We start from the raw sequence: 57,671 nt of genomic DNA, 5'->3' as shown, positions 1-57,671 counted from the left end.
GTAATATTTCTAATGAGAATTTGATTCAGATGGCTGAACAAAACGGACTGATTTTTGAAGTGGGTAATTTTGTGCTTCGATCCGCTATTGAACACGCCTCTGACTGGAAGTCTGAACTGCATGATTTTAAAATTGCCGTTAATGTCTCTTCTATCCAGTTAAAGAATCAAGCCTTTATCGAACACCTTGAGCATCTTCTGGACACCTATCATTTTCCTGCGGAATGCCTTGAGATTGAGATCACCGAAAGCTGTCTGATCTCCAATGAACACCTAGCCAAACAGACACTAATGAAACTACACGAACTGGGCGTGACATTGTCACTTGATGATTTCGGAACTGGCTACGCTTCCTTCAGTTATCTAAAGTCGTATCCTTTTAACTGTATTAAAATCGATAAGAGTTTCATCCAAAATATCCATAGTAATCAGGATGATAAAGAGATTGTGCACTCTATTGTGCAGATTGCAAAGCGGCTGGAACTTGATGTCACCATAGAAGGTATTGAAAACCTGGATCAGGAAAGGTTTGTGATGAATGAAGGGTGTGATTATGCTCAGGGTTATCTGTACGGTAAGCCGATGACGGGTAAAGAGTTTGAAACCTGTATCCGTAACTAGTCGTCCACAACTAGCCGTCCGCAACTAGCCGTCAACATAACAGCCGTACTAAACTTAGTAATAGGTGGCATCGGCAGATAATCGAACACAAACACGCGTAAACCCATCCTTGGGGCTCCGCTGCGACATCCCTGTCGCAGAGGGTTTGTTTATCGATATCTGCCTTACGCTCTCTTTCCTGTAAAACTATTTTTTACACGTCCTTAAGTGGCTGTCTGCAACTGAGCTTTTGCTATATTTGCTCAGGTTTTCTATAATCGCGGCCTCTTATTCAATGTGCCTGCTTTTAGGTGCTAATTACAGAAGTGTGAAGGGTTATGGACCGTCTAGTCGGCAAACTAAAAAAGCTTGAGAAACAGAATTACCGCGCTTATCAGACCATTAAAGGTCAGTACGACTTTGATGACTATGATCTCTATATCGACTATGTACAGGGCGACCCTTACGCCAGCCCTTCCCGCCTGCGTGTGACCAGAGCCTGGTCCTTAACCGGCCTTGATTGGTTAAAAGAGAAATCAGAAGCCTACCAGACCGCGGCCCGTGATTTTATTGCCCGTTCATTTGCTGAGTTTGCCAAGCAGGAAAATAATCTTTCTATTTCTACCACCGGCCAGACGGTTCAGGATAATACTGCGGTTCTGTTTACCGAACACGGTATTGAAATCCGCTTCAGAGTAAACCTGCCGGCAGAAGGCCGCAATATTCTGGCAAAAAAAGCCCTTAATATTCTGACGTTTTATCTGCCTAAAATGGTGCGTAAAGCGACCCTTTATCGTGAACTGGATCAGCAGGCATTGTCTAATCACTGTGAAGTGATTGAAGACCAACAAGCACTTCGTCAGCAACTACGCCAACACGAATTAACTTCGTTTGTCGCTAATGACAGTATTCTGCCGCGGGTTGCTGGTAACTGTGATTTACCGATGAAAGAAGCCGTACCCTTTGTTTCCCCTGCTTCGCTGGAAGTTGAGCTTGAGACCCCTAACCGCGGCAAAGTAAAAGGTATGGGTATACCTCAGGGTATCACATTGATTGTTGGTGGTGGTTTCCACGGTAAATCAACCCTGCTTAACGCTATAGAGCGTTCTATTTACGATCATATTCCCGGTGATGGCCGTGAGTATGTTGTCACCGACGTTAACAGCATGAAAATCCGCGCTGAAGATGGCCGTTGTGTACACTCGTTAAATCTGTCTAACTATATTAACCACCTGCCTCAGGGTCGCAGCACAGAGTCATTTTCGACTCAGGATGCGTCAGGCTCTACCTCTCAGGCTGCATGGCTGCAGGAGTCTGTCGAAGCGGGGGTTTCAACCATTCTTATAGATGAAGACACTTCTGCGACCAACTTTATGATCCGTGACGAGCGCATGCAGGCACTAGTCAATAAAGGCGATGAACCCATTACCCCACTGGTGGATCGTATCGGTCAGCTTAAGGATCAACTCTCTATTTCTACCATTTTGGTTATGGGTGGTTCCGGTGACTACCTGGATGTTGCCGACACCGTTATCCAGATGCATGACTATCAAGCTGTTGATGTAACAGAGAAAGCCCGGGAAGTGGTCAAAGCGCACCCTACTCTGCGTGTTCAGGAAGATAGTGATACTTTTAAGCAGATATCTGCCCGTTCGTTAAATCTTACCAGTCTGCAAAAGATCCTTGCTGATGGTAAGTTTCGGGTTTCGGCCAAAGGAATAAACTCCCTTCGCTTTGGTAAAGAATTTGTCGACCTTACGGCGATGGAACAGCTTGAATCGGCCAATCAGGTCAATGCTATTGGCTGGGTATGGTTTCAGTTGGCGCAGCTGCCGGGCTGGTCTAAAGTTCCGGCTAAGCAAATCGCCGAGCTACTTCACGACAACTGGAAAGAGACGATGCCAAATTACGGTGATTTGGCGAAACCGCGTGTTATCGATGTAATGGCTACCCTTAACCGTATGAGAAAAGCGCAGTTTAAATAATGGCTAAGCCGGTGCTTTGGTGCCGGTTTTCTCTTCCTCTCACGCAGCAATCCAACCCCCTCTGATTTTCAACCCGTTGTCAGAATCAATCTGTTGATTAAACAGTCGGTTTCATTTACCATTCTTTTAATCGAACAGTGTTCGATATCATTTTGGCGTGATAACAGATTTGTTAAAGGAACAATAAATGCAACGTTTTATCTCAAACAACCCTATACTGCTTGCGCTGCTACCGGTTTACGCTTTGGTTTTCACCTTCTCTTCCATACAGCCAATGTCATATGCGGTTTGGGTGGCTGAGATAGTGCCGGCAGTCGCGATTCTGGCGGGTATGCTATATATAGGACGAAGCTTTACCTTCAGTAAAACCGCCTACCTGCTAATGTTTATCTGGCTGATCTTGCATACCATTGGCGCCAAATACACCTTTGCTGAAGTTCCCTTTGACTGGTTTAATCAATTAATCGGCTCGGAGCGTAATAACTTCGATCGTCTGGCGCACTTCTCTATCGGCTTTTACGCCTATGCATTGGCAGAGTACCTGTACCGCAAGAGACTATGTAGTAAAGGGCTAGCAGTTCTTTTTGCCCTGTTTACCCTGATGAGCGTGGCAGCCGGGTACGAAATTATTGAGTGGTGGTATGCGGAAATCGCCGGTGGTGATGAAGGTATCGCCTTTCTTGGCTCACAAGGCGATATCTGGGACGCGCAAAAAGATATGCTTTGCGACACTTTAGGTGCGCTATCTTCCCTATGCTTGTTCCTGATTAATAATCGTAACCGCTGATTTATTTAACGCTGGCAGAAATCCAGCTCAGATAAGGGTTAAAACCGTTACTAAATGGGATCTGCACTATCTGTGGCACATCATAGTCATGTAACTCAGAAATAGCAGATTCAATTTCCGGGTAGCGGCAGGATTCCGTTTTAATGATCAACAGCTGCTCACTATCCTCACATATCTTATCTTGCCAGACATAGTGGCTCTCAATAGGCATCACCTGAATACAGGCTGCCAGCCTTTTTTCCAGCAAGTGATTGATGATGTCCTGTTTTACTTGTTGATTATTTACCGTGGTCAACACCATGCTGAAGTTATCTGTATCACTCATAAATCTTCCTGAATCAGACACAAAAATTCAGAGCCCGCATAACGGGCTCCGGCTAGTATTTGTCTGTTTAATTCTGCTTAGGCTCCGGCCGCTTTGGTTGTATAAACTGGCGACGAAAATCAACACTACCGACGGATGAAATAAACTTGCTTCCCAGCTGCACCGGAGCGGACATCTGCTTACTGTCGGTAAGGGCAAAGTTCGCCACTTCCTGTACATCACCAATCTGAACCCATGAGGTAACTACCGGCTTTCGTTTATCTGGTTCATTAACGTCTGTCCAACGCAAAACAGGCAAGCTGATTTCATTTGAAGAGATCTGCTTATAGGCGATTTTAAACTTCACCCACTCTGTTCCGTTGCGGTAAAACTTGGTTATTTCCTGCGCACTTACCGCTGAGGTCGTTACGCTGGTATCAAGCTGAGCTCTGAAACTCTTATCCAGACCGGGAATGTACAACCACTCCTCTTGTCCCAGTATAAGTTTGCCATTGGCGGTTTTAGTTTCCGTCGTTACAGGCTGGCTTTTCACTTCTGGTTTGGTTGGTTTCAATATGTGAGTTTCAACTACTTTAACTTCTGGCGGTTCTGCCTGTTCAGCAGCTATCTCTGGCTTAGGCTGGTTTTCTGTCGTCTGGCTCTGTGTCGGGTCAGCACTACCCTGACTTTGTGCAACATCTGTTTCGGTGACAACATCCACCTGCTCGACCACTTCCTGACTACCTGTATTCGCACAGGCAGTCAGAGCGAGACAAAGACAAAATGAAAATACCGGCTTACCACTACTCATGTATGCTCCCAATGCGGAATTTAGTTATGAAACCTCAATAATTGCATTAGCGACATAGGGAATATCTTTCTCTGTTAACCCTGCGATATTGATTCGTCCGTCACCAACACCATAGATACCAAAGCGGTCACGAAGGGTCGCCATCTGCTCCTGTGAAAATCCTAGCACAGTAAACATCCCTTTGTGACTTTCAATAAAATCAAACTGTTGCGATTTGTGAGCTGTGCGGAATTCATGGCATAAAGCGCCTCTCAGAGTCACCAGACGCTGCTGCATTTCTGCCAGTTCCTGTTTCCAGTCAGCGGTAAGCTTATCATCGGTTAGTACAGTTCTTACCAGGGCAGCACCATGATCCGGCGGCATGGTATAAGTGGCTCTGGCTAGCTGTAGTAGTTTGCCTTTAGCGTTATCCGCCTCTGCCTTATTTTTGCCAACCACAATGGCAGCACCAGTTCTTTCCCTGTACAGGCCAAAGTTCTTTGAGCAAGAAGTGGTGATCAGTAACTCCTCAAGATTATCCGCCATATAGCGTAACCCCTGAGCATCTTGTTCCAGTCCGTCTCCGAACCCCTGATAAGCGATATCAATAAACGGGGTAAAACCGTTTTTCTGAGCCAGTTCGGTTACCGCTTTCCAGACAGAAAAATCGATATCCGCCCCGGTCGGGTTATGGCAGCAGCCATGCAGTAGTACCACATCATTGGCGCCTGCCTGAGAGATATCTTCAAGCATGGCCTGACTGTCTACCTGCTTAGTCTGGGGGCTGAAGTAGCGGTAATGACGTACCTTAAGTCCGGCCGCTTCCATAACAGGTTTATGGTTTACATAACTCGGGTTGCTTAGCCAGACTGTGGTATCCGGTTGCGCCACATGTATCAGGTCGCCAAGCATTCTCAGGCCGCCACTGGCTCCCGGTGTCTGAATGGCTGACACTCTTTCGGCCGCATCAGTACCTTCCAGCAACAGATCCAGCATACACTGATTAAAGACTTCACAACCGGCCAAGCCGACATAAGCTTTTGTTGTCTGTGAGTCCGCCAGTTTATTCTGCGCCTGTTTAATAGCAGACATAATAGGCGTTTCACCCTGACTGTTTTTATAAACGCCAATGCCGAGATCAACTTTTTCCGGACGGGGATCGTTGCGATAGGCAACGGATAAAGAGAGGATAGGATCCTGTAGAGGTGCTGGTAAATGTGAAAACATGAAAGTCACATCCCTTTGAAATTCAGTTAGTGACCTCAAGGTATCATTTGTTAACAAAAAGAAAAAGGAGTTTATCACCCCTTACTTTATGAATTTATGAATTATTTTTGCTCAGGATTTAAGTAGTGTATCTGCTGATTTGAGCTGCCACGCCAATGTAAACTCGGGTCGGCCAGTTCTTGTTCAAACTTGCCGTCAATCACTACGTCAACATAATCAATCACCTGCTTCTGCTCTTCCGTCAGTTCGCCAAGCAGATAACCTGTCCAGAGCCAGATATCTTTACCGGGACACTCAGATTTAACCCGTTTTACCAGACTTAAAATCGCAGGCAGATTGCCCGGAAAAAGGGGATCACCACCAGAAAGGGATAAACCACGCTTTTTAATTCTCGTATCGTTAAGGTCATTAATTACCTGATCTTCCATCAAATCAGTAAAGGGATGGCCGGCATCAGGTGACCAGGTCGACTTGTTATAACAGCCCCTGCACTGGTGAATACAACCAGAAACAAAAAGAGCACATCTTGTGCCCGGACCATTTACAACATCTAGCGGATAATATTGACTGTAATTCATAGTAAAGATGCCTTCCCTCTTAACAAGGGAAGGCGTTTAGCTGATTTAATTAAAGATGTTTAACCCGGCGTTTAACTTCTTCTTGCTTACCAAAATTAAATGGTCTTGCGTCCGGGCTGCCAAGGTAGCCACATACCCTACGGGTTACGGATACTTTAGTGGCATCGTGGTTTCCGCACTTAGGGCAGGTGAATCCGCGGCTGGTACACTCAAACTCACCTTCAAAGCCACATTCGTAACACTCATCAATCGGAGTGTTGGTTCCGTAGTAAGGAACACGGCTGTAACTGTAGTCCCACACGTTCTCCAGCGCTTCGATGTTACGCTGCATATTAGGGAACTCACCGTAACAGATAAAGCCGCCGGTTGAGATTTCCGGATATGGTCTTTCAAACTCGATCTTATCGTATGGGTTCACCTTCTTCTCCACATCAAGGTGGAAGCTGTTGGTGTAGTAACCTTTGTCCGTTACGCCTTCAATTACACCAAACTCTTTGGTATCAACACGGCAGAAACGACTGCACAGGTTTTCACTCGGTGTACCGTACAGGCTGAATGCGTAACCAGTCTCTTCTTTCCAGCCTTCTACACTCTTCTTAAGATGACGGATAATATCCAGCGCTTTCTCAGCAAGTTCCAGGCTGTCATAAACATGCTCACCAGTGCCGTATAGGGCATTAATAGTTTCGTGAACACCGATATAACCCAGTGAAATAGATGCACGACCGTTCTTAAAGATTTCAGCAATAGAATCGTCAGGGTTCAGGCGTACACCACAGGCACCTTCCATATACAGGATTGGTGCAACTCTCGCTTTAACACTCTCCAGACGGTTAATACGGGTTTCCAGCGCTTTACGGGCCAGAACCAGTTTTTCATCCAGCAGTTGATAAAACTTGCTTTCGTCACCTTTAGCCTGAATAGCGATACGTGGCAGGTTAAGGCTTACAACGCCAAGGTTGTTGCGGCCGTCATGCACCAGCTCGCCGTTCTCTTCATAAGTGTTCAGGAAGCTACGGCAACCCATTGGGGTTTTAAATGATCCCGTTACTTCTACTACTTTGTCGTAGTTAAGAATGTCCGGATACATACGCTTAGAAGCACACTCAAGAGCCAGTTGCTTAATATCGTAGTTTGGATCACTTGGCTGATGGTTCAGGCCATCTTTAATAGCAAATACCAGTTTAGGGAATACCGCTGTTTTGCCTTTCTTACCAAGGCCTGCAATACGGTTCTTCAGGATAGAGGCCTGAATCAGTTTAGATGCCCAGCTTGTTCCCAGTCCGAAACCGAAAGTAACAAAAGGAGTCTGGCCGTTAGCTGTGTGCAGTGTGTTTACTTCGTACTCAAGAGACTGGAATGCATCGTAGCACTCTTTCTCTGTACGGGATTTTGCAAAGGCCTCAGGATCATGAATATCCCACTCCTGAGCAACCTTCAGGTGTTTTTCATAGCTGGCAGTAACATAGGGTTCCAGAATCTCATCGATTCGGTTAATGGTTGTGCCACCGTAAATGTGTGAGGCAACCTGAGCAATAATCTGCGCAGTCACTGCCGTTGCTGTTGAAATAGACTTAGGCGTGTCAATTTCAGCATTACCCATTTTAAAGCCATGGGTTAACATGCCTTTAAGATCAATCAGCATGCAGTTAAACATTGGGAAAAACGGCGCATAGTCGAGATCATGATAGTGAATATCACCATCGTCATGGGCTTTAACTATGTCGCGTGGAAGAATGTGTGTTTTTGCATAGTGCTTTGCGACAATACCAGCAAGTAAATCTCGTTGAGTAGGAATTACTTTACCGTCTTTATTCGCATTCTCGTTCAGGAGATCAGCATTGCTCTGCTCAATCAGACCCTGAATCTCTTTGCTAAGGGCACTTTTCTTTTCACGGGCAATGTCACGGTCGTGACGATATTCGATGTAAGAACGAGCCATGCCCTTATAAGGGCCCTGCATCATTTCGTTCTCAACCAGAGTCTGGATTTCCTGAATATCAACTTCATTGCGATCCTGTAGCTTTTGCTCAACAGCTTCGGCCACTTTATTCGCATAAATTGTTACTTCATCATCAATATGAGTCGAGGCACTTTCCACTGCTGCAACGATGCGATCCCTTGTAAACGGGGCATGAGAGCCATCTCGTTTCGTAACGACTAATTTCACTGTTTCTCCTTACCCCTAGCATATCCACAGATTACCCACAAACACACCATATAGGGCATATAACCAACTGACCAACACTATATATTGTGGACGTATTTAACGAGAAGCACTAATTAAAAGTGTTGATTTAGATCAAATAAAGTAGCCTCAAGTACAAGATCAAATCGATCTTAGTGCCAGAGATCCCATTAGCAAAATAAACAAAATAATTATAAAAAAACTGTACTAGAGGGGTTGAAATTTGTGTTCGCCTGACAGCGCAATAGCTGCAGAGAAATGCAAGTTATTAGTGATAAAAATAGTAGTAAAAACTAGCTGATCTATGCCTTGTTTTGTACTTGTGATCTGCTGCGAAAATGTTATTCACAAGACGAAAAAAAGGAGGAACAAAACGTCCCTCCTCTATTCACCGTGAGCACTTTTTAAACAGAATGGATTACATTCTCTTCAAAGTCATAGGGGGTGGTGAATGAAATCATTTCAGTTGTGACAAAAAGATTATATCTTCCCTTCACTACCGCAAACGCGGATTTTATCTTTAACAACCTGCTTCATCGCTTCCTTACCCGGGACGATATATTTCCTCGGGTCATTGGCTTCAGGATGCTCGCTAAAGTGCTGTTTAACCGCATCAGCAAAAGCGATTTTAAGCTCCGTAGCAACGTTAACCTTACAGATGCCAAGTTCAATACAGCGTCTGACCATCTCATCGGGCACACCGGAGGCTCCATGCAAAACCAGCGGGATATCCACGACTGAACGAATTTTTTCCAGCCTGTCAAAATCCAGTTTAGGTTCTGCTTTATAGAGACCGTGCGCGGTACCAATGGCTACTGCTAATGAATCAACCCCCGTAGAGCGGACAAACTCTGCTGCCGATGAAGGATCTGTCATCAGTGCATCCGCACTGTCTACTATCAAGTCGTCTTCCTGCCCGCCAAGGCGACCCAGTTCAGCCTCAACACTGACATCAAAGCGGTTGCAGTACTGGACCACCTCTTTAACCGTGCGAATATTCTCTTCGAATGCATAGTGAGAACCGTCAATCATCACTGAACGAATACCGTGATCCACTTTCTGCTTTATATCGGAGAACGATTCATGGTGATCAAGATGAAGCACCAGAGGCATAGAGTGTTTATGTGCCGCTTCTTTACAGATACTGACCAGATAGTCTGTTCCCGCGTAACTGTATGTTCCGGGAGTACCGGCCAGAATCACGGGTGAACCTAACTCTGAAGCTGTTTCTACCACTACCTGAACCGTTTCCAGATTATGGATATTAAACGCAGGTACTGCATAGCCCCCTGCCTGAGCTCGTTTTAACATCTCACGAGATGAAATTAGATACATACTTCCTCCGAAGTGTTTTGCGGTTCAACGGCATAAACTTCATTACCGTTAACCCATGTTTTTACTACCTGACCAGATTGAGAAACGGCCACCATTGAGGCCATTTTGCCTACGGCTAGAGAACCGTACTTGTGATCAAGCTTAAGAAATTTTGCTGGTGTTAAAGAACCGTGTAGCCAGGCGTGTTCAAACGGAATCTTCAGCCAGTCAGAGATATTTTTAACCGCCTGACTGAGATCAAGTGTGCTTCCGGCAAGGCTGCCCGAGTCCGTTCTGACTACCCCTTGTTTCATTGATACCTGATACTCGCCAAGCTGATAGTTGCCATCTTCCATTCCCGCTGCCCGCATAGCGTCACTGATTAGCATCAGACGATCACCGCAGCAACGATAGGCAACATCCACGGCGGTAGGGTGTACGTGATGACCATCTGCGATGATCTCCACATAGCTGTCCGGTTGGCACAGCCCCACTCCGACAACCCCTGGGTCTCTGTGATGAAGCCCTCTCATACCGTTGTAACAGTGGACAATGCCACTTGCCCCGCAGGCAAACGCTTTCTCCACTTGCTGACAATTTGCATCGGTATGGCCTAACATCACCTGAATACCGTTACTTTTTAGGTAGCGGATAGCTTCACTGCTGTTGTTCTTTTCAGGGGCAAGAGCGACCGTCATCAGGCTGTTATCTGAATAAGAGATCCAGCTATCAAGCTCCTCGATAGACAACTCCCTGAACAATTTCTCAGGATGAGCACCTTTGTTTTTTGCCGTAAAGTAAGGGCCTTCCAGATAGCCGCCAAGTAGCTCAGCCCCACTCAGGCCGGCGGCTTTACTTTTGCCGATCTGCATCAGCGTTGTTTTGATTTTATCTACCGGAGCCGTAATGGTTGTCGCTACAAACCCAGTTAATCCATGGCTGGCGAGATAAGAGGATATGGTTTCCAGACTCTGATGAGTGGCATCCATAACGTCGCAGCCCAGAGCGCCGTGAACATGAGTATCAATCAGACCCGGAAGCAGAGAACAGTCACCTAAATCGACATAAGCTTCTTTACACTCTTGCCGTTTTTCAATGCTCTGTATCTCTCCGTCGCGATTCACCGCGATAACGCAATCTGTGCACCAGCGGTTGTCAACAAGAACTCTTTTTGCCCGGTAATATCGCATATCAGATACCATCGTCTTCCTGTTCTGTCACCGCTGTTTCGCTCAGTTTCTGCCCGTTAGCGGTTTTACCCAGTTGCGCGGCAAGGCTGGTAAGTCCACGATGCCCACACTCCACTGCCATATCGCGAAATTCAACAACGTTCAGTTCGTCCCTCTCTAGCAACATTTCAGCGGCCATCTGTAGGTTGGTTCCCGTCACTACTTCGATATCGCTACGTTGCTGGCTAAGCAGTGAAGCGGTTCTGAACGGAGTTCCGCCTAACAGATCCGTCATAAATACAATGCCGTCTCCGGAATCCAGATCTGTTATGGCCTGCTTCATTGCCAGCTCCAGCTGCTCTGTGGTCATCTCAACCGGGAAATCGATAGCCCTGAACTGCTCCTGTTCACCAATTATCTGATGAATGGCTTTTTCGAGACCTGTGGCAAAACCACCATGACCTGAAAGTATTACTGTGATCATCTTTATTCCTTATAGGGGCTGGCAGGCGCCAGCCCTTCAGTGCTCAGTTTATAGAATGCCCATGAAACGACCGGCCACACCCAGCACCATAGTGATTGAGATAAGGCGTAGCGGACTCCAGCCTCTCTTAACCAGTGAGTACATGGCTAGTGTGTAAACCAGTGGCAGGAACGCCGGCATAAGTTTATCTATAACATCAGCCTGCAGTTTCACTACCGCATCACCCGCCGTTATCTCGGCAGTCGTTGCCAGACGAACGTAGGTAGCAACGAGTGCACCGATTACCGTCATACCCACCATAGAGGCAGCGTGACCGACTTTCTTGGTGTTCGCCTTAATCATAGGAATGGCTGAAACACCCATGCGGTACGCATAATGTGCCAGACCAAATCTCAGGCCAAAATGCACCACGTTAAACAGCACCATAAAGAATATCGCGCCCATAATTGACCCTTGCAGGGCTAAGTCAGCGCCAATACCGCCGCAGATCGGCAGCAAAGTCAGCCAGAACATGGCATCACCGATACCACCCATAGGGGCACCTACGGCGATTTTGGTACTCTGGATACTGTTGATGTTCTGCTTAGAGCGCTCCATCGCCAGCACAATACCCATCACAAAGGTCACCAGAAACGGGTGGGTGTTAAAGAAGCCCATATGCCCTTTCATCGACTTAGCAAGGTCTGCCTGATTAGGGTGGATCTTCTTCAGCGCCGGTAAAATGCCGTATAACCAGCCTGAAGCCTGCATACGTTCATAGTTAAAAGAAGCTTGCAGCAACAGAGAACGCCACGCCATTTTGTTGATGTCCGATTTTGTCAGTTCTGCACCAACGGTTTTGTTTTCATATTCATCATCGCTGACACCCGGCGCCGGTTGTACTTTGGCGTTTTGCTTACGCAGGTCCAGTTCATTGCTTACGTTAGATTCCATCATTAAACTCCTCTGCTTTTGCCACTGGGGGTGTAGGTTCTGATTTGCGCATAAAGTCGATAATTGCCATTGCCGTTACGGCTGCTGCGATAGCCAGAATAGGTAGTTCAAGCCACGCTGCTGCCACAAAGCCCAGAATAAAGTAAGGGATGTAGACGTTTTTCATCATGATCTTCATAAGAACCGCGAAACCAATCGCCGGCATAATGCCACCAGCCACACCAAGGCCGTCTATTAGCTCTTTTGGCAGTTTTTCAACGATTGCTCCGGCATGCTCTGCGCCAAGGTAAATTGGCAGGAATGCGCATAAGAAGTAGAAAGTTCCCAGTACCGCAAGAGCGAAGTAGTTGACGCGTTCAATACCCTCTCCGTCAGCATTTTCAGCGTACTCGTCACAACGGGACATCACGGCTGACATCGCTGAGAACAGAAGCGTAATACCCATCTGAACAGCCACGGCGAATGGTACCGCTACACCAACAGCAACGTTTGGCTCTACTTTAGTGGTGATAGCGAATGTAGTACCAACAATAGTACCGATAATCACGTTTGGCGGCTGAGCACCAGCCAGTGGTGCCAGACCCATCCAGATCAGTTCCAGCGTACCACCGACAAGAATACCGGTATTTAAGTCACCCAGAATCAAACCCACTAAAGGTCCGAGTACCACCGGGCGGTGAAAGTGAGTTAAACCGTTAAACAGGTCTAACCCGGCAAAGAAAGCAAGTATGCCGAGCATACAGGCCTGAATGAGTCCTATCTCCATAATATTGCTCCTTAAAATTAAAGTAGAGTAAAGATGTCTGTCGCACTTTCTGTCGGAACGCCCTGTACGGTACAGCTCACTCCCAGTGCTTTTAGCTTGTTAAACTCATCGACATCATCAGCATCCACAGAAACTGTTTTTGCTATCTGATTTTTTCCTTCGATGTAATGCATGTTCCCCACGTTGATCTGTTCGATTGGCACACCACCTTCAATCAACATGCGAAAATCTTTTGGTGTCTTACACACCAGCAAGATCTTTTGTCTGTCTGCTGCTTTATGAATGGTCTCTATGGTTTTCTGTACCGTCCAGAAGCGGATAGCGATACCTTCTACCAGTACCATCTCCATAAGGCTTTGCTGAATTTCGTCGTTTGCAACTTCATCGTTAACCACAACGACAATGTTGGCTCCGGCAAAACCGACCCACTGCACACCAACCTGACCGTGAACAAGTCGTTCATCTATTCTGCTTAATACAATGTTTGGCATAGGATTTTCCTTTTGAGTCTGTTTATTGGTTGTTAACCGGATAGTCGTGAATTGAAACCCCTTGCACCACACGGTTCACTTCACCACTAGGGCACGGGTTGTCCGGGCCAAGTTCAAGTTTTAATGACTTCTCAAATGCCAGCATCTGAGCAAACAGTATGTATGGGAAGCTCAGCCACACCTGATCTAAATCGGTACCACCCAGCTCTATAACCTGTTGATCATCAAAGCCCTGACCGGCAATGGCGATAAGCTTTAACGCTTGACCATCACCTTTGATTTCATTAAACAAATCAATGTCATACTTACGTGTATAGGCATCAGTCGATATAAACTGAACCACCAGAGTGTGTTCATTAATTGAAAATTTCGGGCCATGACGGAAACCAAGAGACGAGTCAAATGCTGTTATTACTTTTCCTGCACTCAGCTCTAGGGACTTAAGGGCAGCCTCACGGGCTAGTCCGCTAAATCCGCCGCTGCCAAGGACGACTAAGCGGTTGTATGCTAGTGATGCTAAAGCGCGTACCGGCTCAATCCACTGCTGAATTTTGCTTTCACACATTGAAGCAATACGCTCTACCTTGTCTGCCAGATCTTTTTGATCTTCACCACTAAGTAATGCGATGGCAGCCATAGTCATACAGCTAAAACTGGAGGTCATAGCAAAGCTTTTGTCATTCGAGCCTTCAGGCATCAGTATGCAGAGCGCGTTACTATGGTTATTGGCATGTACAGAAAGCTCGCCGTCCGGGTTACAGGTAAGGAACAGGTGGTGACAATTGTCGACCAGTTGATCAGCCAGATTCACGGCAGCAACGCTTTCCGGGCTGTTACCTGAACGGGCAAACGAGACCATAAGTGTCGCTATGTCCTTTTGCAGATATTGCTCAGGATTAGAGACGATATCTGTGGTAGCGATAGCTTCAACATTAAAGTTATTGAACTGCTGCAGATACGGCGCAATAGCCTCACCGGCAAAAGCGGATGTTCCGGCTCCGGTCAGAATGATCCTTAGATCTTTATTGCTTGTTAAAGGATCAAGAAACGCATCAGCTTCCGCCCTCCTCTGTTCAATAATACCGACAAGGTTTCGCCACAACTTAGGTTGCTGCTCGATTTCCTTTGCCGTATGGTTTGCCCTGTGTTCGACCAGCCATGATTCGGCGTAGCCAAGATAGTGATTCATAACGATTACTCCTGATGCCCACTGTGCTCCTGAGAGCAGGCGCAGGCATATACCTTGGTAACTTCCATTACCTTGTTAATGATTAATTCTTTAGGGGTGTTATCTATTTCTCCGGCGGAGACCGCTTTAGCTTGTTCCGCCATATACTGACTAAGCAGAGTTAACGGTGCCGGGTTTTGATTCAGGTTATCTATAAGTTTGGCGCAGGCGTTCTCAACCTGTTGATCCGGCCAGTAATAACGGATCCGGTCACTCAGGCTATAAGCACAATCCAGATACTGCTGATTACCCGAACTCTGGTAGTAGTCACGCCAGTAGCCCGGTTGCTCCCGCATTACCTGCTCAAGAGTCTTACGAAGGTTTGCTCTTTTATCTACGGCAATCCATTCCTGCTCTACTCTGTCCAGAGCAAATAGGGCTTCACGCATTGCAAATGTAAGCGCCGGACCCACTTTCAGAATGGAAAAATGATCTTCAACTAACGCTCTGTAGTTACTGTCTGGCTGGTAATCGGTCGAGTGCGCTTCAAACACCATTGAAGGATACTTATTTATCAACTCCGAAAGTCGATGCGCCTTTTCACGCTGATACTGAATAACCGTGTGATGATCGAACTCAACCCCGGGCTGAACAACCAGACCTATGACCCTTTGCCAAGCTTGTTGTAATCCAGACTGTTCAAAGGCTTTCTGGTGTACTGTGATGGTTTTTTCTGCCGCCTCAGGTTTCGTTACTTCTACGCCAGCAGAAAGTGATTCTTTTGCCCCTCCGGGAACAGGTACTTCAGTACCAATAATGTACACCGGAGCTTCTCCTCCGGCTTGTCGCCAGCTCTGTTCGGCAACTTGACATAACCGCGCTGCGCGCTGCGCTACCACTTCATCACTTAATGGCTGGCTGTCACCGGCACAAGACATTGAACAGTCCAGATGAATCTTGCGAAAACCAGCTTCTACATAACTTGCTATCAAGGCTTCCGATTTCACCATCGCCTGTTCAGCATCCAGTTTTTGCCAACAATTAGGGCCAAGATGATCGCCACCCAGCAAGATCTGCCGTTTATCAAACCCCACTGAATCCGCAATTGAGCCGACAAAACCGACAAAATCAGACGGGGTCATTCCCGTATAACCCCCATCCTGATTGACCTGATTGGACGTTGCTTCAATCAACACCGGCTTGTTGTCCCTCTTTGCCTGCCTGATGGCCGCTTCCAGAACAAGCGGATGAGCCGAGCAGACGGAGTAAATTCCCGTCAGTTCACCACTTTTATGCTGCTTAATTAGTTCAATTAAATGTTTCATTTGCTTTCCTGATTTGAAACCTGATCTGCCAGAATGACTTCAACACCCATTTCTTCTAGCGCCGTGTGATAGTGCTCAGGTATGCCGCTGTCAGTAATCAGCACGTCTATATCGCCGGCTGCACGTATCATGCAAAAGCTCTTGCGGCCAAACTTGCTTGAATCCGTTACCGCGATAACTTGCCTTGAAACATCGCACATTGCCCTGTTCACCTGAGCTTCGCTCTGGTTGGGGGTGGTGATTCCCGCTTCAAGATCAAAACCATCAACACCGAGAAACAGCTTATCGAAGCGATAATCTTTAACCTGAGAGACGCCATGACTGCCCGTAAGTGAACAAGAGGAACGGCGAAGGTTTCCACCTACTACAAACAGGTCGACGTTATCGAAAGCCGTTAACTGATAAGCTGTATTGATAGCATTGGTCATCACCACTAAGCCCTGTTTCCTGTCCAGATAACTGGTCATATGGCCGATTGTGGATCCTGAATCGAGAATGATGGCTTCGCCGTCCTGAATTTTTGCCGCTGCGACAGCAGCAATCTTTTCTTTGGTGGATTTGTTCAGCAGCCCTTTGCGGTGAAGAGGTTGATCAAAGGCGAAATTGGGGTTGATGGTGGCGCCGCCATAGCAGCGAAATACGCAGCCCTGACTCTCCAGAAGATTCAGATCATGACGAATTGTTACTGTAGAGACAGAAAACTGGTGGGCAAACTCATCCACTTTTCCTTCTCCATGCTGACGAATAAAGTCAACAATTTGCTGTCTGCGTTCTGTGCTTGTCATCGTAACATTCACACCTTTCGTTTAGTTTCGTTGCTTGCTTTTTAGCTTCGCTTGCTTACGTTTTATATTTAAGCATCGAAAATAAACCGATTATGTTGGCGTGATCACAAGGCGACCTGAGGCAAAATGAAAGCAAAAAACCTTTCTGTCTCAGCAAAGCGAAAGGTTATATCTTTCTTTTATCCCGATTCAGCAGGGTAAAACCATTGAAAAACAGACAATACGAAATAGATAAATGAAAGGGCGTAACAGAACTGGCTGATATAAACCATTTCGGGTTTGTGATCGATCGAGATCACATAATCCGTTTTTAACCTGATTAAGTGGTTAGTCTGTATAGAGCATGATCAGCAGATATGACCATTCAGCACTTTAAAGCGTAGAGAGAATTTATAGACAGAGAGGTGTTGATTCGTTCGTTACAGATTAACAATCTGCACATCAATGCCCATTGAGCGCAATTTGTCAGCGTAATGAGAAGGGATGCCACTATCAGTAATTAAAACGTCAACCTGTTCCAGTGTGGCGATAATACAGAAGCTGCGCCGGTCGAACTTTGACGAATCACAAACGGCAATAATGGTCTTAGCTACCTTACACATTGCACGGTTTACTAAGGCTTCACCTTTATGAGGTGTTGTTATTCCCATTTCCAGATCAAAGCCGTCAACGCCAAGGAACAGTTTTTCAAACCGGTATTTCTCCAGCTGTTCTTCTGCATTTTCGCCATGAAGGGAGAAAGCATTTTTCCTTATTGTTCCTCCCGTCACCATCACATCAATGTTGTCACTATTGGCTAGCTGATAGGCAATATTGATGGCGTTTGTCATCACAACCAATGACTTATCTTTCGGTAGGTGCTGAGCAATTTTTTCTGTTGTGGAACCTGAATCGAGAATGACGGTATCGCCGTCTTCAATTAACTCCACTGCCCTACGGGCTATCTGACTTTTAACGTCAGATTTAATTTTTCCCTTCTCTGCCAGTGAACGATCGAAAGCAAAACTTTTATTGATAGTTGCACCACCGTAACAACGTACAACACAGCCCTGCTTCTCAAGGACATTAAGATCATTGCGGATGGTGACACTGGATACGTCAAATTGGCGGGCAAAATCTTCGACACTGCCAGCCCCCTGCTGCTGAATAGCAGTTAGGATGTCATCTCGGCGTTGGGCTGTCTTTGTCATAGTCTTGATACCTTAGTTGGCAATAGCCTCTATTTTTACTTTTTTATTTAAAGAATCAAGTACTTCATTGCATATTAAACGTTATATAAAAAAACCCGCGATTGCATTTGCAAGGTCGCGGGTCGGAAACAAACCGGTTTCAAGTTAGTATTTCAGAGGATCGACGACTAATTTCTCTCCCTCAGTCAGTCCTTTCCTGACCACATTGTTCTCACCCAACTGCACCAGCTTGGTCATCACGCTGCCGTTTTCTACGACCTTGACATAATCCAACTGGCCAATGTGGTAAAGGGTCTGGCTGGGTACAAGCAGCTGGCTAATCTGGCCGCTGACAACGGATAACCGGCCAAAACTACCGGGATAAAGGTGCTGTTTATTGTCCAATTTCAGCTTGACTACAAAGCTGCGCGAAGTGCTGTCCGCGGCCGGAGAGATCTCAACAACTTCACCCTTTCCGTTTAGCTGATAAGAGGGAAGCTGATAAGCTAACTGGCTGCCAAGTTTCACATACTTGATTTGTGATTCAGGAATATCGGCCTGTAGCTGCAAAGTGGCCGGATTATAGATGTTGACCAGTTGCATTCCCGGAGTGGCAGTATCACCCCGGTTAACACTTTTCTGGGTTATCACACCATCAAACGGTGCCGAAATAATGCTGTAATTAAGGGTAGTTTCAGCCTCTGAAACAGCAGCCTGTGCCTGACGAAATCCTGCCTGTGCGGTTTTCAGTTCGCTCTCAGCACGATCAAATTCAGATTTAGATAACAGGTTTTTTTTAACCAGCTCATCCACTCTCCTGAACTCTTTTCTGGCAGCATTAAGGCGGGCTTGTGCAGAAGAAAGAGCCTCTATTGTCTGCTGAACACGGGCATCCAGATCGTCACTTTCCAGACGCATCAGCACATCGCCCTGCCGGACTGTGTCACCAACATCGACCAGAATATCAGCGACCCTTGCCGTCAGCCTTGCCGACAATATGGCTCTCTGATCCGCAATAACCGTACCGCTGAAGGCTCTCTGTTGCAGATGTTGTTGTTTCTTCAGAACCACTGTCTTCATATCCGGATAGTCAGATTCCCTGACAACTCTCTGTTCAGGCAGTTTTTCTGTAAAGCTTCCGGCCATATACATAAACAGTAAACCGAGCACAGCGAACAGGACACCAGCTAATAAGGCTTTTGATGTCTTCATACTTCTTCCTCCACAACAGGCAATCCGTGCCCTTTAACATTTTGATAAGCAAGGTTATACACAACCGGGATAACTAACAGGGTAAACACTGTTGATGCAGCAATACCGAATATAATCGCCCATGCAAGACCGTTAAAAATCGGGTCAAGGGTAATCACCACATTACCCAGCAAGGTTGTTCCTGCGGTAAGCAGTATCGGCCTCATTCTTACCGCACCCGATTCAATTAGTGCATCACGAAGGGGCTTACCCTTCTCAAGTGACTGATGAATAAATTCAATAAGAACCAATGAGTTTCTGACCACGATTCCGGCCAACGCTATCATGCCGATCATGGCTGTGGCAGTGAACAGTGCCGGATTCGGATAACCGTTAATCTCTTCTCCCATGGCATTCAGCAGCCAGAAACCGGGCATAATACCTATAACAGTCAGAGGGATAGCCAGCATAATGATGCCAGACACTGCCGGAAGCCCCGTTTGCACCAACATTACAAGGAACACACCAAGCAGTGCTGTTCCATAGGCAATACCGAGGTCAATAAACACATCCACAGTGATCTTCCACTCTCCCTCACCACTCCAGATAATCTCTGTACCTTCTGACACACTCCAGCCGTCACCACCACCGTTGTTCAGATAGTTTCGCTCAGAATAAGGGGTTGTCTGGTCACTTTGCGCTTGTCCGAAATCGGCAATCACATCGGCCACTATCTCACCGGGTACCCGCCCGACTGATTCTGCATAGACATAAACCACAGGCTTGAGGTTTTTATGATAAATAGGCTGCTGAGCCGGATAGCGGACAAACTCACCAAGCTCAGAGAGCTGAACCAATGGTTGAGGCGCATCCACTAATGAACCGTGAACCTCTTGTTTAGCGATTCCGGCCCGGCCGCGAACATATAGAGAGAGCAGCTTATCGATATCATCACGGTCAGAGGCAGGAAGTCGAACCTTAACCGCAAGAGGATCGATCTCTCTTTCCGCCTGCATATTGGCCAGCACAAATCCTCTGTTGGCTGCTGAAATGGTTTGATTGATATCCTGTACAGAAACACCCGACAAAGCTGCTTTTTCCCGATCCACTACAAACTGCCAGGTTTCATATTCACCCTGTATCGAGCTGTCTACCTCTGAGACAAAGGCTTCCCGCTTCAGGCGCTGTACCACTTTTTCCGCTTCAGCCTGAAGATCTTCATAAGAGGTGGTATCCACACCATACACTTCTGCTGTCAGGGTGGAGATGACCGGCGGCCCCGGCGGAACCTCCACCAACTGAATGTCTGCTGCATGATCTTTTGCAATCGCTTCAAGGTCTGATCTTAAACGTGTAACCACCTCATGTGACTGATGATGCCTGCGCTCCTTTTCTGCCAGTACGATACGTAGCTCGCCCTGACTTGGCTGACTACGCATAAAGTAGTGCCTGACCATGCCATTAAAGTCCATTGGTGAGGCAACACCGGAAAATGCAGATACAGAAACCACTTCAGGAACGGTAATCAAGTATTCAGAGAACTCCCTTAACACATTAGAGGTTGTAACAAAGCTCGACTGCTCCGGCATATTCAGAACCAGCTGGAACTCATTTTTGTTGTCATAGGGCAGCAGTTTAAGTGGAACCAGCCGCATTGCCGGCAACATAGCTGCTGCTACAAAAAGAACAGCAACTAAGCCGAGAAACAACCAACTGTTACGCCGGCTCTTCAGTAATGGCTGCAGTAACTTCTCATACCCTTTATAGAGAAGAGTGCTGTTGATATCGTAATTGCCCGACTCTTTTGCCGCGCGCAGGATCTTTCTCGCCAGCCAAGGGGTAATCATAAAGGCGACAACGGTACTAAACACCACACTCACTGGCACATTAAACGCCAGTGGTGCCATATAAGGCCCCATCATACCTGTGATAAAAAACATTGGGGTAAACACGATAACAATGGCAACAGTAGACATTAACAGCGCGCTGCGGATCTCTGCCATGGCCAGTACTATTGCTTTTGTACGGCTTAAATCCTTACGTTTCAGGTAGCGTTCAATGTTATCGATACTGGCAATAGGATCATCAACGATCAAACCTAAGGCGAGGATTAAGGCAAACAGCGTCACCCGGTTAATGGAGTAACCGAACAACAAGTCCATACCAAGGGCGGCACCATAACTAATAGGTATGGCAATACCCACCACTAATGCGCTGCGCCAGTTAAGGAACAAGCCGACAAACACAACGACGGTTAAGATAGAGATTCCCAGACTGGACACCAGATTGCTCACCTTATCATCGGCAGTCTGACCGTAGTTACGAATTATGCTGTAATCAACACCATCAGGAAATTGCTGCTGTTTCAGGCTGGCAAGCTCTTTTAGTACATTGTCTGCAACCTCGACGGCGTTCGAGCCTTTTTGCTTAGCGACAGAGATAAATACCGCCGGATAGATCTCGCTTGGCGCTTGATCAGCAGAACCAAACTGAAACCAGGTATCACTGGCCGCTTCTTCTGCACCATCGGTGATCTCGGCAATATCGTTAAGATAAACGGGACGGCCGTTAACCACGTTTACCACCAGATTGTTCAGCTCTTCTGCACGGCTGAAATACTGTCCTGATTCCAGTTGATAGACGTTTCCTGCCGTATGTATCAGGCCGGAATCTTGTTTATTATGGCTTAATGCAAAGGCATTTTTCAGATCTTCAAGAGCGGTTTTACGGCTGGCCATTGCCGCACTGTTCAGTGAAACTTCAACGGTTCTCGGCTGACCACCGGTAACTTCAACGATATTGGTACTTTCGAGGGATTTGAGACGTTGTGTAGCCTGAGTAGCGATACGGCGCAGCTCGTAACTGCCTAATATATCCGGCTTGGTAGAGTAGAGAGCAGCGACGACAACGGGAACATCATCAATCTCAACCGGTTTTACCGCCCAGCTTTTTACCGCCGCCGGTATCTTATCCTGATTGGAGTAAAGCTTGTTATACAGCTTTACCAGAGCATCTTCCCGTTCTTCACCGACAAAGTAGCGCACAACAACCTGTGCCGCCCCTTTCATTGACGTGGAATAAACGTACTCAACACCATCTATCTGGCTGACCAGCTTTTCTAATGGTTCGGTAACTTGTTTCTCTACCTGCCTTGCACTCAGACCCGGAGCCTGAATCAGTACATCGGCCATAGGAACCACAATTTGCGGGTCTTCTTCTTTCGGAGTCAGCCAGAGGGAGACAGCTCCTACGGCCAAGGCAAGTATAATAAGAATCGGAGGAAAGAAACTGTTCATCACCCTATGAACAAATCCACCTTTAAACTCCCTGCTCATTCTCATCTCCTTTAGGCTTTAACATCCTGATACTCATGATCTTTTTACAAAACCTGTTTAAGCGTAGTTATCAATACTGTTAACTGTGTATAAAAGTCTGTTCTGTTTGATATATGTCAATTGGTACAATCAGTTCTTACCGCTCAGTCCGTTTTCAGGCCGAACAAACCCCGCCGAATCCATCGTCAGCTAAAAATGTTCTTCTTTCCGCTTTTGCGTCTTTGGCCAGAACCGATTAGATGCAGTAAATCTCGTGCAGTCTTTTGATCAACGAAGCGACCCGATCGTCAGATAAAGAGTAAAAAACCTGTTGTGACTCCTTTCTGATTTTTACCAGTCCCTGCTTACGAAGCACCGTCAGATGTTGCGAAAATGCAGACTGACTCAGGGAAGAGTTCTCTTGCAACCGCCCTGCTCCGACTTCGTCACTCATTAACTGGCACAGCACCATTAAACGTTCCGGGTGGGCCATTGTTTTAAGTAGTTCAGAAACATAAGTTGCATTGCCCTGCATTTTTTCAATGTCCATAACCACCTCTTTTATTGATTTTCTTATTTAGATTTTACTAATACACTTTATTTAGTCAACCCTTAATTAGCTTTTTTCTATTTAACCACAAATAACATTAGACATTACTACATTAGCATTATATATTTTACCTAAATCAAAGGAGGAGACAATCATGACGATTGAAAATGGAGTAAGAGTATTGGCCGGTAGCATGATTCTGCTATCCGTTATCCTGACCGCTACGGTACATACTAACTTTGTCTGGCTGACCGTATTTGTCGGGCTTAACCTGATACAAAGTGCCTTTACCGGTTTTTGTCCGGCGGTGTCAGTTTTGAAGAAACTGGGGCTAAGTAGCTGATTTATTGCTGAAGAATACGCTTCTTTAAAGCGTATTCATGTTATTGATCACTCTAAAATCTAAAAAAGCATGATAGTTTTCCGTTGTAAAAATACCGGATAGGCTGTCTGCTTTTTTAGATTTTTGTGTTTATTTTATACCCGAGTAATCTTTTTATTATTTATCGTAAGTTCTGGAGTTTTCTATGACCAAAATCGTCATTATCGGCGGGGTAGCCGGAGGCGCCTCTGCTGCTGCCCGTGCCCGCCGCCTGAGTGAAGATGCTGAAATTATAATGTTTGAAAGGGGCGAGTTCGTATCATTTGCCAACTGCGGTCTGCCCTATCATATCGGCGGTGATATTCAGGATCGCTCCAAGCTTTTGTTGCAGACTCCCGATAGTTTTCTTGCCCGTTTCAATATTGATGTGCGTATCTTCAGTGAAGTCTGCTCTATTAACCGTGCTGACAAATCCATCACAGTAAAGAACCTGCTTGATGGTTCAGAATACAGTGAAAGTTACGACTTTCTTCTGTTAAGTCCGGGTGCAGCACCCGTTGTACCACCAATCCCGGGTTTAGATAATCCCCTCACTCACTCGCTTCGCAATATCCCCGATATGGATGGCATATTAAAAACCATCGAAATGAACAAGCCTGAACACGCGACGGTTGTCGGGGGTGGCTTTATCGGGCTGGAGATGATGGAGGCTTTCCATCAGCGGGGAATCAAAACAACCTTGCTTGAACTGTCCGATCAGGTTATGACGCCTCTGGACAGAGAAATGGCAGGCTTCGCTCATGCCGAGATCCGCGAAAAGGGTATCGATCTTCAGCTGGGTGTCGCCCTTGAATCCGTCGAATATATCGCCAGTCAACATGTACCCTCACTGGAAGCCGGTGAAATAAATGAGTCGCAGCATATTGAAGGACAACTCAGCCTTCAGTTAAGTAACGGTGAATCAATTCGCACGGATATTCTGATACTGGCAATCGGTGTCCGCCCGGAAATCAAACTTGCAGCGGAAGCGGGATTACAGATTGGCTCCCTTGGCGGTATTTATACTAATGAAAAGCTTCAGACCAGTGACCCTGCCATCTATGCCGTTGGTGATGCTATCGAAGAAGCTGACTTTATCAGTGGCGAACCAACCCTTGTTCCCCTTGCCGGCCCGGCCAACCGTCAGGGGCGAATGGCGGCGGATAATATGTTTGGCAAACAGGACAGCTATCAGGGCACACAGGGAACGGCTATTTGTAAGATTTTCGATCTCGCTGTGGCATCAACAGGCAAAAATGAACGTTCTCTTAAAGCAGAAGGCACAGCTTTTGAAAAAGTGTATGTTCATACCGCCAGCCATGCCAGTTACTATCCCGGCGCTGAACTGGTGTCATTTAAGATGCTCTACTGCCCATACACAGGGAAAATACTTGGCGCACAGGCTGCCGGTAAAGATGGTGTCGATAAGCGAATCGATATTATGGCGGTCGCTCAGCGTGCAGGAATGACCGTTGACCAGTTACGACATCTGGAACTCACCTACGCTCCGCCATACGGCAGTGCTAAAGATGTCATTAATCAGGCTGCCTTTGTTGCCCAGAACATTCGTGTCGGTGACGCTAAAGCTATCCACTTCGATGAAATTGATAATCTGACGGAAGATCAGTTTCTGCTTGATGTCAGAACACCGGGTGAGTTAAGAGCGACCGGTTTTATTGAGGGAGCAGTGAATATTCCGGTGGATTCCCTGAGACAAAGAATGGATGAACTTCCAAAGGATAAGGAGATAATCATCTATTGCGCGGTTGGGTTACGGGGTCACGTTGCCTATCGTCAACTGGTTAATAACGGTTATAAAGCAAGAAACCTGATTGGTGGCTACAGAACCTACATTGTGGCGAAAGCCTGAAACGGCTAACCACGATTTTATCTATCGAGCCTCTGATAAATATCAGAGGCTTCTTTTTAATCGCTATAGGGTAAAACGAACCGTATCGTCACGTAGCACTGTTCCTACTTCGGATAAGTGCTCAGCAAGCTGGCGGTTATTAGCCGCATTTTCTCTGGTGGTGTTGGAGGTTTCTGCCACATGAACAATGCGTTCATTCATATCACTGGCGACATCACTCTCTTCTTTTGTTGCAGTAGCAATATGAGCATTCATCTCATTTATGGCAACAACCGCTTCAACAATACGTTCAAGAGCCGCATCTGCCTGATGCATATGCTCAACCCCCACAGCCGCTTTTTGCTGACTATGCTGAATAGCGGATACCGACTCTTTAGCCTGATTCTGCAGCTTTTCAACCATCTGCTGAATTTCCTGAGTGGAGTTTGCCGTTCTGGCCGCAAGACCACGAACTTCATCAGCCACAACAGCAAAGCCACGGCCTGACTCACCTGCACGGGCAGCTTCAATAGCAGCGTTTAGTGCCAGCAGATTGGTCTGCTCCGCGATCTCATTAATAACATCCAGTACCTTACTGATATGCAGACTGTTCTCGTTAAGAATGGAAATAGACTCTCCTACTCCCTGAACCTGCTGATTCAGCTCATCAATCGTACATGTCGCCATCTTAACCGTCTCCCGGCCGCTGGTGGCTTCTGACTGAGCATTGTCGGTGTAATCTGACGCGTTGGCACTGCTGCTTGCCACTTCCTGAATGGTGGCACTGATTTCATTCATAGCAGTAGAGATCATCTCAATTTCACGGTATTGGCTATCCATGCCTTCAGCATTGGCTGCCGCGGCATTTTTCAGTTGAGTACTTGATACACTCAGCTGTTCGCTTGAACGGACAACGTTACCTAAAATTGTCGAGAAATCTTTTAACACACCGTTGTAATCACGGTACAACATGCCAATCTCGTCTTCTCGGTCATCAGCAGGTAAATAGAAGGTAAGATCACCTTTAGAGAGTTTTTGCAAAGCTTCTCTCAATGGTAATAACGGATTCATCAGGAACTGGCTCACGTACCAGTAAAAACAACCGGACAGAAATAGCAGGGAAGTAATCAGCAACAGAGAAAGCAACATATTGTGTTTAACATCAGTATTACTCTGAGCTTCCATCATCAGTACCGCTTTGTTCATCTCTTTCAGCACAACCGGTGCCCGCTCAAATACTCTTTTTTCAACATCACCGGCTTGTGCAAAATCACCCGACTGGTTATGACTAATCAGCAGGCGAATATCGTCCCGGTACAGGTGCCAAAGCTGGTTAACCTTGTCCAGCTGTGATTTAATCTCTTCCGTTGCAGGTGCAGATATCTCTCTGCTTTTATCGCCATTAATTAGCCATTGCATTGCTGATTCAAACTGATCCATGCTGTTTTCAACGGCGGCTTCATTACCATAGCCCGAGCGTATAAATAGTGCTTCTTTAGCGACTCTCTGAGACAACATGCGCTGTTTTCCTGCGGTATTTATTGTTGTCGCGTCAGCCTGCATACCGAAATAAATAATAGACATAGCGATAAGTCCTGATGCAAACAGAACCATTATCAGCAGTAATAGTTGAGACTGAATATTCCGCAGCCCTAATAGCTGCAAAACTCTTCTGACCAGTAGCATGTAAGTATCCTTGATTTTTATAATAATGAACGACTGGTTGCACCTGAAAAACTGCTTTTTATCAGGTGGCAACAGTAGTTATAGCTTTAGGCTATTTTCTAAGAGGTTGGGTTGATTTACCGGTGCTGATAATACTCACTATTAAGCATTCTGACCCATTTTATTTGGCACGTTTTGTATGAATATTGAACTAGTGCAAATTGTTGAATGTTGCATTAACAAAAGTATAAACGGGTAAATATAGAATAAGATCAATCACACAACCTTTGGTTAACAGTTGTGATTGAACATTAATTAATATATTAACTAATTATATATTGGCGTAGAAAATAAAACGACATACCCTGTCGCTTATTTAAAAATCAGAGCTAGTAAATAACTTATGCTCATATTACAAATAAAGATAAAAGCAGTGTTAATTGGAACGCTATTTAAAGAGCATGTTAATAGTTAATGTTCGGCACTATTATTTTATTGGTAAAAATAGTATTGATTCCTGCCCTGTTTTTTACTTTGGTACATGGCCGTATCAGCATTTTTAATCATGCGGTTATTGTCATCGGCATCATCAGGATAGAGGCTGATACCGATACTCACGCTGACAGCCACTTGGTTTTCATCCGCTATAACCGGTTGAGCGCAGCTGGATACAATTTTCTCTGCAACCAGCTTGGCTCCCGCTCTGTCTGCCTGATCCGGCAGAATAATCATAAATTCATCACCAGCCAGCCTCGCTACCGTATCCTGACCGCGGACAGAATCAAGAAGACGGTCTGCAAATTCAATAAGAACCTGGTCTCCGACAATATGACCATATGAATCGTTAATGTTCTTAAACAGATCAATATCGATATACAAGATGGCGACTTTTTGTCCGTCAGAGCGCGCTTTATTAACGGCAACATCCAGCTTTTCAAACGCCAGCCTCCGGTTAGGCAGACCCGTCAGATTATCGTAATGAGCCTGAGTATATAGCTGATCTTCATAGCGCTTTCTTTCACTCAAATCGAAAATACACGCCACCAGCACAGCCTCGTTATCATGCCTGACCAGACGGCCGGAAAGGGATCCCCAGAAAGTTTCCCCTCCCGCTTTTATTAACCGTTGCTCCAGCCCTTCAACCTGTGAATGCTCAGCTACGGATGCGAAAAATAGCTGACGATCTTTGTTATCCGCATAAAGATCATCGCTATTCCATCCTATGATCGAGTTATCGATATGACTAAACAGCTTGTTAGCCTGATGGTTAGCGTAAAGAATCTTAGCCGTTTTCTGACTGATTATTACAATAGCTGCCGGAGATGCTGTGGCAACAGCGGAAAAGTGTTGTTGACTCTGGTGAAGCTCTTTGCTTATTTGCCAGTGACGGTAACTCTCCCGGTACTGAACCCAGATACTAGTCACCAAGCCGGCAGCAAGCAGTATCGAAAACAGCATCAACATCTGCATATTACTACTTGGGCCTTTCTGATATGAGCTCAGCTTAATCCATAAATTCCCGCCCACAGGTTTGACCGGGACCGTCTTAGAAAATGCGATGTTGTAGTCTGTTAGCTCGCTGCGGAAGTAACTGTTTCCTGCCGAATCAAGTAACTCAAGACGATATTCAGATAACTCAGGGGTTTTCTTTATTAGTGACTCCATCAGTTTCTTAATGGAATACACCCCGCCCAGAGTACCTTTAAACTGGTTTTGATAAATTATGGGCACATAGACTTCAAAAGCAGGCTTACCCTGAATGACAGTAAAAGGTTTGGTATAAGCAGGTTGCCCGCTGTTATAGGCAAGCCTTGAAGCGCGTTTAGGTTCAGGCAGTAAAAGCTGAAGACCGATAACCTGACTATTTCCTTCCAATGGTGCGGTATGGCGGATCACAAACTCATCGTCTGCCCAGGTGACATTGATCAATCCCGGATGATCATTCACATAACTGGACACTCTTAGCTGATAGGAATCAGGGTCAAGATTCTCCTGCGCCAGTTCTTCGGCAATTAACTGCAGATACTCTCTGTCTGTATTTAGTTTTGCTTCAATATCACTGTTGAGCGTACTCAGCAACTGAGTAAAGTTATGCTGCTGGACATTACTGTCACTCTGTTCAACATAACGATAAAAACCGACAACAATCGCCACAATGGCAATACTGGTCATTAAAGGGCTCATCCAGTTTGGCGCTCGGCTATGCTTAGAGCCTGTTTGGTTTGGTATACGGGTAAGATGCTCGAAAAATGTCTGTGATGAATAGAGCAGATCTTGTTTATTATTTGCTGCAGGTAAAAGAAATACACCTAAACCGGCAAGAAGAATCAAGGTTCCGGCCAATACCAGCTTAAAGGTAAGCAACTTATTGTCTAAAGAACCAATACCTATGGATGTTGCGGCAATTTCCCAGCTACCGTCGGTTAAACTGACCTGACTGCTTGCTTGTGCGTTATCAAACACCTCTTCCGAGCCGTAAAATATACTGCCTTTGCTATCACGGATTGCAATATTCAAACCGCCGCTCTTGGCCGTTAAACCCGCATCTTCAATAACCGGGATAATATCCATAACCATGGCTACCAGTCCCCAGAAGCCACTATCGCTATAGACCGCTTTTCTCAGCACCACACCCAGTCCGCCCTGCCTGAGCTCGTAAGGTTCTGAGTAGGCGATTTGCCGTGTCTTAATCGCCTTGTTTGAAACATCACTCACTCCCTGACTAGGATCCGTCAGAAGATCGTGTCCCAACGCCTCTTCATTGCCCGCCAGCGGATAGACAAGGCTAATCTTGCCTTCTGGGGCAATGGCAAAGTTGCGCATTCCAGCCGTGGAAGTATACAGGCCGGCCATAAAGGTTTCTGCCCGTTTATCAGAATAGAAACCAGCATTAGCGATATCGGTTTCAACATAGGAGGCAAGAGCATTAAGAAGGTTTTCTCTCGATTGTATAGTTGAGGCGAGATCATAGGTAAACCGATCAAGCTCAATACGTACTTTCTCTGACTGATTGTCAGCCAGCGTCGACTGGTACCAACTGCTCAACTGCCACCAAATCGCCATACAGAACAAACCAGCTGCCAATATTGCTAAAATTCTTTTCGCGTTATTCAGACAACTTTCTTTGAACATAAGATCGCTTAACACACTGCTTAAAGGACAACGAGTTGATTCCGCATTATTGAATCAACATATAATTTAAAATTATACCTATCATTTAAACCACATACATTAAAAATATTACTATATATTAGAAACCTATTAAGGTTGTGACTTCCTCAGGCAGCCCTGAATAATCCACCAAATTTGAATCTGTCTGATGCCTGCTATGCCGGCACCTTTTTCTTTCTCGCTAAAAACCTTCACCATCCATTGCCGACTTAACCAAAACTTTACGCCTATATCATTATAGTTTATCCGGTTTTTACTAACGGTTAATCCATAATGAGAAATAGATATCTCTCTGTTTTACTGCTTTCTGTCTGCCTTATCGGGGTAATAAATATTGTTTTTGCCCACTGGGACGAGTTTCATCTTCTCAATCAAACTAAACAGAAAGTCGAGCAGACCCTTTCCATAAAATCCGTCAAGACTCCAACTGCTAAGACCACATTGGCAAACCCCGCTGACAAACCAGAAAGCAAAGTAGCAACACATAAAGCACTTTTTCTCAACCAACAGCAATTTGTCGGCCTGTATTACGATTTGCCCCTAACGGAAAAGGAAAAAGCAAAACAAGTGCTGCAGGATGCATGGCAGGGTTTTGTCTCTCACCCTTCCCGCCTTTCTATTCAGCACAGACAAACTGACGATATCTATTTTATCTATTCTGACTACAGCCGATACGCAAGCGGCAGTATCTCTCTGTTTGTCGGTTACAAGGTTAAAGACTTAGAGAAAATACCCACTCAATTTAAAACCATCACTGTGCCTGCTCAACACTATGCCGAATTCAGCGTTCAGGGTGATCTGTTAAAAGAGATGCCCAAGCTTTGGCAAAAGCTCCCGGATCTGAAACTAAACCGCCGCTTTGGCTATGACATAGAGGTCTACCCCAGCAGTAACGTCCTCGACCATACCGGCGATGCACGCCTTCTGATTTCTACTAACGATAAGGAAAAATAACATGTTCACTTCAGGCTGGATTCATTTCATTATCTCGGAGACTTTTCTGATTGCTTCCATCATATTGCTACAGATGAGCACCAAAGCTCCGCCAAGTAGCTATATCGGCCTGGCAATGTGGCTATGCTCTGTTGTCGCCATCTGGATGCTGGGGCGGGCAATGAGTCATTTTGATCTTGCCGGTCTGTTTGCCCTCTGGTTGGGCGTGGCAATATTAGTCGTTTCAATCATTTCCCTGTTGCTGTTTCAGCAAGAGGTTAATTTCTGGAGAAGTTTATCTATTGCAGCGACTTCACTGGGTGTTGTCGGGCTATTGATCACCTCTTCTGCTCAGTAATTTCTTTTAATCCATAACCAAAACTTAACCTGAAGATCGCTAAAGTGAAACTGCCAGAAATACAAGACTAAACTAATAAATAACTCGCTCAACAAAAACGGATATTGTATGAAAGATAACAGCGATAAAGTCAGCCGCTTTCTTATGCAGGCGACCCTTGGCGCTAACCGCGCCACTATCGACCGGGTAACTGATACCGGTATCGAACCATGGCTGGAGAGTGAACTAAACTCCGTACCTGATCGCAACGATAGCTATCAATCATTAACGGCCTCTATCTGGCAAAGTTTCCGCACAAAGCTGGTAGCCAAACATGGTGAAAAAGAGATAAACGGCGAAGGAAATAACCCAGCTTTGCCCTATAAATGGTATTTCCATATGGCGTGGTGGCAGAATGCTCTGCAAGATAATGAACACCTGCTACGTAAAAGAGTTGCTCAGGCACTAAGTGAAATACTGGTTATCTCAGATAATTCCGTTCTTGAGCTCGATTCTGTCGGGTTGGCCAGTTACTACGATTTACTCTATAACCACGCCTTCGGCAGCTATACCGATCTGCTTTATCAGGTCTCCCTTCACCCCTGTATGGGAGTCTACCTTTCTCATATGAACAACAGAAAGGCTGATAAATCCAGAAACATACATCCCGATGAAAACTATGCACGGGAAATCATGCAGTTGTTTACCATAGGCCTGTACCAGCTTAATCCTGACGGCAGCCGGAAGAAAGATGCTAACGGTGACGATATTGCCAGTTATAACAACCATGATATCAAACAGTTAGCGAGGGTATTCACCGGACTGCACGCTGACAGCTATCAGTATGAGTGGACCACCAGCTTCTGGAACCCAAGTTACAATGGTTATCAGGTAAGCTTCGATGATGGTATCGACAAAACCTATAAAACCGTCCCTTTTGTTGATATGACACGTCCGATGCAGATTGAAGAGCGCTATCACGACAGAGAATCTAAGTCTCTGCTAAATGGTCATATTTCTCTGCCGGCCAACAGAGATGGTGCCGGAGAGATAAGAGAGACAGTCGCTAAACTGGTCTCACACCCAAATACTGCCCCATTTATTGCCACAAAGCTGATCAATCAACTTGTTACTTCCAACCCAAGCAAAGAGTATGTAGCAACCGTAGCGGCTAAGTTTGGCCAACATGGCGACCTGAAAGCAGTGATCCGTGAAATCCTCACCTATCCTCTACGTAATCCTGTCGCTAATAAACGTTTTATCAACGCTTATCGTCAGGACAACAAGTTAGTACAGTCACAAAAACTTAAGTCTCCTTTGCTAAGGGTTACTCAGTTGCTTAGGGCATTTGAGGCCAAAAATGCGTCAGGAAAATACTGGTTGATTGGCGATGATATACAGGATCAACTTAGCCAGCACCCTCTCTCCTCTCCCACAGTGTTTAACTTCTATAAGCCTGATTTTGCTCCTCACGGGCCTATTGAGCAGAGTAAGCTTCTTGCACCGGAATTCGAGTTACATAACTCAGCCACTTCCATCGCTTACGTTAACCTTATGTATTACTGGTTCTTCGGTCATTATCTGCCCGCGGTCAGCACTGAGATAAGTCACCAACCGGGCATATTTAATGTTGCCGAACTAAGGGTAGATCAGCTGCAAAATAAGATTCAGGATAAGTTAAACTTCGATTACTCCCCCTATCTGCCAAAAGCGCAGCAGACCAGCAGACACGACGAGTTAATTGACGAGATCTCCCTGTTACTGACCGGCAAGCCTTCTCTGGAAATAAAGCCTCTTATTAAAGAATCCTACAAACCCTATCAGGACAATGCAGAATGGGTCGTTCAGACCATTGCGTTTCTTATTGCTATCTCAGCTGAATTTGCCGTACAGGAGGCTTGATCATGACGACTAATAACTGCTCCAGAAGAAGCTTTATTAAAAAGAGTGCCGCCGGTTCCATGCTACTTAGCGGAGCTGCTCCTGTCTTTTCAGCCCCTAAAACAGAAAAAGCAGCCCATATATCGGTTAAAGAACAGAGCAAAGCACTAGTGTTTATTATGCTGGACGGAGGGAATGACAGCTTTAATATGCTGGTGCCCGTTTCAGACAAACACTACAGCCAGTACAAACGAAGTCGTAGTAATCTCGCTCTGTCCAAGGAGCAGTTGCTGAATCTCGATGGCTACAAAGATGCTCAAGGGCGTACGTTTGCCCTGCATGATTCAATGCCTGAAATGCAGCAACTGTTTCACGATAAAAAACTGGCTTTTGTTGCCAACACCGGCCCCCTGATTGAACCGGTCAGCAAACAGAGTTTCCATGCAGGCTCCGCGCGCCTGCCTCTGGGCCTGATGTCCCATTCAGATCAATTTAAACACTGGCAGAGCGCACGGCCGGGTGAACGGATAAACCGAGGCTGGTTTGGCTATTTTGCCGATGCCCTGCAACCCGATAAAGCACTGTCACAGATCCCGATGAACATCTCTCTGGCCGGCAATAATATTATGCAAAATGGCGTACTCTCTTCACCTTACAGTATCAATCAGAAAGGCAGCGTCGGACTTATCGTTAATGAGGATAAATCTCAGTTAAACAGTGTAATACTGGACAGTTTCGAACAGTTACTAAAGTGGCAATACCCTAATGACCCCTTCAAGCAGAGTTATCTGTCCACAACCCGAAGTGCCCAGTCTCAACATCAGGTCTTCAGCAACGCCGTTGAGCACGTCAGACTAGAGAGTAGTTTTTCTGATACCGATTTGTCTCAGCAACTGGCTAAAGTCGCTCAGTCTATTAAAGCGGCTGACCGGTTAGGGCATAAACAGCAGACCTATTTTCTGCGTTATATTGGCTGGGATCATCACGATGAGCTACTAAGTAACCATAAGCGCATGTTGCGTATCGTCAGCCGTGCAATGTCTGAGTTTCAGACCGCATTGCAGACGCTGGAAATCGATCAGAAGGTAGTCACTTTTACCGGTTCTGACTTTGGCCGCACTTTAACCTCAAACGGTAATGGTACAGACCACGGCTGGGGAGGAAATATCATGGTGATGGGGACTGCTGTTAACGGCGGCCGCATCTACGGACAATACCCTTCATTAGCATTAGGGCAGGACAACCCACTTGATATCGGTGACGGTGTTCTGATACCGACCACAGCAATAGATCAAGTCTATGCCAGCATAGCGAAATGGTTTGGCGCTGATGATAAAGCGCTGCACCGGATACTGCCCAACTTAAGCCACTTTTCTGCCAGCAAAACCGGGCTGGATTTAAAGGATCTACTTAGATAAATGACAAAATAATACCAATGCCGAAGGCAGTGATATAAGGCTCTAAACAGAAGCATCAAAAAACCCGCTTAAATAAGCGGGTTTGATTTTAACAGTATATTACTTTTTTGGTTTGTTCAGACAACGCTGTTTGTTCTCTTCGATAAGCTCTAATGCCGTCTGAGTACATTCAGGCAGTTCCGCATCGCTGCTGTTAATCGGCGTTACGCGGTCACCCCATGTCAGCAAGCCAGCTCCCCAGGTCAAACCTGCACCAAAGGCCGCAAGCAGGATATTGTCACCCGGTTTAACTCTTCCCTGCTCTACCGCTTCACAAATAGCAATCGGCACAGTTGCGGCAGATGTGTTACCGTATTTTTCGATATTCACAAAAGCTTTCTCTTCACCAATGCCCGCCAAGTCAGCCAGTGTCTGAATAATACGGATATTGGCCTGATGCGGGATCATTATATCAATGTCCTTAACATCCATTCCGGCGCGCATCAGTACCGTTTTCGCTGCGGTCCCCATACCTTTCACTGCACGTTTAAAAATATCACGCCCTTCGAAATTAAAATCAAAGTAACCGTTGTCCGCGGCAAAACGTTCCATACAAGTACCAAATTTAGGCACCGCCAGTATGTCACGACCGTCAGAATCACAACCAAGTTGAGCCTGTTGGAGCCCAACCTGATTCTCTGTGCGGCTCAGGACGGCAGCACCAGCACCATCGCCAAACAGTACCGCAGTATCTCTTGCAGCCCAGTCGATAAAGAAGGATAAGTGCTCGGCACCTACTACCAAAGCGTGTTTATAACTACCAGCCTGAATCAGGCGTGTGGCCGTTTCAAGGCCGTAAACAAAACCGGTACAGGCAGCATTAAGATCAAAGGCGGCTGCTTTACCAGCACCTAAGTTTTGCTGAACTTTAGACGCGATATTAGGAATAAGGGAGTCCGGAGAACAGGTAGCAATAATAATGATATCGAGATCTTTAGCCTCAATACCAGCACAGGCGATGGCTCGTTTCGCGGCTACAGTAGCGAGATCGGACGTATCTACATGGCTGATTCTTCGCGCCCCTATACCGGTACGGGAACGGATCCATTCGTCGGACGTTTCCATAAAGGTACTTAAATCATCATTGGTTAACGTCGCCGGTGGCAGACATTTACCCCATCCTGTTATCTCTGCAAAATACTTACTCATCCAAATCCTCAACTACTTTTCTTTTGATTTAGTTTTAATGCAATCGATTATACGCATATATAAACTTACTGGTAAGTCCAGATTGATAAATGCTCAGTTAATTGCTCAACTATTGACATATACTGAGCAAAAACCTTCACAAGTGGCGAAATTTCCCTCAACAGAACAACAGGTCACAATATATAACCAGTTTATCTTGATTGATCTATCCAATGCTGTAACCATCAGAAGCAACAGATATAGCAATAGAAAACTACAAATATAACAATAGAAAGGAAGTTTTAAATGAGCCAGTTTACTACCCGATGCCCATCCTGCAATAGTTTAAACCGCGTTCCTGTAGAGAGAGTGTCTGACTCTGCCACCTGCGGAAAATGTCAAAGTTCACTGTTAGACGGTGCCCCGGTTGAAGGGACAAGCCAGAATATTCAGGCCCTACTTAACGGTGACCAGCCCGTAGTGATAGATTTCTGGGCCCCCTGGTGTAATCCGTGTGTCGGCTTTTCCCCGGTGTTTGAGCAGACCGCCGCGGAACGTAAAGGAGCCGCCCGCTTTGTTAAAGTGAATACGGAAGTTGAACAACAGCTGGCCGCCCAATACCAGATCCGCAGCATACCGACCATCATGGTATTTAAAAACGGCCAGCGGGTAGATATGGTTAATGGCGCCCTGCCTAAAGGCCAGTTTGATAACTGGCTTAACACTAGTCTTAATTAACAGAAGCTTATTTAACGCCTTCTCTGAAATAAGCCCACCGGAATAGATAGTGGTATCAAACTCGAACAGTAAGCCTGCAAATGGCAGGCTTTTAAAAGGTTACTTAGGCCGAATGAAGTTCGCTCTCGTTATGTAAAATAGGTTTTATCGCCATATCACGCTGAGTAACACTCACCCCTTTAATTTGAGCAAACACCTGCTGTCCTTGTTTAAGTTGCAGATCATCCAGCGCCCAATGAGTGATATTGGCCCACAGTTGACAGCCGTCTGCCAATTGCAGCAGTACCGCAGCACTCTGGTTACCTTGTTGGCTCTCACGCTTCTCTTTCTTAATGACTGTCGCTGGCAGAATGTTGCGGATCGAGGTTGTCTTTGAATGTTCAAGGGTAATAGAAACATCATTTGCCCTAATCTGAAGGCGAAGTTCTTCACCCGGTTCAGCATCCAGTTTTTGTACCCAGATATGAGTGTGACTGTTCAGCTCTACCTTCGACAAGGCATACTTTTCATGATGAGAGTGGATACGAGCCTCAAACAACGAGCTTTGATCAGAAAATGAGTGCCACGGCCGCATCACTTCTGATGCCCAGATGGCCTCTAAGCTGTCACAAGCGATAACCTTTCCACTCTCAAGAAGTACCATATGATCGGCAAGCCTGAGAATTTCGCTCAGACTATGGGTGACATACAGAATGGGGATATTAACCTGTTTTGATAATTTCTCCAGAAATGGCATTACCTCTTTTTTACGGGGCAAGTCTAGTGACGCCAGAGGTTCATCCATCAGCAATACCTGAGGGTTTGACAGCAACGCCCGGGCAATAGCCACCCGCTGCCTCTCTCCTCCTGACAGTGCAGCGGGATAACGTTCCAACAGATGACTCAGGTTAAGAAGATCAACAATACGCTCAAACTCACTTTGCTGATGGTTTTCTTTTACACCATAGAGAAGGTTTCCCCTGACGCTATAGTGGGGAAACAGGCGTGAATCCTGAAATACGTAGCCTATATCTCTCTTTTCAATAGCCAGATCTGTTCCTGCACCGCTGTCAAATAACAGACGATCACCCAGCTTGATCCGGCCTGAGTCCGGCGTGATTAATCCAGCTATGGTATTAATAAATGAAGTTTTTCCTGAACCGGAACGACCAAAAATAGCGGTAATTCCACTCGAAGGTATGGTGACATCAACATCCAGAGTTATCCCGCCTAACTTATGTGTTAACTGAATTTCAATCATGATTAATGTCCGTAACCCAATCTTTTCTTAGTTCTACGACTAAGCCACTCAGAAATAAATAGCGAAATTAACGCAACAGCTATTGAGATAATACAAAGCCGCGCAGCACTCTCTTCCGCCCCGGGAGTTTCAATAAAGGTATACATCGCCAGAGGCAATGTTTGTGTCTCACCCGGAATATTAGAAACAAAGCTAATGGTCGCACCAAACTCACCCAGGCTGCGGGCAAAAGAGAGCATAGTACCGGTTACTATTCCCGGCAGAGTCAGTGGCAGCGTAATAGTACAAAAAACTTTAAACGGTGATGCCCCCAAGGTTCTGGCAGCCTGCTCCAGTTTTACATCAACATTATCCAGACTGAGCCGGATAGCTCGAACCATAAGGGGCAGAGCCACAACAGCGGAGGCAAGCGCCGCCCCCCTCCAGCTAAAGCTGAATGACAAACCAAAGGTATCCGACAGGAATGAACCGATAACACCCTGCTTGCCCATAACTACCAATAGCAGGTAACCGATAACAACCGGGGGAAGTACCAAAGGCAGGTGAATAAGGCTATCCAGCAGCTGTTTACCATAAAAGTTCTTCTTCGCCAGAAGCCAGCCAAAAAATATGCCGGCAGGGATCAGCCAAAGAACCGCAACAGAGGCAACTTTAAGGCTTAACAGCAGAGCTTCAATTTCATAATCCGACAAACTTACTGCTCCTCACCTTTTGGCAGACTAAAACCATATTTCTCAAAGATCTGCTGTGCTGTATCACTCAATATAAATTGAGCCAACTTATTGGCAGCTTTACTGCCTGAAATGACCGCCATAGGATACTGAACCGGAGTATGAGACTGCTCAGGGAAGGTGTCCAGAATAACTACCTTGCTACTTACCATAGCATCGGTCTGATAAACAACCCCTAGTGCTGCCTCTCCTCTCTCAACCAAAGCCAAAGCGACACGAACTGAGTTGGTGGGTGCGGTATAAGATCTGACTTGTTGCCAGACGCCTAGATTTGATAGTGCCTGTTTGGCATAAATACCAGCAGGAACGGAATCTACCTGCCCGACGGCCAGTCTTTCGTTTTTAAGTGCTGCGAGCCATTGCTCTGCATTTGCTAAATCAAATTGATCCACTTTTCCGTTAGCTGGCTTTACCAGAGAAAGTTGATTACGCGCCACGATATCAGCTTTATCCCTATAAACCATTCCTTTATCTATCAGATAGTCGACCCATTTAACATTAGCGGAGATATAAATATCGGCTGGTGCACCCTTTTCAATCTGCCTTGCCAGAGAAGAAGAACCGGCAAAAACAGCAACCACTTTGTCGCCTGACTGTGCTTTATAGCTCTGTAAAACCTCATTAATTACATTGGTCATTGAGGCTGCGGCATACAAACGGACTTTATCTGCGGCCTGAACTGAACAAGAGGCGGCAAACAGGATAGAGATGAATAGATGAGAAATGGCCTTATACATACTTTTTATACAGGTCTGAACAGGAGCGTAACAATATAACATGTTCTTGCCTGTATCCGGCTAGACTGATATCTCAATTAGCGATTCAATTTGCATTTATCATTCACTAACCACTTGAATTAAAAGACACATAATGAAATAAAGCCTCTTTATTTTTCATGTTTTTTAATATTAACGGCAGACAAGAAATTGACACTGGCCGGTTATTCTTTACTTGATTGATAACCAACTCCGTCTCTTTCCCTTTCTGCTTCTGGCTTTTTGGCTATCAGAATAAAATCAGGCATAATAATTGCTTAGTAAAATCCAATCAGTTTTTAATTATAATAAAATGGAGTTTCCATGTTACGCAAAGTACGTGATATCGCATTACTTTCCGCTGTTGCGCTAAGTTCAGGCGCTGTATACGCCAACAACTTCAATTACAACGCCTTCGATGTAAATGTAGGCGGAGGCCCAACAACGTTCGGGGTCGGTGCCAGCATGCAGTTTACTGAAAACGTGCATTTAGTGGGTAAGGCAGAAAGTAAGTTTGACGGCGATTACGACATTGCCGCTGGTATTGGATTCAACGGTCCGGCTGGTCAGTTTGCTGATGTTATAGGTCAGATGCTGCTACATAACGTAAAAGAACCGGATGATAAGGTTCTGGGTGAAGACATTTTACCAGAGCTTAGCTTAGGCACTCGCCTGTGGTTTATTGATGGCATTGAAGCTCATGGTAAAGTGGGTCAGTTACTTGACGGTGATGACAGCCACACAACCTGGGAAGTCGGTGGTCGATTCCACTCTACCCAGCAGCTGGTATTAGGCGTCTCCTTCTACAATGGCGGTGTATACGGTAACCAATTCCGTATGCAGGCGCGATTCCAGTACTAACTGAGTAGAAAACTGAAAAGCAGCACCTGAGTGCTGCTTTTTTGTTAACTGTCAAAACTTTGACAGTGTGCTTCAGGTTAGAGTTTGAAGCGGCCGACGATAGCAGCCAGACTACTGTTCACACTGGCAATGGTTTCAGATTCAGCCAAAGCCTCTTTACTGTTGGTGTCCAGTTCACTAACAATATCACTGATTGCGCTCATATTACGGCTCACTTCCTGAGTAACACTGCTCTGCTCTTCCGCCGCAGTAGCAATTTGAGTGCTCAAATCATTAATATCACCGACAAACTGCGTCATAGTTCCCAGACTTTCAGTTACTCCGCCCATACCGTCAGCCGTTTCCTGACAGCGTTCTTTAGTCGTATCCATCGCTTCAACGACTGACTGGTTTCCTTTCAGCAAGCTGCTTAAAGCGGACTCGATCTCTTCAGTACTCTCTTTAGTACGGCTGGCAAGGTTACGCACTTCATCGGCAACAACGGCAAAACCACGCCCCTGCTCTCCGGCCCTTGCAGCCTCAATTGCCGCATTCAATGCCAACAGGTTAGTCTGCTCTGCAATTTCTCCGATAACACTCAGGATAGCGTTAATACCGTCGGTTTCTTGGCTCATGCGCTGAACGTTTTCTGCTGTCGCATCAACATCCTGAACTAACACACTAACAGTAGTCTGAGCCTGAGATACCGTATTCTGCGATACGCCACTGGCTTCATTCGCTTTATGCGTCAGTTGAGCCGTATTCGCCGCATCGGTCGCCATCGCATCCGCCGTTGCGTTCATCTCTTCTATCGCGGCGACAATCTGTTCTGTTTCAGATACGTGGCTTTCCAGAATTGCCGCATTACGGGTTGACTTACCTTTAAGGCTTTCAACATTCTCCTGTAGTTGCAGGGATACATTTTGTATCTCCAGCATCATGCTCTGAAGGCTGGCAATAAACTGGTTTACTCCGTCGGCTATCTGGCCCAAATCATCCTTGGTTCTTACCTCTAGCCTCTGGGTAAGATCACCATCACCCTGTGATAGCCCGGTAATGGTTTTTTTAAGTTCCAGAATAGGGCGATAAAGTGCCTGAATCACAAAAAACGCCAGGACAACACTAAGTATACAGGCCGTCAGGGCAACAAAGATTGCGTCATATTTTGCGTCTTGCAGATCAGCAAAGGCGACATCTTTGTCCAACCCTATTACAAAGTACCATTTCTTATCGCCAACGACGATTTGCTTGGAAAACATTAACTTATCTACGCCATTAAGCTGGTACTCTTGTGTGGCGATCTGCTGTTGAGTGGCGTTAACTAATACGGATTTTAGGGAAGCAATATCGGCCCCTTTCTCACCAACTTTTAAGGCGGGAGAAGAGGAGGCTAAAATGGAGGTGTCCTGATTCATAATAATGGCAGCAGAACCGGCCAGTTTAGTCGCGTCGCTAACCATTTCATTAAGAAAACCCAGCTTCATATCTACCGACATCATTCCGCCAAAAGTCTTCTCAACAATACTGATCCAGTACACATCACCGTCTGAACTCAAATAAGGATCCGTTACAGAGGTACCATTTGCATTAATCGCCGCCTGATACCAACCCCGGGTGGTGACATCGCCATCATACTTATGATCGGGCCATGTCGGTGCCGTCTGGTTCCAGTAGGCATCACCATTTTTAAATGCGATCACCGCACTATTCAGGTTAGCGGCATTAGCGACCATTTTCGTTAACTCAATAATCTGTTCAGGACTGCCTTCAATATCTTTGTTCTTAAACTGCCCTGCCAGTTTCCCTACGGCAGAAACTTTTTCCCCTAATAATACCTCAACCAGTTTTGCCTGTTCAGAGACATACTCTGTTGTAGAGTCAGAAATCATTTTTGTAATCATTGCTGACTCTTTTGAATATGAAATATAGCTGGAAACAGACACCGACAAAGCGACTAAAGCCAGAATGGAAATAAGAAGTAATCGTTTAAATCCAAGGTTTTTCATATAACTCAATCCCTATTGATAACCACCTTCAATAATTATGAGTATTAACCTAGTTTTTACAAATATCTAGCTCACTATTTCCGTTTATTTTTCAGATAATTAGATCTTTAACACGTTACCTGATTATTCTATAAAACCAGATGCATTAAGATTGGCGTTCAGTTACAAACAGTAACTACTTTGGCAGGAAAATAGAAAAACAAGGCAAAATAAAGGCTTAAGTGGGTCTTAGCCCATGTATAAGGAGATGAAACTAAAAAGGCTGGCATTTATTCTCTGCCAGCCTTTCCTGATGTATTGCTAAATGATTATCCCGCAACCGTATCTTGGTTGCTCTTGGTAAACACTTTAGTAATGCTATCCCGGTAACTAAACCACAGATAAGTGACCACGATAGAGAAGAACAGATAAGAGAGAGCAAACACAAGTGGTGAGGTAATTAGCGAGGCCTGCACTCCGATAACAACACCGGCAACAGTGATCAGAATTTTAGAGAATAATCCAATCAACAGCAGAAGAAACGCCAGTTCAGGAAAGCGTGTCGTTCTGAAAGCGAACCAGTAACAGGTGCCAACGGCAAGGGATGCGACCGACAATCCAAGCATAAAAGAATGTAGATGATCAGCTGAGATAACTCCCGCTGAAATTGATGCCATTACGATTAGGAAAAGCTTCATAATTTACCTCTCATACCACCCGACCTGAGAAACATTTCAAATTTGCAATCTTATTTTGCACTGCATTTTCCTGATTTTTGAGCTAATTACAACCCCCTTTATTGTAATTATATATGACTATTTTCGAACCACTGTTGCAGTTAACATATATTTAACACAGGTCAATTTTAGGTGATTGTTTTGTATACATAAGAAAATTTGGCACAAATTATGTTGCATTAGTGTTAATGCAAGAAATGGATAAATAGTTGTGGTAAAGCTAAGGATTTAATCGAGCAAAAAGAATGGTTTTTGCCCTTAACAGCCAACTCAGACCATTAAAGGCATATTTTAACTAAAAACCTATTGGAGGATCAGACTTCAAACAGTATTGCAGGAAGCTGTTCTGCCTTACTTATGGACAGAGTTTCGGGATAGAAATCACTACGACGGTTCAAAGTAGATTTAAAGTGAATTGTCGCTATACCTGCATTTAGACCAGCTTCAATCCCTTTATCAGAGTCATCCACATACAGACATTCAGCCGTTGAAAAGCCCATGTTCATAGCGGCATACAGTAGTAGATCAGGATCCGGTTTCCAGCTGTTTGCATCAAAGGCTGAGAATAACTTGCCCTGAAACTTCTCATAAAGCCCGGTCAAACGTAGGTAGTACTCTATTTTGCTTTTTGGGCTATTTGACACCACACAATATTGAACCCCGTTACTATCTAGCTGATCCAGCACCTGATTAATACCCGGCATGGGCTGTAAAAGAGCCTGGAACAGCACTTGTGTCTGTTTACGGTACAGAGGTTCCAGCTCATCCAGACTTATGTTCAACCCCAGCCGATCTCTTGTCTCTGTTAAAATATCGGCTATTTTTCCGCCGCGGAAATGCTTTTCTATTTCGGAATAAGTCAGGTTTGGTTTAAAACAGACAAACACGTTAAGTAAAGCACGACAGCATAGAGGCTCGCTATCAATAAGCACACCGTCACAATCGAAAATGACACACTGAATGTTACTTAGCTGCTGCACTAACTTACCTCCGGGAATACCGCTTACTGAAAACTGACTCTGTTAAAATGGTTAAGCAATCAGAGTCGTAACTACATGGTAAGTCATTAAAATTAATCAGGTAGAACTAACAGAAAAGAATGATAAACCGAGCAGAATGAAAGCGTGATTATCTAACTGAGATCACTTAAATAAGGGTACTCTGTCTGGTATTTAACCAGCAAACCAGATTGCTCAGTCGAGTATATAAAAGCGGGAATAACGATTATCAGTGTTCATTATCTCCATCAGCTGATGAGCAAATAAAGGTTTGATATCTTCAACGTCAGTGACAGAGACTAAATCCGAGATAAGCAGTTCACCTTCCATTTCTGTCACAAGTGCACTAATGACCGGTTTGCCGTTACTAAAACCCAGATACATCGGATGCTGATCAGAGAGCGTGATCTGCGCAAAGAATTCAAGTACCCATGCCTGCTCTTCCGGCTCAGGCCAGAGCTGAGCCTGTAGCTGCGCAAACATCACAGTAAGGCGATGAAAGTCGACAAGATAAATATCATCAATATGGGCTGAAGGACTTTTCTCAGGCTTTACACCATGCTCGGTGTACTGAGCCTTTTGTTGCTGCTGCAGATACAGCTCTCTGCCCTTAATACTTTCTGCAGTGGGGAAGGCAACATCAACATGGCTTAGCAGCCAATGATTCTTCTTTTCTATTAACGCTGAAATAGCACTCATAAAGCCTACTTTCGATTTATTGGATAACCGCTTTTATCCGACAGAAACTATCCCCATATATCACATGCAGCGGGAGTACACATTAATTCGGACGGGTCTGAACTGCACGCGGTAAGCATACAGAGCATTAGAATGAACAACAAGCTTCTCATAGTATTTCTCTCTGTTAAATAAGCAACTTATACCCAAATCACCTCAAGATGCTTTTTCAGCGAGAATTTATTGGCTTCTGATCAAGGCACTGATTTGAAGCCATAGTTATTCTACGGTGAGGATCAGTAACACAGAGCAGGAGCCAATAAAACTCGCCCTTTGGGAGCGCATCAAGGCGCCCATTTCTGTGTCAGATAACTTTGAAAGGGAGTGCCATTCCTTCAGTTATCTTCCTTGAACTGAACACCTTGATGCAGCTCTGAACCCTGCATCTTGAGGTCACTTGGGTATAGCATAGTTTTCACAAAGTTCTCTCTCATTGCAATAAACTGTTAAACTATGCTGCATTACGAAAGCTGCATAACGAAAGTATACATTAACAAATAAGAGTGTATTTATGTTAAAAAAACTATTAATAGTACCGGCAATCACTCTCGCTCTGACTGCCTGTGATAAAAACGAGGTGGGCGACGTCAGCCTTGGTATGTTTACTATGCAGGACATTAAGCTTAATCACCTTGTTGATCCTGTCGTGACTGGTGTTACCTGCCATATCGCCTCTATAGAAGATGATCTCGCGTTTGCAGATCCTTCAGACTCATCCATCGCCTGCCGACAGACCGGTGAAATAACAGCTGAAATGATCGCTCAGATCGATACCAGTAAATCAGGCGAGGTGGTGTTTAAGAAGTCGAAGAGTATTTTCTTTAAGTCCATGAAGATTCGCAGAATTTTTGATTCGGAAAACCAAACCCTTATGTATCTCTCATATTCAACGAAAGAGACATCCGGCAGCTTTAAACATAGCCTGTCAACAGTACCTCTATGGGGAACTAAAGCCTATAAAACTCAGTAGCAGCCATGGTTGGATGCTGAGTTAAAGCCTTTACTTGCTTTCAAACGGCTAATGCTATAAAAAACCGGCTGTACCATTACATATCAAGGTGAACATGCAGAACGATATCCAGATTTGCCGAAGTGCAGAGCTTAAAAATATCTCCAAAATTGCTGACAGCTTCGGTTTGCTGGCCGAAGAGTACTCCCCTCACGGGCCTTATAAGGCGAAAATCTCCCTTGATAGCCTGAAGCGGACTGAATCGTTCCGTCAGGGAAAGCTTATTCTGGTTACGGCAATTACGCCTACTCCCCTTGGAGAAGGCAAAACGGTGACCACTATCGGCCTATCTCAGGGGTTGGCAAAGCTTGAACATTCAGTAGCAGCCTGCATCAGACAACCCTCTATGGGGCCGGTTTTTGGTGTTAAGGGTGGCGCTGCCGGAGGTGGTTATAGTCAGGTTGCTCCTATGGAAGAACTCAACCTGCATTTAACCGGAGATATTCACGCCGTCACCGCAGCACATAATCTGGCTGCAGCAGCCATTGATGCCCGTATCTATCATGAAGAGAGGGAAGGCTATCAGGCATTTGCACAGCGCACCGGGCTTAATGCGCTGAAAATAGATAAATCGCAAATCATCTGGCGCAGGGTAATGGATCATAACGACCGTGCGCTGCGGATGGTGACGATTGGTAAGAATAACCCCAATAAAACCGTAAACGGCTTTGAGCGTGATGAAGGGTTTGATATCTCTGCGGCGTCCGAACTGATGGCGATACTTGCCCTCTCATCTGACTTAAAAGATCTGAGGCAACGAATCGGCAGTATTGTGGTTGCCTACGATCTCGACGGTAAGCCGGTAACAACAGAAGATCTTCAGGTCGCCGGTGCCATGGCCGTCACCATGAAGGACTCAATTGAACCAACCTTGATGCAGACTCTTGAGGGTGTGCCGACGCTAATCCACTCAGGACCATTCGCCAACATTGCCCACGGCAACTCTTCTATTATTGCTGATAAACTAGCGCTGAGGTTAGCAGACTACACGGTAACCGAAGGTGGTTTCGGCTCAGATATGGGCTTCGAAAAAGCTTGTAATATTAAAGCAGCAACTTCAGGAAAAGCGCCAGACTGTGCTGTAATTGTCGCCACTCTTAGGGGACTGAAAGCCAACTCCGGTCACTACGATCTACGTCCGGGACAGCCGCTACCCGACTCTATCTTTAGTCCCGACAATACTGCCCTTAAAGCCGGTTTTGAAAATCTGCGCTGGCATATCGCCAACGTTACCCGCTACGGTATCCCGGCAGTTGTTGCCATCAATCAGTTTCCGCAGGATTGTGCAGAAGAGCTTGATATTCTTAAGCAGTGGATTGAGGAACTGGACTATCCGGTCACTGCCGAAATCAGTAATGGTTATAGTCAGGGGGGAGCAGGCACTGTTGCTCTGGCAGAAAAAGTGATACAGGCATGTAAGAGACCATCAGATTTTTCACCTCTGTACCAAAGTAGTGATGCACTGGAACAAAAACTAATGGCGGTTTGCGAAGTAGGCTATGGCGCAAACCAGACCATTTTATCACCGCTGGCCAAAAACCAGCTTGATAGATATAAAAAACTGGGCTTTGACAAACTTGCCGTCTGTATGGCAAAAACCCCTCTCTCCATCTCTACGGATCCTGCCTTAAAAGCCGTTCCGGAAAACTTCGACGTCAACATCAGAGAGCTTAAGCTCTGTGCAGGTGCAGGGTTTATCTATGCGTTATGTGGCAATGTTATGACCATGCCGGGGCTACCGGACAAGCCGGCATTTATGGATCTTGATATTGATGAAAACGGAGAGGTAATAGGGCTTAGTTAAGGCCGGTGATTATAAATCTGCTTATGGCCACAAACCAACACTAGTTTGTGGTCACAATAAAGGTAAGCTCTACCCTTCTGTTGCAAGCTTTACCCGCTACCGAATTGTTACTGCACTCTGGCATATTTTCACCATAGCCGCGGGTATAAATGGCACCAGAGGCCACACGGTTCCTCATCAGTTCAGCCTTCACTTCCATAGCCCTACGTTCGGAGAGCTTATCGTTAAAGGATTTCGCACCCTGACTGTCCGTATGACCATCAATAACTATATCGACATTTCTCTGGCTGGAAAGATAACCGGACAAGCGACTTAACCACATTCTCGAGTCTTTGGACACATACGCAGAGCCAGTTTTAAACTTGATCTTCTCTTTTAACTTGATCATAAGATGACCACCGGGAACGACCTCATGTTCAATGCCCTGCTGGGAAAGGAACCTAAGTAGAGTGTTCAGCTCCTGACTTTTGGTTTCTCCGTACGGCCCCTGAACTTGTCGCATCGTTCTTTGCTGAGAGGCAGACTGGGACGTTAGTTCACGCGGCGTCTCCCCCCAATCCGGGTGGAGCAGTTCTGAGTTGTTTTGCGGTGCAGTCTGGAGCATAGGGTTGGCAACCATACTTTCCATTGAACCACATCCCGCTAACAGGGATATTAAAAAGATACTCACTACTCTCACAGCTTCACCCAACTATTATCTGCTTATATCAAGTTATCATTTGTATCGGCAGTTAGCTGATAACCTTTACGACTAACTTTTAACAAATGCTGCTTTTTTCCTGCACGTCGAGAATGTAGAATCGGCAGAACATTCTCTTACATTACAATCACTATGCTTAATACATCCATAAAAGCACTTGTTTTACTCGTTGTCACTCTATTTGTTTCAGCCTGCGGAGAGACCACGACACCGGCAGCAAAAGGTGCCCCTCAGCTTGGAAAACATTTCACCGCTTTAGACAATGATCTTAGCGCTTTTAATCTGTCGCCAATTACCGAAGTTTTTTCCCTGACTTGTGGTCACTGTAAAAATATGGAGCAACATCTACCTAAAATTGAACAACTGACTAATCAGAAAGTAGGTAAGGTTCATGTCACTTTTAATGACAGTGCACAAGTAAGCGCCATGTTCTATTACGCCGCAGAGATGCAGTTAAATAGTAAACCGGACAGTAACATGCTGGCTGAACTTTTTGACACTATTCAACAGCGTGATATTGCTATGGAAGATCGCAAAGATAGGCTTCAGAAAATCTATACGTCGCGCGGACTTATCAGCCCATATGACCTGACTGAGTTACAGTCACAAGAGATGCTGAATAAAGTAAACGAGGCCGCAGACTTTACCGAACAGGCGAAAATTCAGGCTGTTCCTAGTTTTATTATTAAAGGAAAATATCTGCTGAATACTGAAGAACATGAAAACATCGACCAGTTAGCCGACACCATCAACTACATTCTTGCACAAGCAAGTTTATAAGCCCTATTGATAAGGACATATCATGTCAAAAATTATTTTTCCTATCGTTATTTTTGTTCTGGCCGGATTTTTTATCTATCGCACATGGAACAACAACAAACTCGCCACGGCAAACTTTGAGCAGGGACAGGCGTTTTTGCAGGAGAACGCAAAACAGGAAGGCGTCATCACCACTGAAAGCGGACTGCAATACAAGGTACTGACTGAAGGCACCGGAACGGTTCACCCTCAGGCCAACAGTCAGGTAAAAGTTCACTATCACGGTATGCTGACCGACGGTACGGTATTTGACAGCTCAGTTGATCGAGGTGAACCCATTACATTTGGTCTGAATCAGGTAATAAAAGGCTGGCAGGAAGGGGTACAGTTAATGGTTGAAGGACAGAAGCTGCGTCTGTATATCCCGAGCCAGCTTGGTTACGGAAAGAGTGGTACCGGCCCTATTCCACCTGCGTCAGTACTTATCTTTGATGTTGAGCTACTGGAAATTCAATAACTCAACCATCTGAAAGAAGCGTGGTATGACATTACCACGCTTTTTTATTTCACGGGACAGAAGCGGAACCCGTCCTTTTCAACCATAATACAATCCATACCAGCCGAATGTGCAGCCTGTAATCCCATCTCGGTATCTTCAAAAACCACACAATCCTTTGCAGCAACCTGCATATTACCCGCTGCCTTAAGAAAGGTATCCGGCTCCGGCTTATATCTGGTTACCTCTGATGAAGTGACAATGGTATCAAAATAACGAGTAAGCTGATTCGCTTCCAGTAGCTTAATAGCATTATCACGCTGACTTCCGGTGCCCAATGCTATTTTCATTTTATCTTTAACCGACATTAGCACTTCAAAAGAGTGGGAAATCACTTCTCCTTTATCTTCCAGCGAGGCAAAAGCGGCCATTTTAAAGGAAGCGACGTCTCTGCTATCCAGATTTGTACCGTAACGGCTATTCAGTTCTTCGGCTATTTTAAAGCTGGGTTTGCCACCCATACTGTGTATCCACTCTTTATCAAACGGCCAGCCAAACTTTTCTGTTGTTGCCTGCCAAGCAATCAAGTGTGCAGGCATGGTATCGATTAAGGTTCCATCCATATCAAAGATTACCGCCTGATAGCCGGATAGATCTATTTTCATGTTATTTTCCTGTAGAATTTACACTGTCAGGCTCTGCTAAGCCTGCTTATACACATACATTGTTATATTAATCAAAAGGATCAATATGTTAAAGATATCAAACAGTGTCACCTTAAATGACTGGGAAATTCAACTTACGGCTATCCGTGCTCAGGGTGCCGGAGGACAGAATGTCAATAAAGTCTCAAGTGCCATTCACTTGCGCTTCGATATTCATCACTCTACCCTACCCGATTTCTATAAGCAGAGGTTGCTGGGCCTGAATGATCAAAGAATTACCAAAGAAGGTATTATTGTTATTAAAGCGCAGCAGTACCGCACTCAGGAGAAAAACCGCGAAGATGCCCTTTATCGTTTGCAGCTTCTGATTCAGTCTGTAGCAAAAACAGAAAAGGTCAGAAGAGCAACTAAGCCAACCCGCTCTTCTCAGCAAAAAAGAGTAGATAACAAAACGCAAAAAGGCAGAGTAAAAGCTCTAAGAGGAAGGGTTCGCTCCCTTCCTTCCCACTAAATCTGCTGCATAAGACAACCCGCCTGATCTTTACATCTCGTTTTTAAAAAAAATAGTTAATTAGTTATATAAAATCATAAGTTTTCACAGTATCCTCGCTGCCTATTGCAAAAGATCTTTGCTTAAATCTCAATGATACAGTTTTACGTTATATGACATTAGTAGGATAAATGGCATATTACATTCGATTATACTGATGCAATATAAGCCATTTGCTACGGCAGGAAACAGACTCTGCAGCTTTTCAGCAGCAGTAAACGGTTGATCTCAATCAGCCGACATTAGCTAGTTGAACACGCTAAGGTTCATCGGTTTAACAAAGCAGCCAACATAAGAAAGCACAGATATGACGGATTCATACACTGAACAGCATCAGATAGATATCTTCCCGTGGGACGATAGCTTTAATACCGGTGTTGCGGAAATCGATCAGCAACATAAACACTTAGTCAACCTGCTGAATAAAGTCGTCACTCATATCGCCTTTAAACATTCCGATGCCTCTATCAACCCTGTTATTGATGAACTGCTCGACTATGCTGTCTACCACTTTCAAAGCGAAGAAAGCTACTGGCTTAGTTCCCTAAATCATGCGCCGCAGACGTCTCTGCACCGCGACAGTCATAACTATTTTATAAACCGTATTCATGAGCTTAAAGCCCTTGATAACGCCATGAGCATGGAAGAGTGGCAGGAAACACTATTGTCATTCCTTGCCAGTTGGCTGGCTTCTCATATCCTTGAAAGCGATAAGCATATGGCGTTTATGGTAGAAGCGACTCAGTCGGGAATGTCCCTTGATGACGCCAGTCATTGGGCAGATGAGCAGATGCGCGGGACAACGAAAACCGTTATAAATGTCATTATTGCCGCTTATCGTAACCTGACGGCCAGTACCCTAAGGCTGGTGAAAGAGATCAAAGCGAAAAACCAGACTCAATACAAGCTATCAGCAAGTGAACACCTTTTGCAGCAGGCACTGGAGCACGCAAAAATCGGTTATTGGTCTCTTCCCTATCAAAGCGATCTGGCAGTCTGGTCCGAAGAGATGTATTCCCTGTTTGGTCTTCCCCTTGACCGGAGTGCGACACCCGAAACACTGCACCGTATTATGCATAAGGAGTATCATTCACTTTATGCAGAGTCCATCCAGCAGTGCTTCCGTTCCGGTCAGGAACACAGGGTAGAGTTCCTTATTTCCCGGCCCAATGACGGGGAAATGCGCTGGATCGAGAGTCGTGGCCGAGTTACCTACAACTCGGAAGGGACTCCTGATCGCATTTCCGGCTTTGTTCAGGACATTACCGAACGAAAAAACTGCGAAGCTCAAATCACTCAACTTGCTCATATAGACTCGTTGACCGGCCTGCCGAATCGTCGACTGTTTTTTGACAAACTACGCCACGCCATTATTAGCAACCGTCAGAACAATCAGCACAGTGCGCTGCTATTTCTCGATATAGATGACTTTAAAACGATTAATGACAGCCATGGTCACGAGTACGGTGACATTCTGCTAAAAGAAATTTCTGCAAGAATAAAGCGCTGGATAAGAGACGGTGATGTTCTGGCAAGGTTTGCCGGCGATGAGTTTGTGATTATTCTCTCCGGTCTCGACTGCACTCTCCTTGAAGCTGCTGCTCAGGCAAATGCAGTGGCCGGGAAACTGCTGGATAAACTGTCACAGCTATATCAGCTAAGGGAAGTTCAGTACAACAGTAGTGTCAGTATCGGCATTGTTATATTCGGTGACCACCAAAACTCAGAATCAGAACTACTGCAGCAAGCGGATATTGCCATGTATAAGGCAAAACAATCCGGTAAAAATTCTGCCTGTATTTTTTCTGAAGATATGCAGGAAGAGATCACCCGCCACTTCAAACTGGAAAATGATCTTCGCCGCGCGACCAGAAAACAAGAGTTTGAGCTCTATTTCCAGCCACAAATCGATAAAGCCGGCGCCGTTGTCGGGGCTGAAGCCCTGATACGCTGGCGTCACCCTAAACGTGGTCTGATTCAGCCGGATGAGTTTATTTCTCTGGCAGAAAAAACAGGGTTAATAGTTCCCATAGGCGAATGGGTACTGAAAACAGCATGCTCCCAGCTAAGTGCATGGCAACAATTTGATGATACCCGCTCACTTACCCTGTCGGTAAACGTGAGCTATAAGCAGTTCCAGAACGATAACTTTGTTCCTCTGGTCTGCCAGTTAATTGAAGAACATAAAATAGAGCGTGGTAAATTACGTCTTGAACTGACTGAATCTGTATTGATTGATGATATGGAGCAAATTACCCGCCATATGAATACATTAAGAAGTAAAGGCGTGCACTTTTCTCTTGATGACTTTGGAATGGGCTACTCGTCACTTAAGTACCTTAAAGATCTCCCCCTTAGCCAGTTAAAAATCGATCGCTCTTTTATCAGAGATCTGGAATCAGGGAAGAGTGATCCTTCCATTGTTAAAACCATAATCTCTATTTCTGATACTCTCGGGCTATACTCCATCGCTGAAGGCGTTGAAACTGCATCGCAGCAAAAGTATCTGCAAAACGAGGGCTGCTCCGTCTATCAGGGCTTCCTGTACAGTAAGCCATTGCCGATAAAAGAGTTTGATCGTTACCTTTCCGAACAGAGCCTGTCAGTTGACAAAAACAAAAGGCAAAAAACGGTAAAACTGGATTAAGTGTTCTGCTGTCCCCGCTAAGCAACAAGGCCGCAATATTTAGTTGCGGCCTTGTTTATTCCATACACAAATTACTAAGGGGCTATTTATACCGTGCGGCGGTATATTTCGGCGCCATCAGATTTTCCACAGATAACAGTTGATCAAGCTGCTCTTCATCCAGTAAGCCTCTTTCAAGAACCACCTGACGAACACTTTTACCTGTTTCGGCACAAATACGGCCGACAATGTCACCTTCATGATGGCCGATATAAGGGTTTAGATAGGTCACGATGCCAATCGAATTGTGCACAAACCCCTCACATATCTCTTTGTTGACGGTAATACCCCTGACGCATTTTTCATCCAATGTAGTACATGCATTGCCAAGTAACTCAATAGATTCAAACATCGCCTGAGCAATTACCGGTTCCATAACGTTCAACTGCAACTGACCGGCTTCGGCAGCGAAAGTTACCGCGGTGTCGTTACCAAAAATCTTAAAACAGACCTGATTAACCACTTCAGGTATTACAGGATTTACTTTCGCCGGCATAATTGAAGAACCTGCCTGCAGCTCAGGCAGATTGATTTCATTAAGTCCGGCTCTCGGGCCGGAAGAGAGAAGACGAAGATCATTAGACACTTTAGACAGTTTTACCGCCAAGCGTTTCAGTGCGCCGTGAACCATGACATAAGCACCACAGTCACTGGTTGCTTCAATCAGGTTCTCCGCAGGTTTACACGGGAAACCTGAAATCACACTCAGATAACTGACTGCTGTTTCCTGATAACCTTCAACGGCATTCAGACCCGTACCAATCGCAGTCGCACCAAGGTTAACTTCCAGCAACAGTTGCGCGGTATAGTTGATGTTCTTGATCTCTTCACGCAGCAAGGTTGAAAATCCGGCAAACTCACTTCCGACAGTCATAGGAACCGCATCCTGTAACTGGGTGCGTCCCATTTTTAGCACGTCTGAGTATTCTCTTGCTTTGCTGTCGAATGAGGCAGCAATTTGCCCTACTTTGTCACAAAGCTTCATTAATGAACTGTATAAGGCGATACGAAACCCTGTCGGGTAGGCACAGTTGGTCGACTGGCTTTTGTTAACATGATCATTAGGGTTAATCACATCATAACGGCCTAATTTTTCGCCACGCATCTCAAGGGCGATATTGGCGATAACTTCATTCGTATTCATATTTACCGAAGTCCCAGCCCCACCCTGATACACATCTGAGATAAAGCTATCCATACCTGTTCCCTTATCCAGGATCTCATCGCAGGCTGCAATAATCGCGCTGGCGATATCTTTGGGAATTACCGCCAGATCTCTGTTTGCCAGTGCGGCAGCTTTCTTGGTCATCACCATTCCGCGAACAAAGTCTGCAACATCAGAAATAGTCTGATTAGAAATATTAAAATTCTGTTTCGCCCTTAAGGAGTGAATTCCGTAGTAGGCGTCCACGGGAATCTCAAGTTTACCGAGTAGATCTTCTTCAGTACGGGTCGCATTCATTACCTGAAACCTCAATATGTTAGTTGGTTAATCATTATTTGATTTAGCTAAAACTAAGACGAGATATAAGCAATATTGATAAATTATTTGTAGTTATTAAACTATGTTGCTTATTTATATAATGCACCGATAATAATTACTCACTGGCTAAAGTTGTTACTATCATCTATTCCGCTTATATCCTGACTCGGAAAAAACGGTATCAAACCGGCAACAAAAGCAGAAATGATTTAACTGACACCCTGATGCATTTATTGCATATTGGTGCTCTGTTTCGGCTGCTACTATAACTCCCGCAATAAGGTTTAATTTATGCTGAACATTGAGACTAAATGGCTTCAGGACTTCCTAAAACTGGCTGAAGTGAAAAACTTCTCTAAGGCTGCAGTAGAGCGAAATGTAACCCAGTCTACTTTTAGCCGCCGGATTCAGGCGCTGGAAAATGCCGTCGGCTGTCAGCTGTTTGACCGTGAAAAAACGCCGGTAGAACTGACCCAGAGCGGAAAACAGTTCCGCACCAGCGCCAGAAGCCTGATGATCCAACTTGAATATGAACTCGTCCGTATTAACGACCTATCGGTTCTCGGCAACCAAAAAGTGAGCATTGTTGCCGGACACTCCATCGCTACCGATGTGCTTCCCCTGTTCAGGTTCAACCTGTTTACTGAAGAGAAAGAGATTATCCTTGATGTCCGTGCCAGTGATGTGGATGATGCTGTCAGCATGCTTCAGGAAGGCGCCTGCGACATCGTTATGAGCTATAAGAACTCTCAGCTCCATTCTAAACCCTATCTTGCACATAAGATTGGCGAGTCAAAAATCTATTGTGTTACCGGCGTAGATGAAAAAAATCAGCCCAAGTATCGGCTGTCCAAAGAGGAACTAACGCCTTGGATTATGCACTCTACCGGCAGTTTTATGGGGCGGCTGACCAGAGAAATAAGCGGTCAGTATGCCCTTAAGCCCATTTTCTCTTCTTCCATGACCGAACTGGTAAAAGCGCTTATTATTCAGGGCGAAGGTATCGGTTGGCTACCCGAGCATTCAATTAAAGATCAACTTGCTACAGGGCAACTTATTATTCTGGATAAAGAGAATGATATGAACCCTGCGGAGATTTATGCATACCGCTCTTATGCCAAGCTTCACCCGGCAGGGGAAAGGGTATGGCAGAAGCTGTGTGAGTTTTCAGCCATGAATTTCCATGTGGCCTGAGACTGTGCCATGTCATTTTCGCATAACTAACAGGCGACTCTAGAGAGTGGATAATACAGCGGTGTATTAAGGGACGATATTTAATGCTGTGTTGATAGTCTATTTAACCGACGAATACTCACAATAAACCCGTTTTATCAACCTATAAATCAACTCTATTTGGTTCGTACTCAGTTTATTAATTATCGAATGCCAGTGTGATAATTTATCTGGAGCTTGTTAATTAGCGGAAATTGGTACAAAAAAAGCGCTCCTGTTTAAGAAGCGCTTTAGTGAGCCTTAGCAGACTTAACCGATCATTAGGGTTAAGATAACGGCTAATGCGCTAATCAGACCGGCAAAGGTATAACAAGCGATCTTACCCATTGTACCTGCATGGATCTTAAGGTCATGCATACCATGGTGAACACGGTGCATAGCATGCCACATAGGCAGTGCCAGTGTACCGATAATAAATAAAGCACCGATAAAGCTGGTGGCGAACTCTGAAACGCGTTCATAACTCATCGCTTCCGCATCTATCATGCCCATCGGCACCATAATGCCCAGCACCAGTACCGTCACCGGCGTTATCATGGCAAACCAGCTGCCGCCGGCACCAAACAGACCCCACCAGACCGGCTCGTCTGAACGTTTTGGATGTTTATCTACCACAATAAGCTCCTTATACAATGATGAGTACGATTAGCGATATCGCCGCCACTGCCGCCCACTGGCTCAGCACGATGACTTTCTTATCCACCAGTTTGCCCTTAAGGCGAACCGGTACCACTTGCGGCATCATGCCAAAGAAGGTATGGGCATGGAAAAGACTGCCCAGCAGCGCCACGATGTTTATCGCCACCACAATAGGGTTCGCCATAAACTCAAGCCAGCTCTGCCAACTCTGTGGCCCTTTCACCAGACTGCCCAGACCTATGGTCAGAAACAGGGTGAACAGTATCAGCGGCAGTACCGTCGCTTCTCTTATCATATACAGGCGGTAGAAACTGCTTTTCTGCCACCAGGTCGCATTCATGGTGCGAACATACGGTTTTCGATTACTCATCCTTCTCTACTCCTGTGGGGTTAGCATGGCTATCATAAAGTCTTTCGACGATTCGATTTTGCCCTGATTGACAGCGGCAGCCGGGTCTACGTTCTTCGGACACACTTCTGAGCAAAAGCCAACGAAGGTACAACCCCATACGCCGTTTTCACCGTTCAGCAGCTCCATACGCTCATCTTTCCCGTTATCACGGCTGTCCAGATTGTAGCGATGCGCTAAGGTGATGGCCGCAGGCCCTAAGAATTCCGGATTCAGGCCAAACTGAGGACAGGCGGCGTAGCACAAACCACAGTTGATGCAGGCGGCAAACTGCTTGTACTTGGCAAGCTGCTCAGGCGTCTGCTGGTTCGGTCCGTCTTCTGGTTTACGGTCGTTGCCAAGGATGTAAGGCTTAAGTGCTTCCAGACGTTCAATAAACGGCGTCATGTCCACAATCAGGTCTTTCTCAATCGGGAAGTTGGCCAGCGGCTCAATCAGCATGCCGTCCGGGTAGTCACGAAGGAAAGTCTTACAGGCCAGCTTCGGATAGTTGTTTACCATCATGCCGCACGAGCCACAGATAGCCATACGGCAAGACCAGCGGTAAGTCAGGTCTTTATCCAGATGGTCTTTGATG

At 45.5% G+C, this 57,671-nt stretch carries 52 protein-coding genes (2 of these 52 only partly in view); 18 read left to right on the top strand and 34 right to left on the bottom strand.

The window, feature by feature from the left end:
- The 3 genes from PK654_RS19220 to PK654_RS19210 form a co-directional block, all read left to right on the top strand.
- Positions 1-620: the end of a sensor domain-containing phosphodiesterase gene (locus tag PK654_RS19220; RefSeq protein WP_271700682.1), read on the top strand. The gene continues 1,258 nt to the left of window position 1, outside the view; 620 of the gene's 1,878 nt are visible here — the last part of the coding sequence; its start codon lies beyond the left edge, outside the window; its stop codon occupies positions 618-620.
- A 317-nt stretch (positions 621-937) separates the two neighbouring features.
- The gene (locus PK654_RS19215; RefSeq protein ID WP_271700681.1) at positions 938-2,584 is read left to right on the top strand and encodes an ABC-ATPase domain-containing protein; all 1,647 of its coding nucleotides are present in this window, start codon (positions 938-940) and stop codon (positions 2,582-2,584) included.
- Between the two features lie 187 nt (positions 2,585-2,771).
- Entirely contained in the window at positions 2,772-3,371 is a 600-nt protein-coding gene (locus PK654_RS19210; RefSeq protein WP_271700680.1) for a DUF2238 domain-containing protein, read from the top strand.
- Position 3,372: 1 nt separating this feature from the next.
- Here PK654_RS19210 and cutA read toward each other — a convergent pair whose 3' ends face one another.
- The 18 genes from cutA to PK654_RS19120 form a co-directional block, all read right to left on the bottom strand.
- On the bottom strand, positions 3,373-3,696 hold the full coding sequence (cutA, locus tag PK654_RS19205; protein WP_271700679.1) for a divalent-cation tolerance protein CutA: 324 nt from the start codon (positions 3,694-3,696) through the stop codon (positions 3,373-3,375).
- Between the two features lie 67 nt (positions 3,697-3,763).
- The gene (locus PK654_RS19200; protein WP_271700678.1) at positions 3,764-4,486 is read right to left on the bottom strand and encodes a putative ATP-dependent zinc protease; all 723 of its coding nucleotides are present in this window, start codon (positions 4,484-4,486) and stop codon (positions 3,764-3,766) included.
- 24 nt (positions 4,487-4,510) lie between these two features.
- Positions 4,511-5,692 carry an amino acid aminotransferase gene (locus PK654_RS19195; RefSeq protein ID WP_271700677.1) on the bottom strand — a complete coding sequence of 394 codons (1,182 nt, stop codon included), beginning with the start codon at positions 5,690-5,692 and terminating at the stop codon, positions 4,511-4,513.
- Between the two features lie 101 nt (positions 5,693-5,793).
- Positions 5,794-6,270 (bottom strand): anaerobic ribonucleoside-triphosphate reductase-activating protein, encoded by a 477-nt coding sequence (gene nrdG, locus PK654_RS19190; protein WP_271700676.1) that lies wholly within the window; start codon positions 6,268-6,270, stop codon positions 5,794-5,796.
- Between the two features lie 49 nt (positions 6,271-6,319).
- Positions 6,320-8,440, bottom strand: a complete 2,121-nt coding sequence (gene nrdD / locus PK654_RS19185; RefSeq protein WP_271700675.1) for an anaerobic ribonucleoside-triphosphate reductase — start codon at positions 8,438-8,440, stop codon at positions 6,320-6,322.
- A gap of 498 nt (positions 8,441-8,938) precedes the next feature.
- Complete coding sequence (locus tag PK654_RS19180) at positions 8,939-9,793, bottom strand: tagatose bisphosphate family class II aldolase (RefSeq protein WP_271700674.1); 855 nt, start codon at positions 9,791-9,793, stop codon at positions 8,939-8,941.
- Positions 9,784-10,974 (bottom strand): N-acetylglucosamine-6-phosphate deacetylase, encoded by a 1,191-nt coding sequence (nagA, locus tag PK654_RS19175; protein ID WP_271700673.1) that lies wholly within the window; start codon positions 10,972-10,974, stop codon positions 9,784-9,786. Before nagA ends, PK654_RS19180 begins: the two co-directional genes overlap by 10 nt.
- Positions 10,964-11,425 (bottom strand): PTS galactosamine/N-acetylgalactosamine transporter subunit IIA, encoded by a 462-nt coding sequence (agaF, locus tag PK654_RS19170; RefSeq protein ID WP_271700672.1) that lies wholly within the window; start codon positions 11,423-11,425, stop codon positions 10,964-10,966. Before agaF ends, nagA begins: the two co-directional genes overlap by 11 nt.
- A 48-nt stretch (positions 11,426-11,473) precedes the next feature.
- Positions 11,474-12,358 carry a PTS N-acetylgalactosamine transporter subunit IID gene (gene agaE / locus PK654_RS19165; protein ID WP_271700724.1) on the bottom strand — a complete coding sequence of 295 codons (885 nt, stop codon included), beginning with the start codon at positions 12,356-12,358 and terminating at the stop codon, positions 11,474-11,476.
- Entirely contained in the window at positions 12,348-13,124 is a 777-nt protein-coding gene (gene agaW, locus PK654_RS19160; protein ID WP_271700671.1) for a PTS N-acetylgalactosamine transporter subunit IIC, read from the bottom strand. The genes agaE and agaW overlap by 11 nt, the downstream gene beginning before the upstream one ends.
- Positions 13,125-13,141: 17 nt before the next feature.
- Complete coding sequence (gene agaV, locus PK654_RS19155; protein WP_271700670.1) at positions 13,142-13,615, bottom strand: PTS N-acetylgalactosamine transporter subunit IIB; 474 nt, start codon at positions 13,613-13,615, stop codon at positions 13,142-13,144.
- A gap of 22 nt (positions 13,616-13,637) precedes the next feature.
- Positions 13,638-14,804: an SIS domain-containing protein gene (locus PK654_RS19150; protein WP_271700669.1), complete on the bottom strand. Its 1,167-nt coding sequence runs from the start codon at positions 14,802-14,804 to the stop codon at positions 13,638-13,640.
- 5 nt (positions 14,805-14,809) lie between these two features.
- Positions 14,810-16,108, bottom strand: a complete 1,299-nt coding sequence (locus PK654_RS19145; protein ID WP_271700668.1) for a D-tagatose-bisphosphate aldolase, class II, non-catalytic subunit — start codon at positions 16,106-16,108, stop codon at positions 14,810-14,812.
- Positions 16,105-16,893 carry a transcriptional repressor AgaR gene (agaR, locus tag PK654_RS19140; protein WP_271700667.1) on the bottom strand — a complete coding sequence of 263 codons (789 nt, stop codon included), beginning with the start codon at positions 16,891-16,893 and terminating at the stop codon, positions 16,105-16,107. The genes PK654_RS19145 and agaR (PK654_RS19140) overlap by 4 nt, the downstream gene beginning before the upstream one ends.
- A gap of 419 nt (positions 16,894-17,312) precedes the next feature.
- Positions 17,313-18,083, bottom strand: coding sequence for a transcriptional repressor AgaR (agaR, locus tag PK654_RS19135; RefSeq protein WP_271700666.1), 771 nt, complete (start codon positions 18,081-18,083; stop codon positions 17,313-17,315).
- A gap of 144 nt (positions 18,084-18,227) precedes the next feature.
- Complete coding sequence (locus tag PK654_RS19130) at positions 18,228-19,274, bottom strand: efflux RND transporter periplasmic adaptor subunit (RefSeq protein ID WP_271700665.1); 1,047 nt, start codon at positions 19,272-19,274, stop codon at positions 18,228-18,230.
- Complete coding sequence (locus tag PK654_RS19125; RefSeq protein WP_271700664.1) at positions 19,271-22,588, bottom strand: efflux RND transporter permease subunit; 3,318 nt, start codon at positions 22,586-22,588, stop codon at positions 19,271-19,273. Before PK654_RS19125 ends, PK654_RS19130 begins: the two co-directional genes overlap by 4 nt.
- A 235-nt stretch (positions 22,589-22,823) precedes the next feature.
- Complete coding sequence (locus PK654_RS19120) at positions 22,824-23,117, bottom strand: ArsR/SmtB family transcription factor (RefSeq protein WP_271700663.1); 294 nt, start codon at positions 23,115-23,117, stop codon at positions 22,824-22,826.
- Between the two features lie 154 nt (positions 23,118-23,271).
- Here PK654_RS19120 and PK654_RS19115 point away from each other — a divergent pair, with 154 nt between their 5' ends.
- Both PK654_RS19115 and PK654_RS19110 read left to right on the top strand, forming a co-directional pair.
- Positions 23,272-23,460: a YgaP family membrane protein gene (locus PK654_RS19115; RefSeq protein ID WP_271700662.1), complete on the top strand. Its 189-nt coding sequence runs from the start codon at positions 23,272-23,274 to the stop codon at positions 23,458-23,460.
- Positions 23,461-23,644: 184 nt separating this feature from the next.
- Positions 23,645-25,348: an FAD-dependent oxidoreductase gene (locus PK654_RS19110; protein WP_271700661.1), complete on the top strand. Its 1,704-nt coding sequence runs from the start codon at positions 23,645-23,647 to the stop codon at positions 25,346-25,348.
- A gap of 63 nt (positions 25,349-25,411) precedes the next feature.
- Here PK654_RS19110 and PK654_RS19105 read toward each other — a convergent pair whose 3' ends face one another.
- Entirely contained in the window at positions 25,412-27,013 is a 1,602-nt protein-coding gene (locus PK654_RS19105; protein ID WP_271700660.1) for a methyl-accepting chemotaxis protein, read from the bottom strand.
- 471 nt (positions 27,014-27,484) lie between these two features.
- On the bottom strand, positions 27,485-30,124 hold the full coding sequence (locus PK654_RS19100; protein WP_271700659.1) for a diguanylate cyclase domain-containing protein: 2,640 nt from the start codon (positions 30,122-30,124) through the stop codon (positions 27,485-27,487).
- A 312-nt stretch (positions 30,125-30,436) separates the two neighbouring features.
- Between PK654_RS19100 and PK654_RS19095 the strand changes: the two genes are divergently transcribed.
- From PK654_RS19095 to PK654_RS19080, 4 genes are all read left to right on the top strand, one after another.
- On the top strand, positions 30,437-31,117 hold the full coding sequence (locus PK654_RS19095) for a GyrI-like domain-containing protein (RefSeq protein ID WP_271700658.1): 681 nt from the start codon (positions 30,437-30,439) through the stop codon (positions 31,115-31,117).
- A gap of 1 nt (position 31,118) precedes the next feature.
- A complete protein-coding gene (locus PK654_RS19090; protein ID WP_271700657.1) occupies positions 31,119-31,454 on the top strand; it encodes an SMR family transporter in 336 nt (111 codons plus the stop codon).
- A 108-nt stretch (positions 31,455-31,562) separates the two neighbouring features.
- Entirely contained in the window at positions 31,563-33,335 is a 1,773-nt protein-coding gene (locus PK654_RS19085) for a DUF1800 domain-containing protein (RefSeq protein ID WP_271700656.1), read from the top strand.
- Between the two features lie 2 nt (positions 33,336-33,337).
- Positions 33,338-34,732: a DUF1501 domain-containing protein gene (locus PK654_RS19080; protein WP_271700655.1), complete on the top strand. Its 1,395-nt coding sequence runs from the start codon at positions 33,338-33,340 to the stop codon at positions 34,730-34,732.
- A 99-nt stretch (positions 34,733-34,831) separates the two neighbouring features.
- Here PK654_RS19080 and PK654_RS19075 read toward each other — a convergent pair whose 3' ends face one another.
- Positions 34,832-35,920, bottom strand: a complete 1,089-nt coding sequence (locus tag PK654_RS19075) for a ketoacyl-ACP synthase III (RefSeq protein WP_271700654.1) — start codon at positions 35,918-35,920, stop codon at positions 34,832-34,834.
- Positions 35,921-36,205: 285 nt separating this feature from the next.
- Here PK654_RS19075 and trxC point away from each other — a divergent pair, with 285 nt between their 5' ends.
- Positions 36,206-36,637, top strand: coding sequence for a thioredoxin TrxC (gene trxC / locus PK654_RS19070; protein WP_271700653.1), 432 nt, complete (start codon positions 36,206-36,208; stop codon positions 36,635-36,637).
- A 103-nt stretch (positions 36,638-36,740) separates the two neighbouring features.
- On the opposite strand, the gene modC is transcribed toward trxC, so the two are convergent.
- Genes modC through modA form a run of 3 tightly spaced genes read right to left on the bottom strand, consistent with a single transcriptional unit; the run spans position 36,741 to position 39,345 of the window.
- Positions 36,741-37,880, bottom strand: a complete 1,140-nt coding sequence (gene modC / locus PK654_RS19065) for a molybdenum ABC transporter ATP-binding protein ModC (protein ID WP_443088767.1) — start codon at positions 37,878-37,880, stop codon at positions 36,741-36,743.
- Positions 37,880-38,569: a molybdate ABC transporter permease subunit gene (modB, locus tag PK654_RS19060; protein WP_271700651.1), complete on the bottom strand. Its 690-nt coding sequence runs from the start codon at positions 38,567-38,569 to the stop codon at positions 37,880-37,882. Before modB ends, modC begins: the two co-directional genes overlap by 1 nt.
- 2 nt (positions 38,570-38,571) lie before the next feature.
- Positions 38,572-39,345, bottom strand: coding sequence for a molybdate ABC transporter substrate-binding protein (gene modA, locus PK654_RS19055; protein ID WP_271700650.1), 774 nt, complete (start codon positions 39,343-39,345; stop codon positions 38,572-38,574).
- A gap of 342 nt (positions 39,346-39,687) precedes the next feature.
- Here modA and PK654_RS19050 point away from each other — a divergent pair, with 342 nt between their 5' ends.
- Positions 39,688-40,224 carry a hypothetical protein gene (locus PK654_RS19050; RefSeq protein WP_271700649.1) on the top strand — a complete coding sequence of 179 codons (537 nt, stop codon included), beginning with the start codon at positions 39,688-39,690 and terminating at the stop codon, positions 40,222-40,224.
- 77 nt (positions 40,225-40,301) lie between these two features.
- Here the strand turns inward: PK654_RS19050 and PK654_RS19045 are convergent, their stop codons facing one another.
- From PK654_RS19045 to PK654_RS19030, 4 genes are all read right to left on the bottom strand, one after another.
- Positions 40,302-42,209 (bottom strand): methyl-accepting chemotaxis protein, encoded by a 1,908-nt coding sequence (locus PK654_RS19045; RefSeq protein WP_271700648.1) that lies wholly within the window; start codon positions 42,207-42,209, stop codon positions 40,302-40,304.
- Positions 42,210-42,517: 308 nt separating this feature from the next.
- The gene (locus PK654_RS19040; RefSeq protein ID WP_271700647.1) at positions 42,518-42,886 is read right to left on the bottom strand and encodes an NADH:ubiquinone oxidoreductase; all 369 of its coding nucleotides are present in this window, start codon (positions 42,884-42,886) and stop codon (positions 42,518-42,520) included.
- Positions 42,887-43,239: 353 nt separating this feature from the next.
- On the bottom strand, positions 43,240-43,905 hold the full coding sequence (locus PK654_RS19035; RefSeq protein ID WP_271700646.1) for an HAD-IA family hydrolase: 666 nt from the start codon (positions 43,903-43,905) through the stop codon (positions 43,240-43,242).
- 213 nt (positions 43,906-44,118) lie between these two features.
- Positions 44,119-44,622, bottom strand: coding sequence for a flavodoxin (locus PK654_RS19030; RefSeq protein WP_271700645.1), 504 nt, complete (start codon positions 44,620-44,622; stop codon positions 44,119-44,121).
- Between the two features lie 550 nt (positions 44,623-45,172).
- Between PK654_RS19030 and PK654_RS19025 the strand changes: the two genes are divergently transcribed.
- Together PK654_RS19025 and PK654_RS19020 are read left to right on the top strand one after the other, a co-directional pair.
- On the top strand, positions 45,173-45,631 hold the full coding sequence (locus PK654_RS19025; RefSeq protein WP_271700644.1) for a CreA family protein: 459 nt from the start codon (positions 45,173-45,175) through the stop codon (positions 45,629-45,631).
- Positions 45,632-45,725: 94 nt separating this feature from the next.
- Positions 45,726-47,474 (top strand): formate--tetrahydrofolate ligase, encoded by a 1,749-nt coding sequence (locus tag PK654_RS19020; RefSeq protein ID WP_271700643.1) that lies wholly within the window; start codon positions 45,726-45,728, stop codon positions 47,472-47,474.
- 40 nt (positions 47,475-47,514) lie between these two features.
- On the opposite strand, the gene PK654_RS19015 is transcribed toward PK654_RS19020, so the two are convergent.
- Positions 47,515-48,102: an OmpA family protein gene (locus PK654_RS19015; RefSeq protein WP_271700642.1), complete on the bottom strand. Its 588-nt coding sequence runs from the start codon at positions 48,100-48,102 to the stop codon at positions 47,515-47,517.
- 204 nt (positions 48,103-48,306) lie between these two features.
- On the opposite strand from PK654_RS19015, the gene PK654_RS19010 reads away from it, so the two are divergent.
- Together PK654_RS19010 and PK654_RS19005 are read left to right on the top strand one after the other, a co-directional pair.
- On the top strand, positions 48,307-48,954 hold the full coding sequence (locus PK654_RS19010) for a thioredoxin domain-containing protein (RefSeq protein WP_271700641.1): 648 nt from the start codon (positions 48,307-48,309) through the stop codon (positions 48,952-48,954).
- A 22-nt stretch (positions 48,955-48,976) separates the two neighbouring features.
- Positions 48,977-49,450 carry an FKBP-type peptidyl-prolyl cis-trans isomerase gene (locus tag PK654_RS19005; protein WP_271700640.1) on the top strand — a complete coding sequence of 158 codons (474 nt, stop codon included), beginning with the start codon at positions 48,977-48,979 and terminating at the stop codon, positions 49,448-49,450.
- Positions 49,451-49,494: 44 nt separating this feature from the next.
- Here PK654_RS19005 and PK654_RS19000 read toward each other — a convergent pair whose 3' ends face one another.
- Positions 49,495-50,094, bottom strand: a complete 600-nt coding sequence (locus PK654_RS19000; RefSeq protein WP_271700639.1) for a beta-phosphoglucomutase family hydrolase — start codon at positions 50,092-50,094, stop codon at positions 49,495-49,497.
- A gap of 85 nt (positions 50,095-50,179) precedes the next feature.
- On the opposite strand from PK654_RS19000, the gene arfB reads away from it, so the two are divergent.
- On the top strand, positions 50,180-50,605 hold the full coding sequence (gene arfB / locus PK654_RS18995) for an alternative ribosome rescue aminoacyl-tRNA hydrolase ArfB (RefSeq protein ID WP_271700638.1): 426 nt from the start codon (positions 50,180-50,182) through the stop codon (positions 50,603-50,605).
- A gap of 346 nt (positions 50,606-50,951) precedes the next feature.
- Positions 50,952-53,291, top strand: a complete 2,340-nt coding sequence (locus tag PK654_RS18990; RefSeq protein ID WP_271700637.1) for a bacteriohemerythrin — start codon at positions 50,952-50,954, stop codon at positions 53,289-53,291.
- Between the two features lie 82 nt (positions 53,292-53,373).
- Here PK654_RS18990 and aspA read toward each other — a convergent pair whose 3' ends face one another.
- Positions 53,374-54,792, bottom strand: coding sequence for an aspartate ammonia-lyase (gene aspA, locus PK654_RS18985; protein ID WP_271700636.1), 1,419 nt, complete (start codon positions 54,790-54,792; stop codon positions 53,374-53,376).
- Positions 54,793-55,104: 312 nt separating this feature from the next.
- Between aspA and PK654_RS18980 the strand changes: the two genes are divergently transcribed.
- Positions 55,105-56,007, top strand: a complete 903-nt coding sequence (locus PK654_RS18980) for a LysR family transcriptional regulator (protein ID WP_271700635.1) — start codon at positions 55,105-55,107, stop codon at positions 56,005-56,007.
- 288 nt (positions 56,008-56,295) lie between these two features.
- Here PK654_RS18980 and frdD read toward each other — a convergent pair whose 3' ends face one another.
- The 3 genes in view from frdD to PK654_RS18965 are tightly spaced (at most 7 nt apart) and all read right to left on the bottom strand, a layout consistent with a single transcriptional unit that may run on beyond the window.
- A complete protein-coding gene (gene frdD, locus PK654_RS18975) occupies positions 56,296-56,664 on the bottom strand; it encodes a fumarate reductase subunit FrdD (RefSeq protein ID WP_271700723.1) in 369 nt (122 codons plus the stop codon).
- Between the two features lie 7 nt (positions 56,665-56,671).
- Positions 56,672-57,055, bottom strand: coding sequence for a fumarate reductase subunit FrdC (frdC, locus tag PK654_RS18970; RefSeq protein ID WP_271699064.1), 384 nt, complete (start codon positions 57,053-57,055; stop codon positions 56,672-56,674).
- Positions 57,056-57,061: 6 nt separating this feature from the next.
- Positions 57,062-57,671: the 3' portion of a succinate dehydrogenase/fumarate reductase iron-sulfur subunit gene (locus PK654_RS18965; protein ID WP_271699066.1), read on the bottom strand. It continues 128 nt past the right edge of the window; the window shows 610 of its 738 coding nt (coding positions 129-738); the start codon falls outside the window, past its right edge — the gene reads right to left on this strand; its stop codon occupies positions 57,062-57,064.

Origin of the sequence: Vibrio sp. SCSIO 43137 (assembly GCF_028201475.1) — a bacterium.
Lineage (GTDB): Bacteria > Pseudomonadota > Gammaproteobacteria > Enterobacterales > Vibrionaceae > Vibrio.
Note: the sequence above shows the minus strand (reverse complement) of the source record. Positions and strands in the feature narration are given on the sequence as shown.

Coding starts and splice junctions, on each gene's coding strand:
- PK654_RS19100 (WP_271700659.1), bottom strand. CDS start 30,124: ATGTTCAAAGAAAGTTGTCTGAATAACGCGAAAAGAATTTTAGCAATA.
- PK654_RS19120 (WP_271700663.1), bottom strand. CDS start 23,117: ATGGACATTGAAAAAATGCAGGGCAATGCAACTTATGTTTCTGAACTA.
- PK654_RS19020 (WP_271700643.1), top strand. CDS start 45,726: ATGCAGAACGATATCCAGATTTGCCGAAGTGCAGAGCTTAAAAATATC.
- nrdG (WP_271700676.1), bottom strand. CDS start 6,270: ATGAATTACAGTCAATATTATCCGCTAGATGTTGTAAATGGTCCGGGC.
- aspA (WP_271700636.1), bottom strand. CDS start 54,792: ATGAATGCGACCCGTACTGAAGAAGATCTACTCGGTAAACTTGAGATT.
- PK654_RS19000 (WP_271700639.1), bottom strand. CDS start 50,094: ATGAAAATAGATCTATCCGGCTATCAGGCGGTAATCTTTGATATGGAT.
- PK654_RS19050 (WP_271700649.1), top strand. CDS start 39,688: ATGTTACGCAAAGTACGTGATATCGCATTACTTTCCGCTGTTGCGCTA.
- PK654_RS19075 (WP_271700654.1), bottom strand. CDS start 35,920: ATGAGTAAGTATTTTGCAGAGATAACAGGATGGGGTAAATGTCTGCCA.
- PK654_RS19045 (WP_271700648.1), bottom strand. CDS start 42,209: ATGAAAAACCTTGGATTTAAACGATTACTTCTTATTTCCATTCTGGCT.
- trxC (WP_271700653.1), top strand. CDS start 36,206: ATGAGCCAGTTTACTACCCGATGCCCATCCTGCAATAGTTTAAACCGC.
- PK654_RS19040 (WP_271700647.1), bottom strand. CDS start 42,886: ATGAAGCTTTTCCTAATCGTAATGGCATCAATTTCAGCGGGAGTTATC.
- PK654_RS19150 (WP_271700669.1), bottom strand. CDS start 14,804: ATGAATCACTATCTTGGCTACGCCGAATCATGGCTGGTCGAACACAGG.
- PK654_RS19195 (WP_271700677.1), bottom strand. CDS start 5,692: ATGTTTTCACATTTACCAGCACCTCTACAGGATCCTATCCTCTCTTTA.
- agaW (WP_271700671.1), bottom strand. CDS start 13,124: ATGGAGATAGGACTCATTCAGGCCTGTATGCTCGGCATACTTGCTTTC.
- agaE (WP_271700724.1), bottom strand. CDS start 12,358: ATGGAATCTAACGTAAGCAATGAACTGGACCTGCGTAAGCAAAACGCC.
- PK654_RS19110 (WP_271700661.1), top strand. CDS start 23,645: ATGACCAAAATCGTCATTATCGGCGGGGTAGCCGGAGGCGCCTCTGCT.
- agaR (WP_271700667.1), bottom strand. CDS start 16,893: ATGACAAGCACAGAACGCAGACAGCAAATTGTTGACTTTATTCGTCAG.
- PK654_RS19210 (WP_271700680.1), top strand. CDS start 2,772: ATGCAACGTTTTATCTCAAACAACCCTATACTGCTTGCGCTGCTACCG.
- frdC (WP_271699064.1), bottom strand. CDS start 57,055: ATGAGTAATCGAAAACCGTATGTTCGCACCATGAATGCGACCTGGTGG.
- PK654_RS19130 (WP_271700665.1), bottom strand. CDS start 19,274: ATGAAGACATCAAAAGCCTTATTAGCTGGTGTCCTGTTCGCTGTGCTC.
- PK654_RS19085 (WP_271700656.1), top strand. CDS start 31,563: ATGAAAGATAACAGCGATAAAGTCAGCCGCTTTCTTATGCAGGCGACC.
- PK654_RS18990 (WP_271700637.1), top strand. CDS start 50,952: ATGACGGATTCATACACTGAACAGCATCAGATAGATATCTTCCCGTGG.
- PK654_RS19090 (WP_271700657.1), top strand. CDS start 31,119: ATGTTCACTTCAGGCTGGATTCATTTCATTATCTCGGAGACTTTTCTG.
- PK654_RS19080 (WP_271700655.1), top strand. CDS start 33,338: ATGACGACTAATAACTGCTCCAGAAGAAGCTTTATTAAAAAGAGTGCC.
- nagA (WP_271700673.1), bottom strand. CDS start 10,974: ATGGTATCTGATATGCGATATTACCGGGCAAAAAGAGTTCTTGTTGAC.
- PK654_RS19180 (WP_271700674.1), bottom strand. CDS start 9,793: ATGTATCTAATTTCATCTCGTGAGATGTTAAAACGAGCTCAGGCAGGG.
- PK654_RS19015 (WP_271700642.1), bottom strand. CDS start 48,102: ATGGAAAGTATGGTTGCCAACCCTATGCTCCAGACTGCACCGCAAAAC.
- PK654_RS18980 (WP_271700635.1), top strand. CDS start 55,105: ATGCTGAACATTGAGACTAAATGGCTTCAGGACTTCCTAAAACTGGCT.
- PK654_RS19200 (WP_271700678.1), bottom strand. CDS start 4,486: ATGAGTAGTGGTAAGCCGGTATTTTCATTTTGTCTTTGTCTCGCTCTG.
- cutA (WP_271700679.1), bottom strand. CDS start 3,696: ATGAGTGATACAGATAACTTCAGCATGGTGTTGACCACGGTAAATAAT.
- PK654_RS19010 (WP_271700641.1), top strand. CDS start 48,307: ATGCTTAATACATCCATAAAAGCACTTGTTTTACTCGTTGTCACTCTA.
- PK654_RS19095 (WP_271700658.1), top strand. CDS start 30,437: ATGAGAAATAGATATCTCTCTGTTTTACTGCTTTCTGTCTGCCTTATC.
- PK654_RS19025 (WP_271700644.1), top strand. CDS start 45,173: ATGTTAAAAAAACTATTAATAGTACCGGCAATCACTCTCGCTCTGACT.
- modA (WP_271700650.1), bottom strand. CDS start 39,345: ATGTATAAGGCCATTTCTCATCTATTCATCTCTATCCTGTTTGCCGCC.
- PK654_RS19005 (WP_271700640.1), top strand. CDS start 48,977: ATGTCAAAAATTATTTTTCCTATCGTTATTTTTGTTCTGGCCGGATTT.
- arfB (WP_271700638.1), top strand. CDS start 50,180: ATGTTAAAGATATCAAACAGTGTCACCTTAAATGACTGGGAAATTCAA.
- PK654_RS19115 (WP_271700662.1), top strand. CDS start 23,272: ATGACGATTGAAAATGGAGTAAGAGTATTGGCCGGTAGCATGATTCTG.
- PK654_RS19145 (WP_271700668.1), bottom strand. CDS start 16,108: ATGAAACATTTAATTGAACTAATTAAGCAGCATAAAAGTGGTGAACTG.
- agaR (WP_271700666.1), bottom strand. CDS start 18,083: ATGACAAAGACAGCCCAACGCCGAGATGACATCCTAACTGCTATTCAG.
- PK654_RS19125 (WP_271700664.1), bottom strand. CDS start 22,588: ATGAGCAGGGAGTTTAAAGGTGGATTTGTTCATAGGGTGATGAACAGT.
- PK654_RS19030 (WP_271700645.1), bottom strand. CDS start 44,622: ATGAGTGCTATTTCAGCGTTAATAGAAAAGAAGAATCATTGGCTGCTA.
- agaF (WP_271700672.1), bottom strand. CDS start 11,425: ATGATCACAGTAATACTTTCAGGTCATGGTGGTTTTGCCACAGGTCTC.
- PK654_RS19215 (WP_271700681.1), top strand. CDS start 938: ATGGACCGTCTAGTCGGCAAACTAAAAAAGCTTGAGAAACAGAATTAC.
- PK654_RS19105 (WP_271700660.1), bottom strand. CDS start 27,013: ATGCTACTGGTCAGAAGAGTTTTGCAGCTATTAGGGCTGCGGAATATT.
- agaV (WP_271700670.1), bottom strand. CDS start 13,615: ATGCCAAACATTGTATTAAGCAGAATAGATGAACGACTTGTTCACGGT.